General features: G+C 72.5%; 53 protein-coding genes, 2 pseudogenes and 1 riboswitch (1 of these 56 cut by a window edge). Of the genes and pseudogenes, 29 read left to right on the forward strand and 26 right to left on the reverse strand.

From position 1 onward, the window contains the following. Window positions 1–118: 118 nt before the first annotated feature. A complete protein-coding gene (locus IH26_RS0142650; protein WP_030442003.1) occupies window positions 119–682 on the forward strand; it encodes a dihydrofolate reductase family protein in 564 nt (187 codons plus the stop codon). Between the two features lie 295 nt (window positions 683–977). Beyond that, window positions 978–2249: an MFS transporter gene (locus IH26_RS0142655; RefSeq protein ID WP_051809540.1), complete on the forward strand. Its 1272-nt coding sequence runs from the start codon at window positions 978–980 to the stop codon at window positions 2247–2249. A gap of 9 nt (window positions 2250–2258) precedes the next feature. Here the strand turns inward: IH26_RS0142655 and IH26_RS64330 are convergent. Further along, a pseudogene (locus IH26_RS64330) lies at window positions 2259–2564 on the reverse strand (chorismate-binding protein); the annotation flags it as partial. 539 nt (window positions 2565–3103) lie between these two features. Between IH26_RS64330 and IH26_RS0142665 the strand changes: the two are divergent. Continuing rightward, a complete protein-coding gene (locus IH26_RS0142665; protein WP_030442006.1) occupies window positions 3104–3304 on the forward strand; it encodes a DUF5999 family protein in 201 nt (66 codons plus the stop codon). 275 nt (window positions 3305–3579) lie between these two features. Here the strand turns inward: IH26_RS0142665 and gcvP are convergent, their stop codons facing one another. Further along, on the reverse strand, window positions 3580–6384 hold the full coding sequence (gene gcvP / locus IH26_RS0142670) for an aminomethyl-transferring glycine dehydrogenase (protein ID WP_030442007.1): 2805 nt from the start codon (window positions 6382–6384) through the stop codon (window positions 3580–3582). A gap of 88 nt (window positions 6385–6472) precedes the next feature. Continuing rightward, window positions 6473–6583: riboswitch (glycine riboswitch) on the reverse strand. A gap of 51 nt (window positions 6584–6634) precedes the next feature. On the opposite strand from gcvP, the gene mgrA reads away from it, so the two are divergent. The 6 genes and pseudogenes from mgrA (at window position 6635) to IH26_RS0142700 (ending at window position 10236) form a co-directional block, all read left to right on the forward strand. Then, window positions 6635–7630: an L-glyceraldehyde 3-phosphate reductase gene (gene mgrA, locus IH26_RS0142675; RefSeq protein ID WP_030442008.1), complete on the forward strand. Its 996-nt coding sequence runs from the start codon at window positions 6635–6637 to the stop codon at window positions 7628–7630. A gap of 6 nt (window positions 7631–7636) precedes the next feature. Next, window positions 7637–7798 (forward strand): annotated as a pseudogene (locus IH26_RS63515) (DNA polymerase beta superfamily protein); the annotation flags it as partial. Between the two features lie 86 nt (window positions 7799–7884). Continuing rightward, the gene (locus IH26_RS0142685; protein WP_030442010.1) at window positions 7885–8337 is read left to right on the forward strand and encodes a GNAT family N-acetyltransferase; all 453 of its coding nucleotides are present in this window, start codon (window positions 7885–7887) and stop codon (window positions 8335–8337) included. A 17-nt stretch (window positions 8338–8354) separates the two neighbouring features. Continuing rightward, window positions 8355–9029: a class I SAM-dependent methyltransferase gene (locus tag IH26_RS0142690; RefSeq protein WP_034217200.1), complete on the forward strand. Its 675-nt coding sequence runs from the start codon at window positions 8355–8357 to the stop codon at window positions 9027–9029. Between the two features lie 111 nt (window positions 9030–9140). Continuing rightward, window positions 9141–9482, forward strand: a complete 342-nt coding sequence (locus IH26_RS0142695) for a hypothetical protein (RefSeq protein WP_030442012.1) — start codon at window positions 9141–9143, stop codon at window positions 9480–9482. Window positions 9483–9594: 112 nt separating this feature from the next. Further along, on the forward strand, window positions 9595–10236 hold the full coding sequence (locus tag IH26_RS0142700) for a nucleotidyl transferase AbiEii/AbiGii toxin family protein (RefSeq protein WP_030442013.1): 642 nt from the start codon (window positions 9595–9597) through the stop codon (window positions 10234–10236). Window positions 10237–10464: 228 nt separating this feature from the next. On the opposite strand, the gene IH26_RS0142705 is transcribed toward IH26_RS0142700, so the two are convergent. Further along, window positions 10465–11175 (reverse strand): methyltransferase domain-containing protein, encoded by a 711-nt coding sequence (locus IH26_RS0142705; RefSeq protein WP_030442014.1) that lies wholly within the window; start codon window positions 11173–11175, stop codon window positions 10465–10467. 69 nt (window positions 11176–11244) lie between these two features. On the opposite strand from IH26_RS0142705, the gene IH26_RS0142710 reads away from it, so the two are divergent. The 4 genes from IH26_RS0142710 to IH26_RS0142725 all read left to right on the forward strand — a co-directional run bounded on the left by IH26_RS0142710 (window position 11245) and on the right by IH26_RS0142725 (window position 16872). Next, window positions 11245–13734 (forward strand): DEAD/DEAH box helicase, encoded by a 2490-nt coding sequence (locus IH26_RS0142710; RefSeq protein ID WP_030442015.1) that lies wholly within the window; start codon window positions 11245–11247, stop codon window positions 13732–13734. After that, on the forward strand, window positions 13734–15155 hold the full coding sequence (locus IH26_RS0142715) for a DUF4118 domain-containing protein (protein ID WP_051809542.1): 1422 nt from the start codon (window positions 13734–13736) through the stop codon (window positions 15153–15155). Before IH26_RS0142710 ends, IH26_RS0142715 begins: the two co-directional genes overlap by 1 nt. Continuing rightward, window positions 15152–15817, forward strand: a complete 666-nt coding sequence (locus IH26_RS0142720) for a response regulator (RefSeq protein ID WP_030442017.1) — start codon at window positions 15152–15154, stop codon at window positions 15815–15817. The genes IH26_RS0142715 and IH26_RS0142720 overlap by 4 nt, the downstream gene beginning before the upstream one ends. 128 nt (window positions 15818–15945) lie before the next feature. Beyond that, on the forward strand, window positions 15946–16872 hold the full coding sequence (locus IH26_RS0142725) for an alpha/beta fold hydrolase (RefSeq protein WP_030442018.1): 927 nt from the start codon (window positions 15946–15948) through the stop codon (window positions 16870–16872). On the opposite strand, the gene IH26_RS0142730 is transcribed toward IH26_RS0142725, so the two are convergent. Then, window positions 16856–17710: a hypothetical protein gene (locus IH26_RS0142730; RefSeq protein ID WP_157437657.1), complete on the reverse strand. Its 855-nt coding sequence runs from the start codon at window positions 17708–17710 to the stop codon at window positions 16856–16858. The two genes, IH26_RS0142725 and IH26_RS0142730, sit on opposite strands and share 17 nt — an antisense overlap. A gap of 58 nt (window positions 17711–17768) precedes the next feature. Here IH26_RS0142730 and IH26_RS0142735 point away from each other — a divergent pair, with 58 nt between their 5' ends. Further along, window positions 17769–18167 carry a DUF1801 domain-containing protein gene (locus IH26_RS0142735; RefSeq protein WP_030442020.1) on the forward strand — a complete coding sequence of 133 codons (399 nt, stop codon included), beginning with the start codon at window positions 17769–17771 and terminating at the stop codon, window positions 18165–18167. Here IH26_RS0142735 and IH26_RS56645 read toward each other — a convergent pair. Beyond that, window positions 18164–19276 (reverse strand): alpha/beta hydrolase, encoded by a 1113-nt coding sequence (locus tag IH26_RS56645; RefSeq protein ID WP_157437658.1) that lies wholly within the window; start codon window positions 19274–19276, stop codon window positions 18164–18166. The genes IH26_RS0142735 and IH26_RS56645 overlap by 4 nt on opposite strands. Window positions 19277–19410: 134 nt before the next feature. On the opposite strand from IH26_RS56645, the gene IH26_RS0142745 reads away from it, so the two are divergent. Continuing rightward, entirely contained in the window at window positions 19411–20097 is a 687-nt protein-coding gene (locus IH26_RS0142745) for a DUF6193 family natural product biosynthesis protein (protein WP_030442022.1), read from the forward strand. Here IH26_RS0142745 and fxsT read toward each other — a convergent pair. The 3 genes from fxsT to IH26_RS60505 are packed head-to-tail and all read right to left on the reverse strand — an operon-like array spanning window position 20094 to window position 26245. Then, window positions 20094–23963 carry an FxSxx-COOH system tetratricopeptide repeat protein gene (fxsT, locus tag IH26_RS0142750; RefSeq protein ID WP_030442023.1) on the reverse strand — a complete coding sequence of 1290 codons (3870 nt, stop codon included), beginning with the start codon at window positions 23961–23963 and terminating at the stop codon, window positions 20094–20096. The two genes, IH26_RS0142745 and fxsT, sit on opposite strands and share 4 nt — an antisense overlap. A gap of 54 nt (window positions 23964–24017) precedes the next feature. Continuing rightward, window positions 24018–26072 carry an FxsB family cyclophane-forming radical SAM/SPASM peptide maturase gene (locus IH26_RS0142755; protein WP_030442024.1) on the reverse strand — a complete coding sequence of 685 codons (2055 nt, stop codon included), beginning with the start codon at window positions 26070–26072 and terminating at the stop codon, window positions 24018–24020. Window positions 26073–26089: 17 nt separating this feature from the next. After that, window positions 26090–26245 carry a hypothetical protein gene (locus tag IH26_RS60505; RefSeq protein ID WP_157437659.1) on the reverse strand — a complete coding sequence of 52 codons (156 nt, stop codon included), beginning with the start codon at window positions 26243–26245 and terminating at the stop codon, window positions 26090–26092. A gap of 98 nt (window positions 26246–26343) precedes the next feature. On the opposite strand from IH26_RS60505, the gene IH26_RS0142765 reads away from it, so the two are divergent. After that, window positions 26344–26979 carry a nitroreductase family protein gene (locus tag IH26_RS0142765; protein WP_030442025.1) on the forward strand — a complete coding sequence of 212 codons (636 nt, stop codon included), beginning with the start codon at window positions 26344–26346 and terminating at the stop codon, window positions 26977–26979. A 744-nt stretch (window positions 26980–27723) separates the two neighbouring features. On the opposite strand, the gene IH26_RS0142770 is transcribed toward IH26_RS0142765, so the two are convergent. Next, window positions 27724–28368: a hypothetical protein gene (locus tag IH26_RS0142770; protein ID WP_030442026.1), complete on the reverse strand. Its 645-nt coding sequence runs from the start codon at window positions 28366–28368 to the stop codon at window positions 27724–27726. A gap of 73 nt (window positions 28369–28441) precedes the next feature. Further along, window positions 28442–30202, reverse strand: coding sequence for an ABC transporter ATP-binding protein (locus IH26_RS0142775; protein ID WP_030442027.1), 1761 nt, complete (start codon window positions 30200–30202; stop codon window positions 28442–28444). Between the two features lie 82 nt (window positions 30203–30284). On the opposite strand from IH26_RS0142775, the gene IH26_RS0142780 reads away from it, so the two are divergent. After that, a complete protein-coding gene (locus IH26_RS0142780; RefSeq protein WP_030442028.1) occupies window positions 30285–30680 on the forward strand; it encodes a MarR family winged helix-turn-helix transcriptional regulator in 396 nt (131 codons plus the stop codon). Window positions 30681–30738: 58 nt separating this feature from the next. On the opposite strand, the gene IH26_RS0142785 is transcribed toward IH26_RS0142780, so the two are convergent. The 5 genes from IH26_RS0142785 to IH26_RS0142805 form a co-directional block, all read right to left on the reverse strand. Beyond that, entirely contained in the window at window positions 30739–31467 is a 729-nt protein-coding gene (locus tag IH26_RS0142785; protein ID WP_030442029.1) for a hypothetical protein, read from the reverse strand. Between the two features lie 99 nt (window positions 31468–31566). Then, on the reverse strand, window positions 31567–32409 hold the full coding sequence (locus IH26_RS0142790; RefSeq protein ID WP_425394449.1) for a tetratricopeptide repeat protein: 843 nt from the start codon (window positions 32407–32409) through the stop codon (window positions 31567–31569). 41 nt (window positions 32410–32450) lie between these two features. After that, window positions 32451–34643: an FtsX-like permease family protein gene (locus IH26_RS0142795; RefSeq protein WP_030442031.1), complete on the reverse strand. Its 2193-nt coding sequence runs from the start codon at window positions 34641–34643 to the stop codon at window positions 32451–32453. Continuing rightward, window positions 34640–35317 (reverse strand): ABC transporter ATP-binding protein, encoded by a 678-nt coding sequence (locus IH26_RS0142800; RefSeq protein ID WP_030442032.1) that lies wholly within the window; start codon window positions 35315–35317, stop codon window positions 34640–34642. The genes IH26_RS0142795 and IH26_RS0142800 overlap by 4 nt, the downstream gene beginning before the upstream one ends. Next, window positions 35314–35838, reverse strand: coding sequence for a PadR family transcriptional regulator (locus IH26_RS0142805; RefSeq protein WP_030442033.1), 525 nt, complete (start codon window positions 35836–35838; stop codon window positions 35314–35316). Before IH26_RS0142805 ends, IH26_RS0142800 begins: the two co-directional genes overlap by 4 nt. Window positions 35839–35981: 143 nt before the next feature. Between IH26_RS0142805 and IH26_RS0142810 the strand changes: the two genes are divergently transcribed. Beyond that, window positions 35982–36191, forward strand: a complete 210-nt coding sequence (locus tag IH26_RS0142810) for a hypothetical protein (RefSeq protein ID WP_030442034.1) — start codon at window positions 35982–35984, stop codon at window positions 36189–36191. Window positions 36192–36314: 123 nt separating this feature from the next. Here the strand turns inward: IH26_RS0142810 and IH26_RS0142815 are convergent, their stop codons facing one another. From IH26_RS0142815 to IH26_RS54695, 3 genes are all read right to left on the reverse strand, one after another. Beyond that, window positions 36315–37061, reverse strand: coding sequence for a phosphotransferase family protein (locus IH26_RS0142815; protein WP_211268863.1), 747 nt, complete (start codon window positions 37059–37061; stop codon window positions 36315–36317). Further along, on the reverse strand, window positions 37039–37218 hold the full coding sequence (locus IH26_RS0142820) for a hypothetical protein (protein ID WP_157437660.1): 180 nt from the start codon (window positions 37216–37218) through the stop codon (window positions 37039–37041). Before IH26_RS0142820 ends, IH26_RS0142815 begins: the two co-directional genes overlap by 23 nt. A gap of 105 nt (window positions 37219–37323) precedes the next feature. After that, a complete protein-coding gene (locus tag IH26_RS54695) occupies window positions 37324–39345 on the reverse strand; it encodes an ATP-binding response regulator (RefSeq protein WP_034217196.1) in 2022 nt (673 codons plus the stop codon). 75 nt (window positions 39346–39420) lie between these two features. Between IH26_RS54695 and IH26_RS56650 the strand changes: the two genes are divergently transcribed. The 5 genes from IH26_RS56650 (at window position 39421) to IH26_RS60510 (ending at window position 45744) form a co-directional block, all read left to right on the forward strand. Continuing rightward, window positions 39421–42729, forward strand: a complete 3309-nt coding sequence (locus tag IH26_RS56650; protein ID WP_157437661.1) for a PAS domain S-box protein — start codon at window positions 39421–39423, stop codon at window positions 42727–42729. 57 nt (window positions 42730–42786) lie between these two features. After that, entirely contained in the window at window positions 42787–44448 is a 1662-nt protein-coding gene (locus tag IH26_RS0142835) for a DEAD/DEAH box helicase (protein ID WP_030442039.1), read from the forward strand. 85 nt (window positions 44449–44533) lie between these two features. Then, a complete protein-coding gene (locus IH26_RS0142840) occupies window positions 44534–45043 on the forward strand; it encodes a monooxygenase family protein (RefSeq protein WP_030442040.1) in 510 nt (169 codons plus the stop codon). Window positions 45044–45048: 5 nt separating this feature from the next. Beyond that, window positions 45049–45588, forward strand: coding sequence for a hypothetical protein (locus IH26_RS0142845; RefSeq protein WP_030442041.1), 540 nt, complete (start codon window positions 45049–45051; stop codon window positions 45586–45588). A gap of 6 nt (window positions 45589–45594) precedes the next feature. Further along, entirely contained in the window at window positions 45595–45744 is a 150-nt protein-coding gene (locus IH26_RS60510; RefSeq protein WP_157437662.1) for a hypothetical protein, read from the forward strand. 124 nt (window positions 45745–45868) lie between these two features. On the opposite strand, the gene IH26_RS0142855 is transcribed toward IH26_RS60510, so the two are convergent. Next, complete coding sequence (locus tag IH26_RS0142855) at window positions 45869–46486, reverse strand: LysE family translocator (RefSeq protein WP_030442042.1); 618 nt, start codon at window positions 46484–46486, stop codon at window positions 45869–45871. An 82-nt stretch (window positions 46487–46568) separates the two neighbouring features. Here IH26_RS0142855 and IH26_RS0142860 point away from each other — a divergent pair, with 82 nt between their 5' ends. Continuing rightward, window positions 46569–47018 carry an Lrp/AsnC family transcriptional regulator gene (locus IH26_RS0142860; protein WP_030442043.1) on the forward strand — a complete coding sequence of 150 codons (450 nt, stop codon included), beginning with the start codon at window positions 46569–46571 and terminating at the stop codon, window positions 47016–47018. Here the strand turns inward: IH26_RS0142860 and IH26_RS0142865 are convergent. Both IH26_RS0142865 and IH26_RS0142870 read right to left on the reverse strand, forming a co-directional pair. Further along, window positions 46981–47568 carry a TetR/AcrR family transcriptional regulator gene (locus tag IH26_RS0142865; RefSeq protein ID WP_030442044.1) on the reverse strand — a complete coding sequence of 196 codons (588 nt, stop codon included), beginning with the start codon at window positions 47566–47568 and terminating at the stop codon, window positions 46981–46983. The genes IH26_RS0142860 and IH26_RS0142865 overlap by 38 nt on opposite strands. Then, window positions 47568–48437, reverse strand: coding sequence for a class I SAM-dependent methyltransferase (locus IH26_RS0142870; RefSeq protein WP_030442045.1), 870 nt, complete (start codon window positions 48435–48437; stop codon window positions 47568–47570). Before IH26_RS0142870 ends, IH26_RS0142865 begins: the two co-directional genes overlap by 1 nt. A gap of 133 nt (window positions 48438–48570) precedes the next feature. Between IH26_RS0142870 and IH26_RS0142875 the strand changes: the two genes are divergently transcribed. The 3 genes from IH26_RS0142875 (at window position 48571) to IH26_RS0142885 (ending at window position 51262) form a co-directional block, all read left to right on the forward strand. Further along, entirely contained in the window at window positions 48571–49353 is a 783-nt protein-coding gene (locus IH26_RS0142875) for a universal stress protein (protein WP_030442046.1), read from the forward strand. Between the two features lie 52 nt (window positions 49354–49405). Continuing rightward, a complete protein-coding gene (locus tag IH26_RS0142880) occupies window positions 49406–50335 on the forward strand; it encodes an aminoglycoside phosphotransferase family protein (RefSeq protein ID WP_051809550.1) in 930 nt (309 codons plus the stop codon). Window positions 50336–50506: 171 nt separating this feature from the next. After that, window positions 50507–51262 (forward strand): dienelactone hydrolase family protein, encoded by a 756-nt coding sequence (locus tag IH26_RS0142885; RefSeq protein ID WP_245665936.1) that lies wholly within the window; start codon window positions 50507–50509, stop codon window positions 51260–51262. 398 nt (window positions 51263–51660) lie between these two features. On the opposite strand, the gene IH26_RS54705 is transcribed toward IH26_RS0142885, so the two are convergent. Next, complete coding sequence (locus IH26_RS54705) at window positions 51661–52455, reverse strand: LysR family transcriptional regulator (RefSeq protein ID WP_245665937.1); 795 nt, start codon at window positions 52453–52455, stop codon at window positions 51661–51663. Window positions 52456–52534: 79 nt separating this feature from the next. Between IH26_RS54705 and IH26_RS0142895 the strand changes: the two genes are divergently transcribed. Next, window positions 52535–53512 (forward strand): aldo/keto reductase, encoded by a 978-nt coding sequence (locus tag IH26_RS0142895; RefSeq protein WP_030442049.1) that lies wholly within the window; start codon window positions 52535–52537, stop codon window positions 53510–53512. A 90-nt stretch (window positions 53513–53602) separates the two neighbouring features. Beyond that, window positions 53603–54367 (forward strand): DUF899 family protein, encoded by a 765-nt coding sequence (locus IH26_RS0142900; protein ID WP_030442050.1) that lies wholly within the window; start codon window positions 53603–53605, stop codon window positions 54365–54367. Between the two features lie 82 nt (window positions 54368–54449). Here the strand turns inward: IH26_RS0142900 and IH26_RS0142905 are convergent, their stop codons facing one another. The 4 genes from IH26_RS0142905 to IH26_RS0142920 form a co-directional block, all read right to left on the reverse strand. Then, the gene (locus IH26_RS0142905) at window positions 54450–54902 is read right to left on the reverse strand and encodes a hypothetical protein (protein WP_030442051.1); all 453 of its coding nucleotides are present in this window, start codon (window positions 54900–54902) and stop codon (window positions 54450–54452) included. Window positions 54903–54988: 86 nt separating this feature from the next. After that, the gene (locus tag IH26_RS0142910) at window positions 54989–55390 is read right to left on the reverse strand and encodes a hypothetical protein (protein ID WP_030442052.1); all 402 of its coding nucleotides are present in this window, start codon (window positions 55388–55390) and stop codon (window positions 54989–54991) included. 63 nt (window positions 55391–55453) lie between these two features. Beyond that, window positions 55454–55981, reverse strand: coding sequence for a pyridoxamine 5'-phosphate oxidase family protein (locus IH26_RS0142915; RefSeq protein ID WP_030442053.1), 528 nt, complete (start codon window positions 55979–55981; stop codon window positions 55454–55456). 87 nt (window positions 55982–56068) lie between these two features. Then, on the reverse strand, window positions 56069–56251 hold the 3' end of the coding sequence (locus IH26_RS0142920; RefSeq protein ID WP_030442054.1) for a phosphoketolase family protein. It continues 2175 nt past the right edge of the window; 183 of the gene's 2358 nt are visible here — the last part of the coding sequence; its start codon lies off the right edge, out of view; it ends in the stop codon at window positions 56069–56071.

A 56251-nucleotide genomic window follows, 5' to 3' on the forward strand; every position in this document is an offset into this window, starting at 1 on the left:
GTCGTATACCGAGCCGTACCGGAAGGACCCGACCCGACGCACCCTACGAAGCCCCGAATCGATCTTCAAGGCTCAACATCAAAGCTAAATGTCGTACCCCGGTGGCAGGGTGGGTCCCGTGCCGAAGACGCAGTACTACACCGCCACCACGATCGACGGCTTCATCGCCGACGATCACCACTCACTCGACTGGCTCTTCGAGGTCGCCGACGACGGGTCGAACCCGTTCGCCGCGTTCTTCGCCGAGGTCGGCGCGTTCGCGATGGGCGCCACCACGTACCAGTGGGTGCTCGACCACGACGACCTGCTGAAACACCCGGAGAAGTGGACCGCCGAGTATGGCGACGTCCCCGCCTGGGTCTTCACCCACCGCGACCTGCCCGCCATCCCCGGCGTGCCGCTCCACTTCGTCCGGGGCGACGTCCGCCCGGTCCACGCCGCCATGACAGCGGCCGCCGCCGGCAGGAACCTCTGGGTCGTCGGCGGGGGCGCCCTGGCCGCCGACTTCGCCGACGCCGGCCTGCTCGACGAGCTGATCCTCGGCGTGGCGCCGGTGACGCTGGGTGCGGGCGCGCCGGTGCTCCCCCGCCGCCTCCCGTCCACCCGCCTCTCCCTGTCGGCCGTGGAGCGCCGCGGCGAGTTCGCCTATCTGACGTACGCGGTGGCCCCGCCCGCCGTCTGAGGGCCGCGACGTAGGGGGCCGTCCGTCCCATTCGAGACGCTCGGCCGGAGCGTCGCCCCGAACGACAGCAACGCCCGTACCGGTGACTGATACAAACCAATTGCGGTTTTATTTACCTTTAGTGAGGTAAGCCGCTGGGTACCCCGCCCGGCGACCGACCTCGCGCGAAGGAGGGATCCCCATGCGTAGTCGTAGCTGGGTCTGAGGACCACCGAACAGCACGTGTTCGCGACGGCGGGCCGCCTCCGGGCGGGCCGCCGTCGCGTGGTGTCCGCTCTCTCTGCAGGAGAATCGCATGTCCGAGCCGCGGGCCACCTACCGCGAGATCTTCGCGCTCCGCGAATACCGCCACCTCTTCGCCGCCAACCTCCTGTCCTTGATCGGCGACCAGTTGACGGCCGTGGCGCTGGCCTTCGCGGTCTATGCCCGGTCCGGGTCGCCGCTGCTGGCCGCGCTGACGTTCGCCTGCTCGTGCGCCACCTGGATCTTCGGCGGCCCGCTGCTGTCGGTCTTCGCCGACCGGATGCCGCGCCGGCGCGTCCTGCTCAGCTGCGACCTGGCCCGCGCCGGGCTGGTGCTCATCATGCTCATCCCGGGCACACCGGTCCTGTTCACGGTGCTGGTCGCCTTCCTGGCGAACCTCTTCCGGCCGCCGTTCCAATCCGCGCGCGCCTCCCTCATGCCGGATCTGCTGGACGGCGACCGCTACACCCTCGCCAACGGCCTGGAGAACATCGTCGCCGAGACCACCCAGGTGGTCGGCTTCGCGCTCGGCGGCCTGCTGGTGGCCGCCGGCTCGACGCAGGCCGTGCTGGCCATGGACGCGGCGACCTTCCTGGTGTCCGCCGCGCTGATCGCGACGGGCCTGCGCGGCTCCGCCCCGGCGACCCGGGCCACGGCCGCGGAGCCCGCCGGCTCCTGGTGGAGCGAGACCACCGCCGGCGTACGCGTGGTGTTCGGCGACCGTACGCTGCGCTCGTACCTTCTGCTGTTCTGGCTCTCCTGCCTGGTGTACGCCGCCGAGGGGGTGACCGCGCCGCTGGCCGCCGAGTACGGCGGCGGTGCGCGCACCGGGGGCCTCCTGCTCGCCGCGATGCCCGCCGGCGTCGCGATCGGCGGCGTGCTGCTGACCCGGGCGTGCCCGCCGGCGCTCCGGCAGCGCCTCATGGTGCCGCTCGCCGTGTCCTCCTGCGCGGTGCTGCTGCCCATCGCCGCTCGCCCGCCCCTGCCGGTGGTGGTCGCGCTGTTCTTCGTCAGCGGCCTGGCCGGCGCGTTCAGCATCCCGCTGAACGCGCTGTTCGGCCGGGCGGTTCCGGCGGCCTACCGGGCACGCGCCTTCGGGGTCGCGATGTCGGGGCTGTGGGCCGTCCAGGGTCTCGCCATGTTCGCCGGCGGGGCGGCGGCCGAGGTGCTGCCGCCGACCGTCGTGGTTGCCGGTGCGGCATTGGCGGGCACGCTCGGGGTGGGACTCGTGGCGGCGTCCTGGCGTCGCACCGCCCGACCGGCCGCCGAGACGGCGCCCGCCGAGGGCGACGAGACACATCCCGTCTCCGCGGTCGCGGTCTAGGTACGCAGGTCAGGATCCGGCGAGGGCTGCTCGGATCGGGGCGGCCTTGGCGGCGGCCTCCTCGACCTCGGCGGTCGGGTCGCTGTCCCAGGTGATGCCGCCGCCGGCCCAGGTGTGCGCGTGGGTGCCGTCGACGGCCACCGTGCGGATGCTCAGGCCCAGGTCGATGTGGTCCGGCCCGACCCAGCCGACCGCGCCCATGCTCACCCCACGCCCGACCGGCTCCAGGCGGGCGATCTCCTCGAGGGCGGCGGCCTCGGGCGCGCCGGTGACCGAGCCGCCCGGGCAGACCGCCCGCAACAGGTCGGCGAGGTCGATCTCCCTCCGGATCGGCGCGGACCACCCGGGCCGTTGGACCCCTCACCATCGGGCCGTGAATGTTCGTAGATGACCGGGTAGACGTCTGGAATCGCCGGAACCGGAGTGGGCGTGGCAGCGGGGCCGCCGGCCATTACGGAACCGGCTGCGGCGGATACATACAGTGCTGCGCCGCACCGGTGGCCAGCGCCGGTCGGACGAACTTGCTCATCCGTTCGGCCAATATTGCGCACGTACAGTCCGTTACCGGCGAGGAAATCGGCGACAAGCTCGGCAGGGTCGCCACCGTCACAGCGAACCATTCGAAGGAAGCTAACGCACGGTGACGGCCCTGGCAGGACGCCGGAGCGCCCGGCGGCCGCACCCGTCCAGGTGTCGGGTAGTGGTCGGCGAGCACACTTCCGTGGACCATATGAACCGAGGATTCTGGCAAGGGGACGCCGTCACCCGCTCCGACCGAAGTCGTTCGGATTGAGGTAACGTCCGTCACCGTCGTTGTGAATCGTCACACACAGCCCCCCGACCGGAGACACCCGATGTGCCAGCACCAAACCCCCTGTCCCAGCTCCGAAGCCGTCGACCGGGAAGCCGCGCGGATCCTCGCGTCGTTCCCCGAGCAAGGCTGGAGCCTCCTCTGCAACGGCGTGATCGTCTTCGAGGACACCGGTGAGATCCTCCCCGACGGCACGATGATCGAGCCCCACCGCGGCCCCGCCCGGCACGCCCTCGCGGCCTGACCCGGCGAGCCCCTTCGTGACGGCATCGGCGCCGCCCCGACCGAGCCACCGCCGCTACTGACAGTAACGGCGTGACCCCAGAGCTCAACGCCGAGCCTGCCACTCCCAGGACTCCCCGCCCGCCGCGAACAACGACGACTCGCGGCGGACGCGGATGCCGCGCGCCCTCGTCCGGCCCGACAGAGCGGCGCGGCACCCTCAACCTCAGGTAGAGGGTGAGCGACCACCCTCGAGCATCCCTGGAGAGTGGTCGCTGAACTGCGCAAACCCGGACGTCAGTCCTCGAACGCCGCCGGCGGCGGGCAGGAGCACACCAGGTTCCGGTCGCCGTACGCCCCGTCGATCCGGCGAACCGGTGGCCAGTACTTGGCCGTACGGTCGACCCCCTTCGGGTACGCCGCTACCGTCCGCGAGTACGGGTGCGTCCACTCCTCCGCCGTCACCGCCGAGGCGGTGTGCGGCGCGTTGGCCAGCGGGTTGTCCGACACCGGCCACACCCCCGCCGCCACCTGGTCGATCTCGCCCTTGATGGCGATCATCGCGGCGCAGAAGCGGTCCAGCTCGGCCAGGTCCTCGCTCTCGGTCGGCTCCACCATGAGCGTGCCGGCCACCGGGAACGACATCGTCGGCGCGTGGAAGCCGTAGTCGATCAGCCGCTTGGCCACGTCGTCGACCGTCACGCCGGTCGCCTTGGTGATCGGGCGCAGGTCGAGGATGCACTCGTGGGCGACCAGCCCGTGGTTGCCGGCGTAGAGCACCGGGTAGTGGTCGCGCAGCCGGGCCGCCACGTAGTTCGCCGCCAGCACCGCCGCCCCGGTCGCCGCCGCCAGGCCGTCCGGGCCCATCATCCGCAGGTACGCCCACGAGATCGGCAGGATGCCCGCCGAGCCGTGCGGCGCCGCCGACACCGCGTGGTGGTCACCGGGCAGCCCCGGGTTGCCCGGCAGGAACTCGGTCAGGTGGGCGCGGACCGCGACCGGCCCGACGCCGGGCCCGCCGCCGCCGTGCGGGATGCAGAACGTCTTGTGCAGGTTCAGGTGCGACACGTCGGCGCCGAACTTGCCCGGCCGGGCGAACCCGACCAGCGCGTTCAGGTTGGCGCCGTCGACGTAGACCTGGCCGCCGGCCGCGTGGACGCGGGCGCAGAGGTCGCCGATCGACGTCTCGTAGACGCCGTGCGTCGACGGATAGGTCACCATGATCGCCGCGAGCGAATCGGCGTGCGCAGCGATCTTGGCGTCCAGGTCAGCGAGATCCACATTTCCCATGGCGTCGCAGGCGACCACCACGACCCGCATACCGGCCATCACGGCACTTGCCGCATTCGTCCCGTGCGCGCTCGACGGGATCAGGCACACGTCCCGGTGCAGGTCCCCGCGCGACCGGTGGTACCCACGGATCGCCAGCAGACCCGCGAGCTCGCCCTGCGACCCCGCGTTCGGCTGCACGCTCACCGCGTCGTACCCGGTGAGCTCGGCCAGCCACGTCTCCAGCTGCGCGATCAGGTGCTCGTAGCCGACCGTCTGCGACGCCGGGGCGTACGGGTGGATGTCCGCGAACGCCGGCCAGGTGACCGGCTCCATCTCGGTGGTGGCGTTCAGCTTCATCGTGCAGGAGCCCAGCGGGATCATGCCCCGGTCCAGCGCGTAGTCCCGGTCGGCGAGCCTGCGCAGGTAGCGCAGCATGCTCGTCTCCGAGTGGTGGGTGCGGAACACCGGGTGGGTGAGGAAGTCGCTGGTCCGCCCGAGCGGCTTGGCCCCGCACTCGGCGGCCGGCCCGGCCGCGACCCCGAACGCGGCGAGGACGGCGGCCACGTGCTCCTCGGTGGTGGTCTCGTCGCAGGCGACCGACACCTCGTCCGAGGAGACCAGCCGCAGGTCGATGCCCGCCTCGGCGGCCGCGGCGACCACCGCGGCGGCCCGGCCGGGCACGACCGCGGTCACCGTGTCGAAGAACGCCTGGTGGGCGACGGTGACGCCACCGGCCTGCAAGCTTCCCGCCAGGGTCAAAGCATGGTTGTGTACGCGTCTGGCAATGGCCCGAAGGCCGTCCGGGCCGTGATACACGGCGTACATGCTGGCCATCACGGCGAGCAGCACCTGCGCCGTGCAGATGTTGCTGGTCGCCTTCTCCCGGCGGATGTGCTGCTCCCGGGTCTGCAGCGCGAGCCGGTAGGCGGGCGCGCCGTCCGCGTCCTTGGAGACGCCGACCAGCCGCCCGGGCAGCGACCGCTCGAGCCCGGCCCGCACGGCGAGGTAGCCGGCGTGCGGGCCGCCGAAGCCGAGCGGCACCCCGAAGCGCTGGGTGGTGCCGGCCGCGATGTCCGCCCCGATCTCCCCCGGCGCCCGCAGCAGCGTCAGCGCCAGCAGGTCGGCGGCCACGGTCACCAATGCCCCGACTGCGTGGGCGGCGTCGACGAACGACGAGTGGTCCCGCACGGCGCCCGATACACCCGGATAGGAGAGATGAAGACCGAAATATTCGGACGGAAGGGACTCGCCGCCGTCGAGGTCGACCAGAGCGATCGTGATGCCGAGCGGTTCTGCCCGGGTGCGCAAAACGGACAACGTCTGCGGCAGAGTGTCGGCGTCCACGACGTACACCGAAGATTTGCTCCTGGAAGAACGCCGCGCGAGCGTCATCGCCTCCGCCACCGCCGTGCCCTCGTCCAGCATCGAGGCGTTGGCCGTGGTGAGCCCGGTGAGGTCGGTGACCATGGTCTGGAAGTTGAGCAGCGCCTCCAGGCGGCCCTGGCTGATCTCCGGCTGGTACGGCGTGTACGCGGTGTACCAGGCCGGGTTCTCCAGCACGTTCCGCTTGATCACCGCCGGGGTGAAGGTGCCGTGGTAGCCCAGGCCGATCATCGGCGTGGCCACCTGGTTCTTCGCCGCGATCGACCGCAGCTCGGCGATCGTCTCCTCCTCCGAGGCGGCCGGCGGCAGCGACAGCGTGCCGTGCCAGCGGATCACCTCCGGGATCGCGGCGTCCATCAGGGCGTCCAGCGACGCGTACCCGATGGTCTTGAGCATGTGGGTCTGCTCGTCGGGATCCGGACCGATATGCCGGGATGCGAACGTCATGGCGGCTCCAAGCCAGAGGCGGAAGGTCGACAAGGCGGCCTCCCCCTCTGTCATACCCGCCCCGGGAATGGCGAGCACTTCAGAGTCGCTTGCCCACGCGGTCCGTTTGCCTGAGAGGTTCCGGGGAGGATTTGCCCCTTCGGCGCCACCCAGCCCCCGTCGGGGAACGGGGACCGGCGGACTCTCCCGCATGGCTGCCGAACAAGCTACCAGTGACAACGTTTCAAACGGAGGTCTCTAGGGTGAGGTTGTGACCTACACCCCCGCGGGCAACCGCTACGACTCGATGACCTACCGGCGGGCCGGCCGCTCCGGCCTGAAACTGCCCGCCATCTCGCTCGGCCTGTGGCACAACTTCGGCGACGGCCGCCCGCTCGACCGGCAGCGCGACATCGTCCGCCGCGCCTTCGACCTGGGCGTCACCCACTTCGACCTGGCCAACAACTACGGGCCGCCGCCGGGCAGCGCGGAGAGCAACTTCGGCCGGCTGCTCGCCACCGACCTCCAGGCGCACCGGGACGAACTGGTCATCTCCACCAAGGCCGGCTACTACATGTGGGAGGGCCCGTACGGCGAGTGGGGCTCCCGCAAGTACCTGGTCAGCTCCCTCGATCAGTCGCTCACCCGACTCGGGCTGGACTACGTCGACATCTTCTACCACCACCGGCCCGACCCGGACACGCCGCTCGAGGAGACCATGGCCGCGCTCGACGCCGTGGTCCGCGCCGGCAAGGCCCTCTACGTCGGGATCAGCAACTACACCGCCGAGCAGACCGCCCGCGCCGCCACGATCCTGCGCGAGCTGGGCACCCCGCTGCTGATCCACCAGCCCTCGTACTCGATCCTCAACCGCTGGATCGAACGCGACAACCTGCTCGACGCGCTCGAGTCGGCCGGCGCCGGCTGCATCGCCTTCAGCCCGCTGCAGCAGGGCCTGCTCACCGACCGCTACCTCGGCGGCATCCCCGACGACTCGCGGGTGCGCACCAGCGTCTTCCTCAACGAGGGCGATCTGGACAACAAGACCATGGGCCGCATCCACGCGCTCGACGACATCGCCAAGCGCCGCGGCCAGTCGCTGGCCCAGATGGCCCTGGCCTGGGCCCTGCGCGACGAGCGGATGACCAGCCTGATCATCGGCGCGAGCAGCGTCGCCCAGCTGGAGAACAACGTCGCCGCCCTGGACAACCTGGCGCTCACCGCCGAGGAACTGGGCGAGATCGACGCCTCCGCCCTCGACCTGTGACCTCCTTTGACCGATCTGATCGAACGGCACACGATCCTGGCGGTCGTGGCCGGTTCCCGCGCCTACGGTCTCGACGGGCCCGGTTCCGACCACGACCACCGGGGCGTGTTCGCCGCCCCGACCCGGCAGTTCTCGGGCCTGTCGAAGCCGCACACGCACCTCGACGGCCGCTCCCCGAGCAGTTCTCCCGGGAGCAAGCACGGCAGAATCGATCAACTGCTTCATTGCGTACGGGAACAGGGGTTGGCAACGACATGAGCGGGCTGCGCGTCGCCGAGCCGGCCGATCTCCCGGCGCTCCTCGCCCTGGCGGTCGACTTCTATGCCGAAGACGGCTTCACCACGCCGACCGCGAAGCTGGCCGAGCACCTCGCCCACCTCCTGGCGAGCCCGGCGGCCCACGCGGCCGTGATCGAGTCGTCCGGGACGGTCGTGGCGTTCGCGATCTCGACGTCCTCCTACGGCCTGGAGAGCGGCCTGATCGCCGAGCTCGAGGACCTCTACGTGGCTCCGGCCCACCGCCGCCGCGGCCTGGCCGGCGAGCTGATCGAGGACAGCGCCGCCTGGGCGACCGGGATCGGCGCCGCCCACCTGGAGATCGTCATCGCCCCGAACGGCCAGGACGTCTCGCACCTGTTCGCCATCTACCGCCGCTTCGGCTTCGTCGACGAGGGCCGGCGGCTGCTCAGCCGAGCCACCACGCGCTGACTGGCATGCTGGGGCCCATGCCGGACACCGACCTGGAGGGCCTGCTGGCCGAGCAGATCGCCTACTACCGCACCCGCGCCGCCGAGTACGACGCCACCTACCCGCTCGACGCCCGGGCCGACGCGGACGCCCGTGCCCAGCTCCGGACCGCCATGGAACGGTTCGCGCCCTACGGCCGGGTGCTGGAGCTGGCCTGCGGCACCGGGCAATGGACCGTCGAACTCGCCCGCCACGCCACCACGGTGACCGCCGTCGATGCCGCCCCGGAGGCCCTGGCGATCTGCCGCCGGCGCGTCGCCGATGCCGCGGTGCAGCTGGTCGAGGCCGACCTGTTCGCGTGGCGGCCGCGCGAACGCTACGACTTCGTCTTCTTCTCGGCCTGGTTGTCGCACGTCCCGCCGCAACGCTTCGACGCCTTCTGGGATCTGGTCGCCGACTGCCTGACGCCGGCCGGCCGGGTCTTCGTGATCGACGAATTGCCGGCGGTGGCCGCCGTGGACCGTGCGGCCCCCGGGCAGCCGGCCCCCGCAGTGCGCCGCGCGCTCACCACCGGCCAGGCCTTCCGGGCCGTCAAGGTGCTCTACGCCCCCGGCGAGTTGCGGGCCCGCCTCACCGCCCTCGGCTGGGACGTCGACATCGAAACGGTGGGCTGGCGCTTCTTCTGCGCCTCGCTACGACGCGGCGAGGCGTAGGCCGTCGAGGTCGTCCGCCTCATGCCCCGTGTGTCGCCGCGCACGACCCGTACAGCATCCTAGGAACCTAGGCGTTATGGTTCGGGCGGGTTGTCGGTTTACGCTGATCACATGCCCGCCCCGACGCGTGACGCACCGGTCGTCCACCTTGCCCGGCCGCATCGGCCGGTGCTGGTGGCGGGGACGCTGGGCGAGCTGGCCGGGCCTACCACCGGGCTGGTGGAACTGCCGCTGCGGCTGTGGTGGGGGCCGCGCGGGACCTTCGATCTCGGCGAGCCGACGATGCTCGCCTGGATGTACGAGAACGTGCTCCGCGAGGCCATCCGGGTCGACGAACTGCGGGCCTATCTGGACGGGTCCACCCTCGTACGCGTGTGGCCGGTCTTGAATCTCCCCCGCGCCGTGCGGGCCGCCTGGGAGGCCCGGCACCCGCGCCTGCGACACGCGCGGTGAGCGTCGACGTCGCCGAGGGCGCGCGGTGAGCGTCGACGTCGCCGAGGTCGCGCGGTGAGCGTCGACGTCGCCGAGGGCGCGCGGTGAGCGTCGACGTCGCCAAGGTCGTGCGGTGAGCGTCGAAACGTTCTACCGCGACGTCGCCAAGGTCGCGCTCACGGTCGCCGCCGAGCACGGCTTCGTCCTCGGCGGCGGGGTCGCGTGGCTGGTCAACGGCCTGGTGGCGCGCCCGACCGAGGACGTCGACCTGTTCACCGACACGGCCGGCGGGGTCGCCGCGGCGGCCGGCGAGGTGACCGCCGCGCTCACCGCGGCCGGCTACCGGGTGGCCCGCGAGGAGGGCGACGAGCTCTTCGCGGGGATGGACGAGGACCTGCGCGAGTTCGTGGTCAGCCGGGGCGGGCAGGCGCTACGGCTGACGCTGTGCCGCCTCGACCGGCAGCGGGCGCCCGTGGTGATGGACCTCGGGCCGGTCATGCACCTGGACGACCTGATCGCCACCAAGGTCGCCGCGCTGGTGAACCGGCGCGAGGTCCGCGACTACATCGACGTCGCCGCCGCGCTCGAGATCTATCCGCTCGCGCACATCCTCGAGCTGGCCTCGCGGGCCGATCCGGCGATCGACCCGGAGGACGTGGCGGACGCGGGGCGCTACCTGGATCGCCTGGACGATGCCCGGTTCGCCCTCTATGGGCTGGACGCGCCGCAGATAGCCGAGTTGCGGGGCAGGCTCGCCGCCTGGCCCCGGCGCTGACGCCCATCGCTACTCCTGACTTTGCTCTGCGCACTCATACGCACCAATTTCGAACGGACGTTCACTTTCGGTGCGCATATGTGCGCAGAGCAAAGAGGCCGAGCTCAGACGCCAGCCCGGCACAGCCAGCAGCTGCGCAGGAGTGCGCAAAGCAAGCACCCGAACTCAGACGCCAGCCCGGCACAGCCAGCAGCTGCGTAGGAGTGCGCAAAGCAAGCACGCCCGAACTCAGACGTCGGCGCGGCGCAGCCAGTAGTTCAGCGTGAACGGACCATGACCGTACGTCTGAGCCCCGTCCAGCGCGTCGCCGACGCCGGTGGTCAGCTTCTCGATGCGCAGCTTCGCGTTGTCGAAGATCGGCTTGCAGGTCTTCTCGGTCAGCGACAGCGGGTGCATGTGGTCGGCCTTGTCGTGCATGTCGAAGGTCAGGAAGGCCAGCCCGTCCGGCTTGAGGTACTGCCGGATGTTGTCGACGATCTGCGGGAAGTCGTAGCAGTGGTCCAGCACGTTGATGCTGATCACCAGGTCGGAGCGGCCGACCAGCGGCTCGACCAGTTGCTCGGCCGGAAGAGAGTAGACCTCGGCGGCGTTGTTCAGGTCGCAGCCGGGGATCTCGGCGATGAACCGGTCGGCGAGCGGCTCGACCACCACCAGGTGGGCGTCGGTGAAGAAGCGGGTGCGCAACATGCTCCCGGCCCCTACATCCACGACGACCTTGCCCGCGTACTGTTCCGGGGTGAAGCCGAAGTGGCGCAACAGCCGATCGGTCTGGATCATGAAATCGGGGGTCTGGCGCCATTTGTTGGTCTTGTGGAAGGCGAACTCGCCCTCCTGCGCCTCCGAGGCCCATTTCTCGCGTGACTCGGTGGTCTTGGCGACCACCTTGCCGCGGCCGAGGAGCCGGTTCACCACCCGCTTGACGTCGATCATCGTGGACATGTGGCGCAGGCTACAGGGATCGACGCGAAAATGAAGAAAATCTTGAGAGAAAAGTAGGGACTGACCACCATGACGCTGACGGATCGCCGGCCGGGAACGGCGGAGCCGGACGCGGTCTTCGACGCCTTCCAGAAGTGGGTCACCGAGCAGGGCCTCGCCCTCTACACCCACCAGGAGGAGGCGCTGATCGAGCTGGCCACCGGGGCGAACGTCATCCTCAACACGCCGACCGGCTCGGGCAAGAGCCTGGTCGCCACCGGCGCGCACTTCATCGCGCTGGCCGGCGGGCGGACGACGTTCTACACCGCGCCGATCAAGGCGCTGGTCAGCGAGAAGTTCTTCGCGCTCTGCGCCGCCTTCGGGGCGCACAACGTCGGCATGCTCACCGGCGACGCCAGCGTGAACCCGGACGCGCCGATCATCTGCTGCACCGCCGAGATCCTCGCCAACCTGGCACTGCGCGAGGGCGACGGCGCGGACGTCGGCCTGGTGGTGATGGACGAGTTCCACTTCTACGCCGAGCCCGACCGCGGCTGGGCCTGGCAGGTGCCGCTGATCGAGCTGCCGCAGGCCCAGTTCCTGCTGATGTCGGCCACGCTGGGCGACACCACCCGCTTCGTCGACGACCTGAGCCGCCGCACCGGGCGGGAGACCGCCGTCGTGGCCAGCGCCGAGCGGCCGGTTCCGCTGATCTTCTCGTACGCGATGACGCCGCTGCACGAGACGATCGAGGAGCTGCTGCAGACGCATCAGGCCCCGGTCTACATCGTGCACTTCACCCAGGCCGCCGCCCTGGAGCGCGCGCAGGCCCTGATGAGCGTCAACATGGCCACCCGCGCCGAGAAGGACGCGATCGCCGTGGCCATCGGCAACTTCCGGTTCACCGCGGGCTTCGGCCGCCAGCTGTCCCGGCTCGTCCGGCACGGGATCGGCGTGCACCACGCCGGCATGCTCCCCAAGTACCGGCGGCTGGTGGAGACGCTCGCCCAGGCCGGGCTGCTCAAGGTGATCTGCGGGACGGACACGCTCGGCGTCGGCATCAACGTGCCGATCCGCACGGTGCTGTTCACCGGCCTGTCCAAGTACGACGGGGTGAAGACCCGGCTGCTCAAGGCCCGCGAGTTCCACCAGATCGCCGGGCGGGCCGGCCGGGCCGGGTTCGACACCCTCGGCACGGTCATCGTGCAGGCGCCCGAGCACGTCATCGACAACGAGCGCGCCCTGGCGAAGGCCGGCGACGACCCGAAGAAGCGGCGCAAGGTGGTCCGCAAGAAGCCGCCGGAGGGCACGATCGGCTGGGGCCAGCCCACCTTCGACCGGCTTGTGGCCGCCGACCCCGAGCCGCTGACCAGCTCGTTCCAGGTGTCGCACGCGATGCTGCTGAATGTGATCGCGCGCGGCGGGGACCCGTTCGCGGCGATGCGGCACCTGCTCACCGACAACCACGAGGAACCGGGCGCGCAGCGCCGGCACATCCGCCGGGCGATCGCGATCGCCCGGGCCCTCGTCGCCGGGGGCGTGATCGAACGTACCCAGGACGGGGTTTATCGGCTGGTCGAGGATCTGCAGCTCGACTTCGCGCTGAACCAGGCCCTCTCCCCCTTCGCCCTGGCCTGCCTGGAGCTGCTCGACCGGGAGGCGCCGGACTATCCGCTCGACGTGGTGTCGGTGATCGAGGCGACCCTCGAGGACCCGCGCCAGGTGCTGTCCGCGCAGCGCACCAAGGCGCGCGGCGAGGCGGTCGGCGCGATGAAGGCCGAGGGCATCGAGTACGAGCAGCGGATGGAGCTGCTGGAGGACGTCACCCACCCGCGCCCGCTGCTGGAGCTGCTCGAGGGCGCGTATGAGACGTACCGGCAAGGCCACCCGTGGGTCGCCGACTACGAGATCAAACCCAAGTCGGTCGTACGGGACATGTACGAGCGGGCGATGACCTTCACCGAGTACGTGTCGTTCTACGGGCTGTCCCGCTCGGAGGGCCTGGTGCTGCGGTATCTCGCAGACGCGTACCGGGCGTTGCGGCAGACCGTGCCGGAGGACGCGCGGACCGAGGAGCTCACCGATCTGATCGAGTGGCTCGGCGAGCTGGTCCGGCAGGTCGACTCGTCGCTGCTGGACGAGTGGGAACGCCTGCGCAACCCGGGTGCCGCGCTCGAGGAGGTACGCCTCGACGACAAGCCGCCGGCGGTCACCCGCAACGCGCGGGCGTTCCGGGTGCTGGTCCGCAACGCGCTCTTCCGCCGGGTCGAGCTGGCCGCGCTGCGCCGCTGGGACGAGCTCGGCGAGCTGGACGCGGAGGCCGGCTGGGACCGGACGGCGTGGGCGGAGGCGATGGCGCCCTACTTCGAGGAGTACGACGAGGTCGGCACCGGGCCGGCGGCGCGCGGGCCGGCGTTCCTGCACATCGACGCGGGCCCGGCGGTGTGGACGGTCCGGCAGGTCTTCGAGGACCCGGACGGCGACCATGACTGGGGCATCTCGGCGACGGTCGACCTGGCGGCGTCGGACGAGGCGGGCGCGGCCGCGGTGACGGTCACGGCCGTCGGCCCGCACGGCTGATGTCCGCACCCGGAGGCCGCGGTTCCGGGGGCGCGGGCGGGCGGCTGTCCCGGCGACGCCAGCTGGTCGGGTCCGGGCTCGCGGTCGCCGGCTTTCCGCTGCTCGCGCTGGTCGCGCACGCCTCCGGGCTGGGGCTGACCGGGGACATCCCGCTCTTCCTGGCGGCGGTCGTCGGGGTCGCTCTGGTCGGCGGGCGGTGGCCGGCGCTGGTCGCGGCGGTCGGCGGGTTCCTGCTGCTCAACTACTTCTTCGTGCCGCCGCTGCACACGCTCGCCATCGCCACCCGGTCCAACCTGGTCGCGGTGACGGTGTTCGTGGTGGTGGCGCTGGCCGTGTCTTGGGTGGTCGACCTGGCCGCCCGGCGCACCCGGCAGGCGGACCGGGCGGCGGCCGAGGCGCACACCCTGGCCACGATCGCCGGGGCGGTGCTGCGGGCGGCCGACCCGCTGGACGCGCTGTTGCGGCAGCTCCGGGACACTTACGGCCTGAGTTCGGTCACCCTGCTGGAACAAACGGCCGCCGGCTGGCAGCCGGCCGCGACCGTCGGCGATGGATCCGGCGACGACGAACTGCGCGTGACCGCCGACCAGTCGGTCACCCTCGTTCTCCGAGGACCCAAGCTCAGCCCCGCCGACCAGCGGATCGTGCGGGCCTTCGCCGCCCAATCCGCCGTCGCCCTGCGGCAACAACGGCTCATGGTGGCGGCCGAGGGCGACCGGGTACGGGCCGCACTGCTCGCCGCCGTCAGCCATGACCTGCGGACGCCGCTCGCGTCGGCCAAGGCCGCGGTGGCCGGGTTGCGCAGCCCCGAGGTCGAGTTCGGCCCCGAGGACCGGGACGAGCTGCTGGCCACCGCCGAGGAGTCGCTCGACCGGCTGACCGGGCTGGTGGCGAACCTGCTCGACATGAGCCGGCTGCAGGCGGGGGCGCTCGGGATGACCCCGGCCGACGTCGGCCTCGAAGAAGTGGTGCCGCGGGCGCTGGACGAACTGGGCGCGGCCGGGCGGACCGTCGCGGTGAAGCTGCCCGACGACCTGCCCGCGGTACGCGCCGACCCGGGGCTGCTCGACCGGGTGCTGGTCAATCTGCTCGGCAACGCGCTGCGCTACTCCCCGGCCGGGCGGCCGCCGGAGATCACCGGGGCGGCCGCCGGCCGGCGGGTCGAGCTGCGGGTGGTCGACCACGGGCCGGGCATCCCGGCCGACAAGTGGGAGCAGGTGTTCCTGCCGTTCCAGCGGCTCGGCGACCGGAACACCCACGACGGGGTCGGGCTCGGGCTCGCTCTCGCCCGCGGGCTCGCCGAGGCCATGGGCGGAACGCTGGAGCCGGCCGCGACGCCGGGCGGGGGGCTTACCATGATCTTGGCGCTTCCCGGGGCGGGGGCTTCGCCCGTACCCGCACATTGTTTCGAGGTTGAATGACCCGGATTCTCGTGGTGGACGACGATCCGCAGATCCTGCGCGCGCTGCGGATCAATCTGCGTGCCCGCAAGTACGACGTGGACGTCGCCGCCGACGGCGCCGGCGCGCTGCACACCGCCGCCGCGCATCCGCCCGATCTGATCGTGCTCGATCTCGGGCTGCCGGACATGGACGGCGCCGAGGTGATCCGCGGGCTGCGCGGCTGGAGCACCGTGCCGATCATCGTGCTGTCCGGGCGGGCCGAGGGGACCGACAAGGTCGCGGCGCTGGACGCGGGCGCCGACGACTACGTGACCAAACCGTTCGGGGTGGACGAGTTGGTGGCCCGGATCCGGGCGGTCACCCGGCGGGCGCAGCCGCCGGAGGCGATCGCGACCGCTCAGGTCGGCCGGTACACGATCGACCTGAGCGATCACACGATCACCCCCGATCAGAGACTGACGCCGACCGAGTGGCAGCTGCTCGAACAGCTGCTGCGCAACCCCGGCAAACTGATCACCCAGCGGCAGCTGCTGCACGAGGTGTGGGGGCCGCAGTACGGCACCGAGTCCAACTACCTGCGGCAATACATGGCGCGGCTGCGGCGCAAGCTCGAGGACGACCCGACCCGGCCGCGGCACCTGCTGACCGAGCCCGGGATGGGGTACCGCTACCAACCGTGACGCTCACCCGGTCGGGTGTTCGTCATTCGCGACACCGGGCTGGAGTGTGACGCCGATACTGGTGATGCGATCGGCGGGTCAGTAGCCTGTCTCGTGGCTGTGCCTACCACCTGGGCGGGGAGATTCGAGTGACGCAGACGTACTCGGACGTGAAGACGGCCGACGGCCGCCTTCTCCGCTACGAGGTGACCGGGGCGCCCGACGGCGCACCCGTCTTCCTCCTGCATGGCACGCCCGGCTCCCGCATCGGGCCGAAGCCGCGCGCCGGCGTCCTCTATCGATTAGGCGTACGTCTGATCAGTTATGACCGTCCCGGCTACGGCGGATCGGATCGTGACCCCGGCCGTTCGGTCGCGTCGTGCGCCTCGGACATTTCTGACATTTCCGATTCTTTGGATATTCCGCGATTTGCCGTGGTCGGGCGCTCCGGCGGCGGGCCGCACGCGATGGCCGCCGCCGCGCTGCTGCCCGAGCGGGTGACCCGGGCGGCGGTGCTGGTCAGCCTGGCGCCCAACGACGCCGACGACATCGACTGGTACGCGGGGATGAACGACGCCAACGTGCGCGAGTTCGCCGCCGCCCGCAGCGACGAGCAGAAACTGATCGAGAGTCTGCGGCTGCAGGCCGATCGGACCCGGCGCAGTCCGCTCAGCCTGCTCGATTCGCTGCGCGATCAGATCACCGCGCCCGACCGCCGGGTGGTCCGGGACGTCACGATCGAACGGCTGCTGCTCGAGACGTACGCGGAGGCCATGCGCCCCGGCCCGTACGGCTGGATCGACGACACCCTCGCCCTGCGACGCGACTGGGGTTTCCGGCTCGGCGACATCCGCCAGCGGGTGCGCCTGTGGCACGGCGCCGACGACAACGTGGTCCCGGTGAGCCACACCCGCTGGCTGGCCGAGCGCATCCCGCGCGCCGAGATCGAGGTCCAGACCGGCGCCGCCCACTTCGGCGCCATGGAGATCCTGACCGACATCCTGTCCTGGCTGGCCGCCCCCGAGGAGCCGGCCCTGGTCGGCGCACGCGCTCAGGCTCTCAGGGCGCGTACGTGAAGGTGTAGCTCTCGGCGGGAAACTTGCAGGCGCCCGCCGTGGTCTTCGAACTGACCACGATCGGGTAGGTACCCGGCTTGGCGTAGGTGTGCCGGACCGGCGTGGCAGCGTCGCCCTTGAGCGTCAGGCTGGTCTTCTTCGAGCCGTCGCCCCAACTGACCGTCTCGGTGAAGTGGCAACTCGGCGCCCCGATCGGCGACCGCACGGTCACCTGGTGGTCATCGCTTTTGCAGCTCTTGTCCAGACTCGCGCTGAAGGCGCAGGCAGAAGCCGACGCCGGCGAGAACGGGCCATAGCCGAAAGAGCACAGGCCGAGGCACGCGAAAATCACCACCAACAACGCGCCGAGCCCGATCCGGACGCCCGTCGGCGCCCCAGCCGCAGCCGCCGGCGCCCGGTATCCGCAGTCGCGGCAGACGACCTTCGGCCCACCGTGCCGGCCGATCGGCCGCCGGACCACCAGGACGACCAGGAGCACGGCCAGGGAGAAGACCAGGATGACGCGGGCGACGGTGGTGACGCTGGTCCCGTATGTGACCATCCAATGCCACAGGTCGAACCCGGCCAGCGACCCCAGCCACACGGCGCCGGGAAGCACGACCGCCAGGCCGGCGAGAAGCAGGACGGTGAGGAGGCAGCCACCGGGGTCCGTGACCGTGGTGCGCGGCCGCCCGGCCGAGGCGTCCGCCGCCGCCTCCTCGCCCCCCCACTCGAGACCGCATTGCGGGCACTTGGCCATGGCTTCCCTTCGGCGGTGGATGACCAGACCGTACGGATCCGCCTGGGCCGGGCGGTACCGGCGAGCGGCCGACTCCCGTACCCCCGGACGGATGATCAATTACGGCGCCCGGTCGAGTAGGCGATGAGTTCCGCACTCCGTCGCGGTCAGGACTGACATGACCTACTCACGGCACGCCGGCGTCGACGCCTACCTGGCCACTCTCCCGGGCTGGCAGGCGCGCCTCGCCCAGGACCTGCGCGACCTGATCCATGCCGCCGTCCCGGACGTCACCGAGACCATCAAGCGCACGGTCCGGCCGTACTTCGTCCACCACGGCAACATCTGCGCGTTCCTGGCCGCCAGAGACCACTTCAACCTCTTCCTGTACGACGGCGCCATCGTCCCCGACCCCAGCGGCATCATCACCGGCGGCCACGACAACACGACCGCTCGCACCGTGGCGTTCCGGGAACAGGACGAGATTCCCCGCGAGGCGCTGACCGCGATGCTGCGCCGGATCGCGGCCGACAACGAGGCGGGCGGCTGGCGCAAGCTCAAGCGGCAACAGTCTTAGGGCAGGGTGTCGACCGCGGTGTCCACTCCGGGGATCCGCCGGGCGCCGGTCAGGACGGGCAGGCCGGCCCGGTCGCCCTTGAGCGCCAGACCGTAGAACGCCCGCAGGTAGGTCACGGCGAAGCTCTGCTGCTGGGCGGGGGTGGGGCGGTCCGGCGTGCCGGGGCAGTTCGTGTCGTCCCCGCCGCTCTGCCCCGGCCCGGTGGTCCAGGCCGTGTTGAAGTAGTTGTGGTTGGCGCGGGCGATCCGCACCAGGAACGCGGGCTGCCGGGTCCTGCCCCGGGCGTCCTCGAAGTAGTGATGGTCGCCGGAGCCCCAGCAATCCGGGGAGAGCACGGCGAACGGCATCCTGGTCACCAGCGTCGGGTAGAAGCCGCTGCTGCCCGGGGAAGCCACGCTGACCACACCCCGGATCCGTACGCCGGGCGGCACCGCACCCTGGTAGCCGTCGGCGGCCGCGACCATGACACCCTCGCCGGCGACCGAGTGGCCCATCAGGCCGACCCGGGCGAGGTCGACGTGCCCGCGGAGATCGACGGCGACCTTCCGGCCCGTCGCCGGATCGGTGAACCGCCCGGCCAGCGGGCCGCCGCCGGAGGTCAGCAGCCGCCGCCACAGGCCGAGGTGGTCGTAGATCACCTTGGCGCGTTGCGGTGCGACCCCCATGAAGTTGTTGATGCCGTTCGCGCTGAGCGAGAGGACCAGATATCCGTCGCGGGCCAGCGCGTCGCCCAGGTAGTCGTAGCCGCGATAGCTCGGGTACGGCCTTACCCCCGCGGGGCAGGGCCAGTCCCAGTCCTGTTCGCGCGCCGAGTAGCACGGGTACTGCTGGCCGTGCAGGAGCACGACGACCGGCATCTTTCCGGCCGGCAGGCGGCGGGGATAGTGGACGACGGCCCGCATCTCCGAGAAGCCCTGCGGCCAGTCGGGCTTGTCGGTGAAAACCTTGTCGCCCAGGTCGTATTCGGCGACCACCACGGCGTCCGCCGCGGGCGTCGTCCGGGCCTCGGCGGTCTGATGGATCGCCAGGCCGGCCGCGGCCACGACGGCAAGGCACAGCGTGGCCGCGGCGAGCCGGGCACGGCGGGAACGGATGACCAGTCGATGCATGGCCACAAGATCGCATCGAGCCGTGCGGATCCCGCTGTCCTCCTGTCAGGATCCTGTTCGAACTCGATATGCGGTCGTGAGGCCCGCCGCGCCGGGCGATCGAGCGGCTGGATGGGACGTGTCAGGCTGGTGCGATGGAGTTCTGGGGTGACGCGGCGCGCTGGAATCCCGAGATCGCCGGGATCGACGAAACACATCGAGCGTGGCAGGACGAATTCGATCGGCTCGGCCTGCCGTTGGTGGCGCACGCGCGGGACGTGGCGAACCCGCATCGCTCGGCGACCGTCGCGAACGGCGACCGGACCGCGGACCTGTTGCTCGGCATGCGCGGGCGAAGCTTCTACCTGGTCCTGCGCCGACAGCAGAACACATCGCTGCAGGGCTTCGCCCCGAGCCTGACGGCGGCGGCGCACGCTGCCCAGTTGTGGCTGTCCGGGGCGCGGCCGGGCGAGGTCGCCGCGGAATGGCCTTTCCTGGGATCGGTGGCGCTGGCCGAGGCCCGTGAGCGCGGCGACCAACGCAAAGCGAAGTGGCTCTGGATGTACGAGAACCATTGCGCGGACCTGATAGCCGTACGGCTGAGTTCCTTTGTCAGCCTGGCATTCCACGAGCCGCCCGTGCGCGTGCTGTGGCCGCAGACCAGCCATTTCGTCCTGCACCTCAGCGCGACTCCGGGTTGGCCGGGCACCGGCGACACGCCGGTCATCGATCCCGTGGGGGAAACCGGCCGGTACCTGGTACGGACGCACACCGGCGAGGTCCACCCCGATGTCGACGCCGCCCGTGTCCTCCGCCTCGTGCTGGCGGCACTGCCGGCTTAGAAGGGGTTCGGGTCGAGCGTCCGGTGCAGATACCGCCGCTCGCGCAGCGCCTCCACCGCCGGGTGGGTCGGGCCCAGCGCCGCGGTGAGGCGGCGCAGCGCCTCCTGCTGCTCCTCCGGCGCCGCGCCGTACAGCGAGCGCCGCATCAGGACCAGGTTGGCCACGCAGCGGGCCGTGTCCGGGTGCTCGTCGCCCAGCACCCGCGCCGTGCGCTCGGACAGCGGCTCCAGCAGGTCGTAGCCGGCCGCGACCGCCCCGGCCTCGGCCATGAAGATCGCCTGGTTCATCCGGGCGGCCAGCGTGTAGGGGTGACCGGATCCGAGCGTTCGATCGAAAGCGGTCGCGGATTGCTCCGCCAGCTCCCGTGCCTCCGCCGCGTCGCCCATCGCGCGGGCGACCGCCGCCCGATTGCTCACACAGGTGACCGTGTACGGGTGGTCCTCGCCGAACCGGGCCCGGTAATGGCGCTCGATCTCGATCAGTTCGGCGCCCGCGCTGCGCGGCTCGCCGATCGCGAGCAGGTTGACCGCGCGGCTCATCCGGCAGAAGAGCGTCTCCGGCGCCTCCGGTCCCAGGAGCTGATTGAGATTCTCGTACGCGATCTCCAGGCGCTCCGCCGCCTCGCCCGATCGGCCCGCGCTGCGCTCGGAGACGGCCAGATTCGTCATGGCGCCGTAGGTCCGCGGCGCGGAATCGCCCAGCACCGCCCGGTGGCGGGCGAGGATGTCGCGCAACAGGGTGATCGACTCGTCGTACTCGCCGGCCTCGCGCAGGTCACGACCGAAGTTGACGCCGGCGGTCAGGGTGAGCGTGTGGGTGCGCCCGACGATCAGCATCGCCCGGTCGTAGACCTGCCGTGAGCGATCGCGAGCGGCCCGGATCTCGCCGGCCATCCGCAGCGAGGTGGCGAGGTTGTTCTGCGCGTTGAGCGTGCGGGGGTAGTCCTCGCCGAAGTACTCGACCCACGCCGCGACGGTCTGCTCGTCGAGCTTGCGGGCGTCCGCGTAGCGGCCGAGCGCCCGCAGGTCGCGCCCGAGGCCGGCCGCGGTGATCAGGGTGTGCGGGTGGTGCTCGCCCAGCAGGTCACGCTGCGCGGCGACCACCTCCTCGTCGGTCCGCAGCGCCTGCTCGAACTCGGCCCGGTCGCAGAGGATGTTCGCCAGGTTGTACCGCAACTGCAGGGTCTGCCGGTCGAGCACGAGCCGCTCGGCCGGGTCGGTGATCGATTCGCGCAGCAGCGCCCACCGGCGTACGGACTCCTCCCCGGCCCGCTGGCCCTCGGCGAGGTCGCCCGAGGTCCACAGGAAGCGCAGCCGGTCGATGACCAGCCGGCGCACCGCCTCCTCGTGCGACTGCCAGGCCCGGGAGACCTCCAGGTGCGGCCAGATCTGCTGGAATCGCGGCCAGTTCGCCGGATCGTCCACCTCGCCGGACGGGCGGGCGGCGGCCAGCACGAGGTGCGCCTCCCGGCGGGCGAGGTCGCGCTCATCGGCGGTCATCCGCTGCCGCACCACGCTCTGGATGATCCGGTGCACCCGGATCGTGCCGGTGCCCACGTCGAGCTTGAGCAGGGCGAGCCGGTTGATGTCCTGCACCAGCCGGCCGCGGTACATCGCCTCGCCCACCAGCGGGTCGAGCGGCTCCAGCAGCGACGCCATCCGATCGCCGTAGACCAGGTCGAGCGCCACCTCGGGGGCCAGCACCGAACACAACTGCAGCAGCCGGTACGCCGCGGGCGAGCGCTCGGCGAGCCGGCGCAGCGACAGATCCCACACCGGCTCGAGGTTGTCCGGCACGAACTGCTCGAGATGGGTCAGGTATTCGCCCACCGAGGTGCCGGTGTCGGCCAGCCACGCGCCCGCGGCGGCGACCGCGATCGGCAGGTCGCCGAGCGCCTCGCCGAGCCGGGCCGCCTCGTCCGGCCGCATCGTCGGGACGCGGCGGCGCAGGTGCGCGATGCTCTCCCGGCGATCGAAGACGTCCACCTGGATCGTCTCGGCGCGGTCGCTCCACTGCGCGTCCCGCGAGGTGATCACGACGTGGCCGCCCGGCCCGGTCGGCAGGAACCGGGTGACCGCGTCGATGTCCTCGGCGTTGTCGAAGATCATCAGCCAGCGGGGCAGGGCGGTGCCCCGGTTGAGCGCGGAGAGCGCCGCGCGGGCCTGGTCGGCGATCGTGCCGCCGCCGGTCAGGCCCAGCTCCCGGCCGAGCTCGGCGAGCTGGGTGTCGATGAAGGTGACCGGGTCCGCGTTGATCCACCAGACGAAGTCGTACGCGTTGCGGAACCGGTGCGCGTACTCCATCGCGACCTGGGTCTTGCCGATCCCGCCCATGCCCTGCAACGCGACCGGGGAGGCGCCGGAGAGCACCACCGGGCTGGCGCTGGTCTGCAGCCGGGTGCGCAGGTCGTCGAGGTCGTCCTCGCGGCCGGTGAACTGGACGTTGCGGATCGGCGCGTTGAACAGCAGCGTGGCCCGGCCGGGGAAGCGCAGGCCGATCCGCTCCCGATCGAAGGTGCTCATCTGGTGGCCGAGCAGCTGCAGCAGGCGGCTGGCGGCGACCTCCTCGGTCTGCCCGACCAGGAACGCCGAATCGGCCTCGGTCTGGCCGCGCAGCGGGCGCACGTCGGCCACGTAGACGACCAGCGGGGTGCGGGCGTCGCCACGATCGCGCGGCACCCGGGCCTCCTCGGCGTCCACATTGGCCGGCGACACGATGGTGAGCGGCCGGCCGTCGGGCATCGGCGCGCTGTCCGCGTCCAGCCCGGTCGGCGCCGGGTTGACGGTGACCCCGACCGATCGCAGCACCCGCGAGATCCATTCCGCCCAGAGCCGGTCGTCGGGCGCGAAGCGCAGCGCGACGGCGGTCTCGGGCAGCACGGTCGGGCGGACGAACCGGGCCGCGGTGCTCTCCCGCAGCGACTCGTCCATCGGCGGCAGCGACGTCACCTCGCCGTCGGTCAGGTAGCCGGCGAGCGTCTCGTAGGCGGCCAGCATCGAGGTGCGCGATCCGGGGCGGTCGCCGAAGGTGGCAAGCGTTTCCTCGTACGCGTAGAAGGGTTGGTAGGGAACCTCGACGGTGGACCAGTACGCCTCGCGCTCGGCCGGCGTCATCCCGCTCGGCAGGCCGGTGAACCGCTGGCGGGCGGCGAGCCGGCCGGCGTCCGCGCGCTTCTTCTCGGCCAGGTCGACACGCATCGGGACCGGAAGGATCCGGATCGGCCGCCGGCCCTTCTGCCGTGCCACCCCGGCCGCGATCGTGGCGGCGCCGTCGATGCCCTGCTCACTGAAGGTGAAGCAGTCCACCAGGACGTCCGGCATGTGGACCGTGCAGATGCCGGCCACGTCGCTCCACCCGGTGCGGCTGTCCAGCAGCGCGTAGTCGTACTTGTTCTTCATGTCCTCGCGCAGGGCGTCGAACAGCTGGCCGCCGCCGTAGCGGGTGTAGAACTCGTCCCAGTCCCGCTCGTAGACGCTGCGCGCGTAGTCCTGGTTCTGGTTGCCGGCCGGCAGGAAGTCGAGCCGCCCGCCGGTCGGGAAGTGCCGCCACGACAGGGTGAACGCGTGCCGGTCGGCGCTCGCGAAGTCCCGGTGCCAGTCCTCGGGCCGCGGCGTGTCGACCATCGTGGCCTGTTCGTAGCGGCGGACCAGCTCGATGATGCCGCCGGCGCTGTCGTACGCGACCGGGTCGATGAACGGCCGGAAGAACCGGTGCAGCCCCGGCGACTCGAGATCCCAGTCGGCGGCCAGCACCCGCTTGCCGTTGGCCGCCAGGATCCAGGCCACGTTGGCCAGCGCCATGGTGCGGCCGGTCCCACCCTTGTACGAGTAGAACGTGACCACCTTGCCGGCGTGGTCCTCAGTCATCCCGTTGCCCTCTCACCGAGCGTGCCCCGGCGGACCACCCTATCGCCGCGTCGATCAGTGCCAGCCGTCAACCGTCGCCGCCATCCGCGTGGTGAGGTGCCGGCCGGCCGGGGTGAGCCCGTCCCCCGCTCGCAATGCGGCGATCGCCTCCGCCGTCCAGTCCCGGTACATCGTGTACCGCGCCCTGAGCCCGGGCTCACGCTCGCTGCGCCGCCGCCACATGTCGGCGATGGCCAGATGCGCGTAGGCCCCCTGCAAGGCCGCCTCGACCGGCCGCGGATCCGGCCGCCACCCCACGCTCAGGTGTTCCGGAGTGTTCGGATCCACCAGATCGATCAGATCCAGCACGGCCCCCAGTTTGGTGTGCTGAAACTCGTGCACCAGCAGAACGGCCAGGTCTTCGGCCTTCGGGGTGAAGGCGATCCCCACCGCTCCGAAGGCGTCACGAGAGGTGGCGCTCCGCTGAGTCCCGTCACCCGGCGGTGCCAGCGGGGTGATCACCTTGATCCCGCGGCGCAGCCCCTCGGCACCGGACGGCGCATCGGTGAGAATCACCTCCCACGCTTCCGCCAGCACCGCCTCCCACGGCGAGTCGTCGGCCTCGGCCACCGGAAAACCAAAGACGTCACGGTAGGGATCGGCATCGTCGATCACGATCGTGGATCCGCCGAACGATACGAACCGATCCGGAGATTCGCCCAGCGAGTCCATCCGATCGAGATCGGGCGACGACTCCTCCAGGCACCTCACCGCCCACGCCCGCACGTAGGGCCGCCCGATCGCCGCGTTGAAGGCCACCGGGTCGGAACGCTCCAGCTCCGGCAACCCGCGCCCGCCGAAGCGCGCGATCACCTCACCCACCAGCGCCCGATTGATCGCCAACTCCTCGGCGGCGAGCGCCTCGACCGCCCGCGCGTCGCCGAAGCCGTAGGCGATCTGATCGAACACGTCCGACGGCAGCGACCCGATCGACGGCGGCGCGGGTTGCGAGTTGAGAGTGATGATGAGCTCCTTGAGGTCGTCGCAGTAGACGGACGGGTTCTCGAAACCGTCGCCACCGCTGTCCGGCCGGTACCGGTGCGCCCGCAGCCCGCCTCCGCACTGCCGTACCACCTCGCACGCCCGGCAGGTCGAAGACAGCGCCGCCATCCCCGCCCGCCGGCGCCGCATCGCCGGCTGGGCGGTCACCTCGTCCGCGCTGTGCTCGAAGATGGTCAGCCCGGTCGCACCCGCACCGTCCCACGTGGTCTTCATCGAGTCGGGCTCCTCCCAGGCACCGTCCGTCTCGATCACCACGAGGTCCCCGGCGTCGATCCCGACCGCTTCGGTGCCGCTGGGCCCACCGACCGCCAGCGCTCCCAACGAGTCGAAGAGCCGGATCGGCACCGGCCGCCCGTCCGCCACCCACCGCTCGTGAACCGCCAACAGCCATCGCGCGTAGGGCCGCCCGTCCCGGCCCCGCTCCGCCAACCCGACCGGCGGATGCGCCCAGGTCCCATGCGGCAACAGCAGGTCGATCCGCGGCGGGTCCTGCTCGATCAACGACGCATAGACGGCCACCGGATCGTTGGCGATGTCGACCGTGCACAGCAGCCCGGCGTAAACCGATCGGAATCGATCACTCCGGAGCACCCCGATCCCCCGCAGCGTCCGCTCATAACTGCTCGCGCCGCGCCGGAACACCCGATGCCGATCGTTCGCCGACCGATCGCCGTCGAGCGACACCCCGACGCGCACCCCGGCCTCGAGCAGCACCTCGGCGTGCGCGGCGTCCAGTCGTACGCCATTGGTCTGCATCCGGAGATCGAGCCGGCACACCGCACCGATCGTGCCGCGCAACTCGGTGAGCAACGCGCGCAGACGAGCCGGCCCGAGCAGAAGCGGCTCACCACCGTGCAGAATCACGCTGACCTGGGCCAAGTCGTGCGCCGCGGCATGCTCGGCGATCCGCCGGGCCGCGACCGAAGCGGTCGCGAGCGACATCAACGGCGGCCGGCCACGCCAGGACTGATCGGCGTGCTCATAGACGTAACAGTGATCGCAGGCCAGATCGCACCGGCTCGCCACCTTGAGCACGTAGTGGCGCAGCGGCCGCCACGGAGCGCTCACCCCGCGGCGATCGGCGGTCAGATCCCGGAGGAGAACGGCGTCACCACGCCCCGGTCCCGCCGCACGATCCGCCGCACGACCTGAGCGGACGCTTTGCGATCGATCTGATCGATCGGGCTCGTGCGGGCCTCGTCAAGTGGCGTTTTCTGAACGTTTTCCACCTGTGCGAGCATAGACAACACTCGAGGTCATGTCACGGCCACCACGAGTGACAGGAACGGTCGCCACAAACCCGGCGCCGGGTGTCCGACCGGCACACTAGGGTGAGTCCATGGCCGAACCGGAGATCACGGTCCTGGAGGCGCTGCACTCCACGCCCGCCCGCCGCTACCTGTCGCCCGAGCCGATCGGCGACGACATCATCCGCAAGCTGCTCGACGCGGCGATCCGCGGCCCCAACGGCGGCAACACGCAGCGCTGGGCCTGGATCGTCCTGCGCGACCCGGCGGTCAAGGCGCAGATCGCCGCCTTCTACCGGGAGGGCTGGGAAAAGCTCTACGGCGTCCACCGCGACTTCATGCTCGCCCAGCCGGAGTCCACCGGCGGCCAGGGCCCCGCCAACTTCCGCGCCGGCGACCACCTCGCCGCCCACATCGAGGAGGCCCCGGTCTGGATCTTCCCGGTCCTCCTGGGCGCCGCCGCCTCGACCAACCCCCGCCTGGGCGCCTCGATCTACGGCGCCGTCCAGCAACTGATGCTCGCCGCCCGCGCCTACGGCATCGGCTCCACGCTCACCACCCTCTACTCCGGCCACGAGGCCGAGACCCGCACCCTGCTCGGCCTCCCCGACGACGCCCTCACCATGGCCCTGGTCCCCCTCGGCTACCCGAGCCGAGGCCGCTGGACCGAGCCGAAACGCCGCCCCCTCGAAGAGGTGGTCTTCAACGACAAATACCAAACCACTTGACCGTACGGGCGGCCACCAGCCCCCGCCCCACAACGCGATCGCCGTCGCTGCTCACGCCCTTGCCGCGACCGCCGGGCTGAGCTGCCTGGCCGAGCACCCCACCGCCCACCCGACGCCGGCGGCATCACCCGCGCGCCCGACGCCGGCGGCACCACCCGCGCGCCCGACGCAGGCGGCACCACCCGCGCACCCGGCGAGGCGAAGGCCGGGCGGCCGCGGGCGCGCGCGACTCGGTGCCGCTCGGCGCAGGCGTGTCGGTGCAGGTGGTCCGGTGCCGGCGGCTCGACGCGACAGGCTCGCGCGACGCCGGCGGATTCGCCGGCCGCGAGAGGGATCCGCGCGATGCCGGGCGGACTCACCCGACGTGGACGAATTCGCCCGCCGCGAGAGGGATCCGCGCGATGCCGGGCGGACTCACCCGACGTGGACGAATTCGCCCGCCGCGTGACGGACCCGCGCGCCGCCGGCAGACTCGCGCGACGCGGCCGGCGCGGTGTGGGCGGGGCAGAGCGGCCCCCAGCCGGGCCCGACAGGACGCCCCTCAGCGAACCCCGGCGGGTCGGCCCCTCAGCGGGACCCGGCGGGACCCGGCGGGACCCGGCGAGACCCGGCGAGACCCGGCGAGACCCGGCGAGACCCGGCGGGGCGGGCCCGGCAGCTCAGCCCGGCGGTCGCGGCACGGGCGCGACCAGCGACGGCGATCGCGGGGAGCGGCGGGGGCCCGGCTCATCCTCGTACGTCCGCCTATTTCTTCTTCTTTTTGCCCTTTTTGTCCGAGAACTCGGCGGGGGCGGGCGGGTACTTCTCGTTGAAGTCCTTGAGCACCGGGAGGCCGACGCGGACCATGTCGCGGGTGCGGTGTTCGACGTCGGCGGGGGTGAGGTGGTGCTTGGGGTGCGGGAGCTGGGCGGCGATCGTGCCGGTGAAGTGGAGCAGGTCGTCGACCGAGCCGGGGAAGGCGGCGCACATGTCGGCGGCCGCGCGCAGCTGGGACTCGGGGACGTAGGCGACGTGCTCGGCCATGCCGGCCGACCAGGCACCGGGGTGCACCAGGTAGCCGGCGGGCAGGCGACCGGGGCCGCCGATCGGGGCCAGGGCGCGGGCGCGCTCGACCGGGACCGGCTGGGCCTTGGAGATCATGTAGAGGGCGGCGGCGACGAACAGGGCCGCCGGGATCAGGATGGCGAACGTGGCCGACCGGCCCGTCATCAGCAGCACGACCGCCAGGACCACGAGGACCATCGCGCCGGCCATGTACTCGCGGACGCCGTCGCGGGACGCACCGGCCTCGGCGTCGGCCGCACAGCGCTTGATGACGGCTTCGAGGACCGGGTCGGTGGGGCGCCAGCGGTCCGACCGGACCGGCAGGTCCCGGGTGGTCTGCGCCATGGCGAATCCTTTCGCACTGGGGGAAGGCGGGCTCGCCCAGCGGTATCGGCAAACGGCGCGGCCGGATGAGGGATCAGGCGGCCAGGGCCGCGTAGCGACCGCCGGCGCCGACCAGCACCTCGTGGGTGCCGGACTCGGTGACGCGCCCGTGGTCGACCACCACGATCTGGTCGGCGTCGCGGATCGTGGACAGGCGGTGCGCGATGGTGACCGTGGTACGGCCGCGGGACAGCTCGTCGAACGCGCGCTGCACGGCCCGCTCGGTCTCGTTGTCCAGCGCGCTGGTCGCCTCGTCGAGCACCAGGATGCGCGGGTCGCGCAGCAGGGTGCGGGCGATCGCGATGCGCTGTTTCTCGCCGCCGGAGAAGCGGTGGCCGCGGGAGCCGACCATGGTGTCGTAGCCGTCGGGCAGGGCGGCGATCACGTCGTGGATCCTGGCCGCGCGGGCGGCGGCCTCGATCTGCTCGTCGGTGGCGTCGGGCCGGGCGTAGCGCAGGTTTTCCCGGACCGTGGTGTGCAGCAGGTACGTCTCCTGGCTGACCACGCCGACGATCGACGCGACGTCGGCCAGGGCCAGGTCGCGCAGGTCGACGCCGTCGATGGTGACCCGGCCGGCGGTCGGGTCGTAGAGCCGGGCGATCAGCGCGGCGATCGTGCTCTTGCCGGAGCCGGTCTCGCCGACCAGGGCCAGGGAAGAGCCGGCCGGCACGTCGAGCGTCACGCCCGCCACGGCCGCGGTCTCACTGCCCGGGTACGCGAAGGTCACGTCCTCGAAGCGCAGGTGACCCCTCGGCTCGGCCAGCACCACGGGCCTCTCCGGCTCGTCGATCTCCACCGGCAGGTCGAGATACTCGAAGATGCGGGCGAACAGGGCGAGCGAGCTGGTCAGCTGGACGCCGACGCTCATCAGGCCCAGCAGCGGCCGGAACAGCCCGGCCTGCAGCGCGGTGAACGCGACCAGCGTGCCGATCGAGAGGTGGCTGAACGGCAGGCCGGCCGCCAGGTAGATGACCGCCGGGATGGCCGCGAAGACGATGCTCATCGACGCCATCCGCCAGCGGCCGGCCAGCTCGGAGCGCAGCTCGAGGTCGATCAGGCGGCGGGAGGAGGCGGTGAACCGCTCGATCAGGGCCGGCGCGGTGCCCATGGTCTTGGCCAGCTGGACGCCGCTGATCGACAGGCCCTCCTCGATCGTGACGTTGAGGTCGGCGAGCTCGCGCTGGCGCTGCGCGGTGATCTCGCGGCGCATCCGGGCGACCCGTTTCGACAGCCAGACCGCGGGCGGCAGCACGGCCAGCGAGACCAGCGAGAGCTGCCAGGACAGGGCGGCCATGGCGACCAGCGTGGCGATCGCGGTGGTGAGATTCGCCGCGATCGAGGTGGCGGTGGAGGTGACCACCGACTCCATGCCGCCGATGTCGTTGGTGATGCGCGACTGCACCTCGCCGGTGCGGGTGCGGGTGAAGAACCCGATCGACTGGCGCTGCAGGTGGGTGAAGACGTCGGCGCGCAGCCGGTGCATCACCCGCTGGCCGACGGACGTGGAGATCCAGGTCTGGACGACGCCGAGCGCGGCGGTCACGGCGGCGACGGCGACCATGCCGAGCACCAGCCAGACCAGCAACGCCAGATCGGCCTGCGGGAGGGCTCGGTCGATCACCTCGCGCAGCAGGAACGGGGAGGCCATGCCGATGATCGACGAGGCCACGATGATCAGGACGACGACGGACAGGGACCAGCGGTGGGTGGTGAACAGGCCGCCGATGCGGCGCAGCGAGACCTCGCGCGCCTGTTTCCGCTCGGCGGCGGTGAGCTTGGGATCGGGCCTTGGCAAGGGCGCCTTCTCTCGTCGGGGACTTTTACTGAGGTTACCTCATCATGAGGGAACAACAGCACCCCCTGCTACCGTATTCCGCGTGGACATCTCGGATGCCTTCTGGTCGGTGGCGCACCGCCTGCGGCACCAGACCCGGGTCGCGCTCGAGCCGTGGGAGCTGTCCCCCTCGCTCGCCCGCGCGCTGAACGTGTTGTCCAGGCACGGCGACATGCGGCTGAGCGCCCTCGCCGATCACCTGCGGATAGCGGCCCGGTCGGCGACCGAGGTGGCTGATGATCTTGCAGTAAGAGGCCTGGTCGTACGGCATCCCGACCCCGACGACCGCCGGGCGACCCTGCTGGTGTTGACGGACAAAGGACGCGAAACGGCTGATTCGATCAAGGCCGCGCGCCACCGCGAGAGCGAAGAGTTCTTCGCCGGGCTCAGCGATCCGGAACGGGAAGAATTAGGGCGCCTGCTCCGCAAACTGCAGTAGAGCGGCGCGCCGGGCCGCCACCCGGCACGCCGCCGTCCATCCCTACTGGTGGGCTTCCTCAGAGCCGGGCCGACACGGTCGTGGGCGGCGAGGCGCCGGCGCTGTTGGTGACGTTCACGGTCACCGTGCAGGTCGTGGTGCGGGTGGGCGGGTTCCGGAACCAGACGCTCCGGTACGTGATGGTGTCCGTCGTGCCGCAGCCGCTGCTGGTGACCGTCGCACCGGTGGCTTCCGGATTGCCGGCCGCGGGCTCACCCCAGTCGACGACCAGGATCCCCAGGCCACCGGCCACGTCGCGGTGGAAGGTGAAGGCCGACGGGGCCGGGGCGGCCGGCGGCGCGGTCACCGAGGCGATCGTGTGGTAGTTCACGCCCATCGCGACCAACTGGTCCTGCAGGTCGACCAGGGCGAACTCGTTGGCCGGCAGGAAACTGAGGTCCATGTGGTAGTCGAGCGCCTTGCCCGCGGGCAGCGTGATGTCGGCGCGGTACTGCGTGTTGGTGGCGGTGCCGCCGACCTGCACGAGATGCCCGCTCGGGTAGTAGCCGTGAACCGGGCCGTGCGCGATGACGTCGCCGCTGCCGACGCCGGTGGCGTCCGGGTCGCTGACCGTCATGAGCACCGTGATCTGCGCGGGCCCGTAGGTGACGTCGACCGCCGACGCGGACAGCGAGAACGCGGTGAGCTGCGGCACCGCGTCGGCGCGGGCCGGCCCCGCGGTCATGGCCAGCACGGCGGCAACGGCCGAGCCGATCGCCGCCGATCGGAGCATGGTGATTCTGCGCATGCGCGTGTTTCCCCCCTCGCGGCACGGCGGTGTGCCGCACCGTCGCGGGCAAGCATGACCAAGGGGGCTGGAACGATGCTGGAACGATCCTGGAACCGCTCAAGAAAAGCGGGTGAGCGCGGTCGCGCAGGCCGCCGAGCCGGCCAGGCAGAGCACCGCGACGATCAGCGTGCCCGGGACGTCGACCGGGGTCAACCGGTCGAGGACCGCGAGGACCAGCAGCGCGGTCAGGCAGACCGCGAAGGCGACGGTGGCCAGGTGGGCGAGGGCACCGCGGCCGTCCGGGGCGGGGCGGTGGCCGCCGGCCGGGACGCGCAGCGACTCGGCGAACTCGTCGGCCACGGCGACCAGGGTCGCGGCGTCGACGATCCGCCGCTCGCCGTGCGACAGCCGGCGCAGCTCCGCCGCGGCCCGCGGGTGACCGGGCTCGAGATCCAGGGCGTGGCCGTACGCTTCCCGCGCGCTGATCGGACGGCCGACGGCGAACAAGGCCATCCCGTACGCGACCCGCAGCCCCGCGTCGTAGTGCGCGACCTCGGCCCCGGCGGCGAGCACCCGCTCGGCCTCGGCGAGCCGGCCGGCCGCGAGCAGGGCCCGGCCGTGCCGCTCGATCAGCCGCGGGTTGCCCGGGTCCTCGGCGCAGGCCCGGCCCGCCGCCGCGATGGCCAGGTCGTGCCGGCCGGTCGCGGTGTAGGCGGCGCTCACCCAGTACAGCGTCTCCAGGCCGTGCGGGTCGAGCCGCAGCGCGGCCCGGGCCGAGTCCAGCGCGGCGGCCGGCCGGCGCAGCGCCAGCTGGGCGCGGGCCAGCAGCAGCCAGGCGTCGACGTTGCCGGGCTCCTCGCCGACGACCGGCGCGAGCAGCGTGGCGGCCCGCCCGGCCCGCCCGCGGTGCAGCAGGTCGCCGGCCCGGCCGAGGAGCAGATCGGTATGCACCCCCGCCATATCGGCCGCGGACCCGGCGACTTGTCCAAGCCGCCGGGTGCTTAATCGTTGCGGACCTCCGCGGGCCCGGTGACCCGGCGCAGCAGCGGCATGGTGGAGGCGATCAGCGCGAGCGACACCGTCACGCCGAGAGCGACCAGCACGTAGTACGACGCGCCCGGCGCCTTCAGGTCATATTGCAGCTCGGACCGCAGGAAGAAGGCGGCCGCGGTGAACCCGGCGGCGATCGCCACCGCGGAGACGGCCAACAGCGGCACCGCGCTCTCGATCGTGATCACCCGGCGCAGCTCGGCGAGCCGCGCCCCGGTGAGCCGCAGCAGGGCGAACGGCCGTTTCCGCTCGTTGATCCCGCCGGCCAGGCTGACCGCGAGGCTGCACCCGGCGATCACCAGGCTGGCCACGATCACCACGTCGGCCAGCCGCTGGTACTGCACCAGCGTGCGGGCGAAGTCGCTGCGCCACTCGTTCTCGGTGGCCGGGAACACGCCCTGCGGGAAGGCGTTCTCCAGCAGCGTCCGGGATCGCTCGAGCGCTGCGGCCGACCCGTCGGTGAGCACCACGAACGAGTGCACCGGCAGGCTGGGCAACTGACCGAGCGGCACCGGCGAGGCCAGGAGCTCCGGCCCGCCGTCCCACAGCGACAGGTCCGCGCTGACCGACGCGACCTGTGCCCCCGGCGGGCAGTGGCCCAGGTCGGGGTGGCCGGCCAGGTCGGCGCAGGCGATCACGCCGGACCAGTACGGCCCGGTCGGCTCCACGTAGCGGACGGTCAGCACCTGCCGCACCCCGGGTATGCCGGTCAGACCGGCCGGGACCTGCGCATTCCTCAGCAGCTTCCCGCCGTGGTCCGGATACCAGGCCACCGAGATGTCGTTGTGCGACGCCGTGCCGGCCGGCGTCTCCCCCCGGTACGCCACGATCGACGTGATCACGCCGGTCGCCACGGTGGTCACGAACAGCGCGAGCATCAGCCCGCTGACCGCCCGGAACCCGCCCCGCGGGTCGTCGGCCAGCCGCCGCCCGGCGATCAGCGTGGCGGGCCGCCGGGCGAGCCGGGCCAGCACCCGGGAGCCGGCCATCGTCAGGTACGGCCCGGCCACCACCAGCCCGATCATGGTGAGGAAGATCCCGCCCAGGTACGCCTCGGTCTGCCCGTTCGTGGTGTGCGGCTTACGGCCGATGAACCAGGCCAGCTCGCCCAGCCCGGCCACCACCGGGACCAGCCGCCAGGCGCGCGGCGGCCGCGGGGTGACCCGCCGGGCGACCCCGAGCGGGGTGATCCGCACCCGGCGCAGCGCGGCCCGGGCGGCCACCGCCGCGCCCAGCGGCACCCCGAGGCCGACCAGCAGCACGTTCGCCCAGGTCAGCGCGATGTCGCCGAGGAAGAACCGCTCCCCGGTGAAGGTGACCCGGTCCAGCCCGAGCCGCAGCAGCGGAAACACCGCGAAGCCGAGCAGCGTGCCGGCCACCGCCGCGACCGTCGACTCCACCGTGGCGATCATCGAGATCTGCCGCGGCGTCGCGCCGACCAGGCGCATGGCGGCGAACCGCTGCTCGCGCCGGGCGGCGGCCAGCCGGGTGGCGGTGCCGATGAACATCAGCAGCGGGAACAGCAGGGCGGCCGCGACCACGGACAGGATCAGGGTCATCCCGTCGCCGCCGACCCCCACGTAACAGCCCTCGCAGTTCTGCGGCGAGACGCTGACCATCCGGGTGACCTTCGTGGCGCCGATCAGGCCGGCGACCTCCGGCGGGGTCCGCCCGACCACGGCGACCAGCGAGTCCGGCGAGGCCAGCCCGGCGTCGCCGATCAGCCCCGCCTGCCGCCCGGGCAACCGGTCGCCCAGTTCGTCGGCGGGCGTGGCGGCGAGGAGCCTCGACAGGGCCGGCGAGACGTAGTACTCCCCCGGCGCGGGCAGCCGGGTCATGCCGGGCGGCACCGGCGAGTCGGGGCCGGTGACCGCGACGTCGACCCGGGCCATCCGCTTGCCGTCGAAGTAGTCCTCGCGCAGCGCCCAGCCGGCCGCGTCGCGGGCTTCCGGCCCGGTGGCCGCCGACGTGACGGCGCTGTTCAGCCAGGCGTACCGGAGGTTCTGGGCCTGCACCGCGTCGATCCCGGCCAGCGTGGCCAGCAGCAGGGCGACCCCGACCGCCACCGCGCCGCCGACCAGCGCGAGCCGGGCGATCGCCACCCGCCCGCCGGTCAGCGCGAGCCGCACCCCGAGCCGGATCACGTCGCCACCGCGGGCGTGGTGACCCGCCCGTCGCGGACCATGATCTCCCGGTCCGTGTACGCGGCGACCCGGGCGTCGTGGGTGACCAGCACGACCGTGGCGCCCTGCGTGCGGGCGGAGTCGACCAGCAGCTCCATCACCTGCTCGCCGGTGAGCGAGTCGAGCGCGCCGGTCGGCTCGTCGGCGAACAGCACCGCCGGGTCGCCGACCAGGCCCCGGGCGAGCGCGACCCGCTGGGCCTGGCCGCCGGAGAGCTCGCCCGAGCGGCGCCTCTCCAGCCCGTCCAGGCCGAGCCGGCCGAACCACTCCCTCGCCCGGCGGAGCGCCGGCTCGCGACGTACGCCCGAAAGCAGGAGGGGAAGCGCGACGTTCTCCTCGGCCGTGAGTTCCGGCACCAGCTGGCCGAACTGGAAGACGAAACCGAACCGGTCGCGGCGCAGCTCGCTGCGCCGGGCCTCGCTCAGCCGGTCGATCCGCTCCCCCAGCACCCGGATCTCGCCGGCGTCCGGCACCAGGATGCCGGCCAGGCAGTGCAGCAGCGTCGACTTGCCGGAGCCGCTCGGCCCCATCACCGCCACGATCTCGCCGGCCGCCACCGTCAGATCGGCGCCGCGCAGCGCCGGCGTCTCGCCGAACGACAGGGCCACCCCGTGGGCCTCCAGCGCGGCGGTCACGGCTTCACCTGCGCCCGCAGCTGGTCGAGGCGCGCCGAGGTGGTGTCGATCCAGCGCAGGTCGGCCTCGAGGTGGAACAGCCCGTGGTCGGCGAGCAGCCCGTCGACCAGCCCGCCGCCGCGCTTGACCTCGGTCAGCTCCCGCATCCGGGCCAGGTGGGCGCGGCGCTGGGTGTCCAGGTACTCCTCGGCCGGCCGGTCCAGCATCAGCGCCAGCACCACCTTCGCGAACAGGACCGTCTGCTGGTGCGGCTCCGGCGCCACCGGCTCGGTCAGCCAGGTGTCCACCTCGGTCGCGCCGACCTCGGTGATCACGTACCGCTTGCGCTCCGGCCCCTCCCCCGGCGTGACCTCGTCCATCACCACCTTGCCGTCCCGGGCGAGGCGGGCGAGCGTCGAGTAGACCTGCCCGAACGGCAGCGCCCGGCCGTGGCCGAACCAGAGGTCGTAGTCGCGCTTGAGGTCGTAGCCGTGGCTGGGCTGCCGCTCGAGCAGGCCGAGCAGGGTCAGGGGAACGCTCATGCCGCCACCATACGCCCGGGGTATACACCGCGTATATACATCCGGCTCAGTGACCCGGACCACACGCCGACTCCTCAACCGGCCGGTCCCGCGGCCGATCGAGGGCGGTTGCAAGTCAGGAGTGAAAGTTAGGAGAAGGTCTGATGAGCATGCGGATCGGCGGCGCCAACGGCGCCCAGTGGGGAAACCACATCGCCGGCGTACACCTGCACACCGACTACCAGCGCCTCAGCGTCGACCTGCAGGCCGGCGCCGACTCCCGGGTGATCTCCGCCGACAAGGCCGCGATCGTCGAGAGCCGCCGCGACATCGCCGCCGGCAGCCGCCAGCACCTGGTCGACGTCACGGTCTGAGAACAAAACGACGCGATCGTACGAGGCGCGGCAAGCCCCCGCCGCGCCTCGCGATCGCCGTCGCTGGTCGCGCCTTTGCCGCGACCGCCGGGCTGAGCTGCCCACTTGCGCTCCACCCCCGGATCACATCCGGGCCCGCAGCACGTCGAACTCCCAGCCGGGCCGGGACGGGTCGAAGCCGTGCCCGACCAGCCAGCGGGCGGCCACCAGGCTGCGCCACGACCACCACCCGCGGATCACCTCCAGGTCCACCTCGGCGCCGTAGCCGGCGACCACGTCGCCGAGGTGCTCCTGGTGCCCGAGCGTCAGCACGGCGAGGTCGTAGAGGGCGTCGCCCCGGGCCGCCTCGGACCAGTCGAGCACCCCGGTGACCTCGTCGTCGTCGACGAACACGTGGCTGACCTGCAGGTCACCGTGGATGAACACCGGCTGCCACGGCCGCAGCGCCGCCTCGGCAACCTCGCGGTTACGGGTGACCAGGTCAGCGGGAAGGACACCGTGCGCGACGAGCCACTCGCACTCGCCGTCGAGGCGCGAGACGAGCTCGTCGAGGCGCCGCCCGGGCCACGGCGGCAGCGGCGCGTCATGCAGCCTCCGCACGGCCGCACCGGCCGCCGCCCAGGCCGCCGGCGACGCGGGCGACGGCTCGCCCAGCCGGCCCAGCGCCCTCCCGGGCAGCGCGGCGAGCGCGAGCACGGGCGGCTCGCGCCACCGGACCCGCGGAGTCGGGATCGGCGCCAGGGCCATCGCCTCGACCTCGACCTCGAGGCGCGTCCGATCGGCGTCGACCTTCAGGAACACGTCCCCGACACGCAGGGTCGCCCGCTCGTCATGAGCGACGACAACCTCAACCCCATCCACGCCGGCCATTATCCTGCGATGAGCTGACCGCCCCGCCGGTCTTTGCATGAGCCCGCTGCAGCAGGCCGGCCAGCTTGTAGAGCACCAGGGACCCGGCCACCGCGCCGTCGAGCAGGCGGACCGACCGGATCTCCGCGGGGGCCCGGACCCGGATCGCGGGGCTCACCACACGGGAGCGGAGACGCTCCGGCAGTCAGAAGTCATGAGAGGCGTGCTTCTCGGCGCACGCGAGCCATCGACGAAACGACGTGGTGCCGCTCGACAGCGTACCTCAGGCGGCCAGGACCGAGGCGAGGGCGGCGGTCAGTTCCGCGCTGGAGAAGGGCTTGGCCAGGATCGTGCGGCCCGGTTCCAGGGAGCGGCCGTCGTCGTCGATCAGGGCCTCGGCGTACCCGGAGATGAACACGACCTTCGTCTCCGGGCGGTCGGACAGGAAGCGGTGAGCCAGTTGCCGGCCGTCCATGCCGGGCATCATCACGTCGGTGACCAGGCAGTGGATGGGTTCCGGGTGGTGTTCGGCGACCTTCAGGGCCTCGTGGCCGTCGGCGGCGGTGAGGACGTGGTAGCCCGCCCGCGCGATGAAGCGGGCCGTCACCTCGCGCAGGTCCCGCTCGTCGTCGACCAGCAGCACCGTCCGCGGGCCGCGGCCGGGCGGGGCGGCCGGGGCGGGGACGTCGCCGGTCCCGGCCGGGGCGCCGGTGACGGAGCCGGCGGCCGCCGGCAGGCTGATCAGGACCGTGGTGCCGACGCCGGGCGAGGAGGTCAGGGTCAGTTCGCCGCCGGCCTGGGTGACCACGCCGTGGGCGGTGGCCAGGCCGAGGCCCGCGGTGCGGCTGCCCACCTTGGTGGAGAAGAACGGCTCGAACGCCCGGGCCTGGACCTCGGCCGGCATGCCGCGGCCGTCGTCGGCGACGCTGATCGTGGTGGCGTCGCCGGCGCGTGCGGTGGTCACGGTGATCGTGCCGCCGTCGGGCATGGCGTCGCGGGCGTTGTGGACCAGGTTGTGCAGCAGGCGCTCCAGCAGGCGCGGGTCGATCAGCACCGGCGGTGCGTCGCCGGGGCGCAGGTCGAGCTTGATGCCGGGGCCGGCGGCGGTGGCCAGGGCGCCGGCCGCGTCGGCCAGGAACGTGTCGACGTCGACCAGGACCGGCTTGCTGATCTCGCGGCGGCCGAAGGCCAGCAACTGCTCGGTCAGCTTGGTCGCCCGCTCGCCGCCCTTGGTGACCTGGCCCAGGTCCTCGAGCAGGGTCGAGCCGGCGGCGGGGGCCAGGCGGCCGGCCTCGACCTCCTCGGTGATCTGCTCGATCGCCAGGGTGACGAAGCCGAGCATCGCGCCGAGCAGGTTGTTGAAGTCGTGGGCCATGCCGCCGGCCATCCGGCGCAGGCTGTCCAGGCGTTCGGCGTCGCGGCGGCGGGCCTCCTCCTGCCGCTGGCGCATCTCGCGGGCGGCCCACTCCTCGGCGGTCACCAGGTCGGTCACGTCGTCGACCATCACCACCGCGCCGGCCAGGTCGGCCTCGGCGTCGCGGATCGGGCGCAGGTGCACGCGCAGCCAGCGGGCGTCGCCGTCGTCGCGGACGAAGCGGTTGCGGTACCGGTGCTCGACCGCGTCGGCGGCGCCGGCCCGGACCGCCTCGACCGCCTCGGCGTGGGTGACCGGTTCGAGGCAGGCGAGCCAGCCCCGCTCCAGCAGCCGGTCGGCGGTCATCGCGGTGATCTCCGAAAGGCGGGGATTGACGTACGTCGCATAGCCGCCGGCGTCGAGCAGCACGATGCCGACCGGCGAGCTCGCGGCCATCGCCTCGAACCGTCGCTCGGTGTGCCGCAACGCCCGGACCTTCTCCACCAGTTTCGCGTTGATCGCCCGGGCGTGCACCGTGGCGAACTCGTCGGCCGGCCGGGGCGTGATCTCGACCGGGCCGTTGCGCAGGGCCACGTCGACGGCGTCGAGCAGCTCGCGCGGGTCGGCACTGCGCAGCACCACCTGGGAGACGCCGCACGCCTCGGCGATCGGCCGAGTCTCCGGCTCCAGGTAGTTGGCCGTGTAGAAGATGACCGGGGCGTGCGCGGCCCGCTCGTCGGGGGCCGAGCGCAGCCGGTGGACCATCTCCAGGCCGTCGATGCCGGGCATGAGCACGTCCGAGACGACCACGTCGGGGTGCCGGCTCTGGGCGAGGGCCAGCGCGTCGGCGCCGTCGCTCGCCTCGATCACCTCGTGCCCGCGATAGCCGAGCAGCATCGACATCAGTTCACGGTTGGCCGCCACGTCGTCCACGACCAGCACCGTCGCCACCCCATCCCCCTTCGGCTCGTGCTTCCCTGTGAAATTATCGTCACAAATCACGTAGGAAAGTGATATTTCGGATAGATGTCCTCAGTACCGACCGGCGAGCGGGTGGCGTCCCGGCTGTTCACCCGGGCGATGGGCTCGCTGGCCGTCCTGCTGGGTGTCCTGCTGCTGGCGTTCGCGCTGGTCGCACCGGGCCTGTCGCTGATCCTGCTGGGCGCGGGCGCGGCCGGGCCGGACGGCCGCGACCGCCGCTACGCCGCGCTGCCCCCGCTGGCGGCCGTGGTGGTCGTCCTGGCGATGGGCGACGAGCTGATCCTGCCCCTGGCCGGCCGCGGCGGCGCGGTCGCCGCGTTCCTGCTGCTGGCCGCCGCGCTGCTGCTCGCCCCGGGCGGGCGGCGCTGGGCGGTACTCGGCCGGGCGGCGGCGGTCGGCGGCGGCGCGATCGGCCAGCTCGCGATCTACGGCGTGGCCGTCGGGGCGCCCGCGCTGGCCGGGGAGCCAGCGCACCGGGCGCTCTCCCTCGCGACCGCAGCCGGAATCGTCGCGGTCGCCGCCGCCGTGCTGCCCGTCCCGGCCGTGCCGCCAGCGGCGCCCGATCCCGTGGACGGCGCGAAGAGCCCGGCGCAGGCCGAGTCCGACGCGCAACTGGCCGGCATCGTGCTGGCCTCCAGCGACGCGATCGTCAGCAAGACCCTCGACGGCACGATCCTCACCTGGAACCCGGGCGCGCAGCGGCTCTACGGCTACACCGCCGAGGAGATGATCGGCCGGGACGTCACGGTGATCCTGCCGCCGGACCGGCCGGACGAGGAGAAGAGCCTGCTCGCCCGGGTCCGGGCCGGGGAGCTGATCAAACACCACGAGACCCGGCGGGTACGCCAGGACGGCACCACCATCTACGTCTCGCTGAGCATGGCCCCGATCCGGGACCCGGACGACACCATCGTCGGGGCCTCGACCATCTCGCACGACATCACCGCCGAGGTCGAGGCCGAGCGGCGGCTGCGCTTCGAGCGCGAGCAGTTCCAGACCATCATGACGGCGGCCAGCGACCCGTTCGTCAGCATGGACTACCGCGGGCTGATCACCGAGTGGAACCGGCAGGCCGAGCAGGTCTTCGGCTGGGGCCGCGAGCAGGTGCTCGGCCGCCACGTGGTGGACACCATCCTGCCCCGCCGGTTCGCGACCGCGCTGGACCGGGTGCTCGAGGGCCGCTGGGCCTGGCTCCTCGACCGGCCCACCGAGATGTGCGCCGTCCGCGCCGACGGCACCGAGCTGCCGATCGAGCTGACCATGTGGCGGATCCGCCGGGACGGCCCGTCGACGTTCCACGCGTTCGCCCGCGACATCAGCGCCCGCCGGCAGACCGAGCAGGCCCTGGCACAGGCCCGGGACCAGGCGGTGGAGACGGCGCGGCTGAAGTCGCAGTTCCTCGCCGCGATGAGCCACGAGATCCGGACGCCGATGAACGGGGTGATCGGCCTGTCCGGGTTGCTGCTGGGCACCGAGCTCAGCGAGGCCCAGCGGCGGTACGCGCGGGGCATCAACAGCGCCGGCGTCGCGCTGCTCGGGGTGATCAACGACGTGCTCGACTTCTCGAAGCTGGAGGCCGGCAAGGTCGTCCTGGAGCGGGCCGACTTCGCGATCTGGCGGCTGCTCGACGAGGTGGTCGGCCTGGTCGCCGACGCGTCCGGGGCCAAGGAGCTGACCGTGTCGGCGCGCTGCCACCCGGACCTGGCCGGCCCGGTCAGCGGCGACGCCGGCAAGCTCCGGCAGGTGCTGCTCAACCTGGCCGGCAACGCGGTCAAGTTCACCGCCGGCGGTGCCGTGACGCTCACCGCCGGGCCGGCCGAGGGCGACTTCCCGCCCGGCAGCGTCCCGGTCCGGTTCGAGGTGTCGGACACCGGCATCGGCATCGACCCGGACCAGCAGGCCGGCCTGTTCGAGCCGTTCATCCAGGCCGACGCCGGCACCACCCGGCGGTTCGGCGGCACGGGGCTGGGGCTGGCGATCAGCCGGGAACTGGTCGGGGTGCTCGGCGGGGAGATCGGCCTGACCAGCGAGGCGGGCAAGGGCAGCACGTTCTGGTTCACGGTGGCGCTGTGGCCGGCCGTCGGGGCCGCCGAGCCGCCGGGACACGCGCTGGACGGGCTGCGGGTGCTGCTGATGGCCGGCGCGGAGACGGCGGCCATCGCCGAGCAGCTGGTCACCTGGGTGGCCGCGACCGTGGACGTGCCGGACGAGGCCGCCGCGGTGGGCGCGCTGACCGCCGCCGCCGAGGCCGGCCGGCCGTACGACGTGGTGATCCTGGACGGGCCCGCGCTGCTGCCGCTGATCGCCGCCGACCCGGGCCTGCCCGCGCCGAAGCTGGTGCTGGTCGGCGGCGGGCCGGGCCGGGCGGCCGGCTTCCAGGCGGTGCTGTCCCGGCCGGTGCGCCAGTCCGAGCTGTACGACGCGCTGGTCGGCCTGTTCGCGGCGCCGGCCGAGGAGCGGGCCCCGCGGGTGGCCACCGGGTCGCCGGCCGGGCCCGGGCAGGTGCTGCTGGTCGAGGACAACGAGATCAACCAGACGGTGGCGCTGGGCATCCTGGCGAACCTGGGCTACCGGGCCGACGTCGCCGCCAACGGCCGGGAGGCGGCCGAGATGGCGGCCGCCCGGGACTACCGGGTGATCTTCATGGACTGCCTGATGCCGGAGATGGACGGCTACGAGGCGACCGCCGCGATCCGCCGGGCCGAGGGGCCGCACCGGCACGTGCCGATCATCGCGATGACCGCGGGCGCGCTGCCCGAGGACCGGGCGCGCTGCCTGGCCGCCGGGATGGACGAGCACCTGGCCAAGCCGCTGATGCCGGCGACGGTCGGGGCGGCGCTGGAGCGGTGGGCGCCGGGCCCGGAGGGGCCGCCCGCCGGACCGGGCGCGGTCCCGGACGTGCGGCGGCAGATCCAGGGGCGGCTCGACCTGCTGCGCGGGGCGGGCGCGGCGCTCGGGCCGGCCGCGCTCGCCGGGTTGCTGCGCAAGCTGAGTGCGCACGCGCCGGGGCACGTCGAGGAGATCCATCAGGCGGTCGCGATGGACGACGCGACCCGGCTGCGGGACCAGGCGCACCAGCTCAAGGGAGTGGCCGCGAACCTGGGAGCCGAGGTGCTCGCGGCGGTCTGCGAGCGCCTGGAGCGGGCCGGCCGGGACGGGGACCTGGACGCGGCGATCGAGCCGCTCGCCGAGCTGCGGCCGCGGACCCGGGAGATGCTGGCGGCGGTCGACGAGATCCTGAACAGCATGGACCCGGCCCGGACGGCTTCGAGCGGCCTGGCAGCTCAGCCCGGCGGTCGCGGCAAAGGCGCGACCGGCGACGGCGATCGCGCTGTGCGGCGGGGGCCCGGCTGATCCTCGTACGGTATGGGCTTGGTCTTGATCTTCGGTGGCTCTCCTATTGTGGTCGCCATGACAGACGAGCCGGTCGAGGGTTTCGCGGGGCTGGGGTTGCGGGCGGAGCTGCTCAGCGCGCTGAGCACGCTGGGCTACGAGGAGCCGACGCCGATCCAGCGGGAGGCGATCCCGCCGCTGGTCGAGGGGCACGACCTGGTCGGGCAGGCGGCGACCGGCACCGGGAAGACGGCCGCGTTCGCGCTGCCGGTGCTGCAGGGGCTGACCCCCGGCGCCGCCGACGACGCCGGGCCGCAGGCGCTGGTCCTCGTGCCGACCCGGGAACTCGCCGAGCAGGTCTCCCAAGCCGTCCATCGGTACGGGCGCGAGCTGGGCGTGCGGGTGCTGCCGGTCTACGGCGGGCAGCCGATCGGGCGGCAGCTGCAGGCGTTGCGGCGCGGCGTGGACGTGGTCGTGGGTACGCCCGGGCGGGTGCTCGACCACATCGAGCGGGAGACGCTGCGGCTCGGCGACGTGCGCACGGTCGTGCTGGACGAGGCCGACGAGATGCTGGACATGGGCTTCGCCGAGGACATCGAGGCGATCCTGGCCGAGACGCCGGCGACCCGGCAGACCGTGTTGTTCTCGGCGACCATGCCGCCCCGGATCGACAGCATCGCCCGCCGGCACCTGAACGATCCGGTGCGGATCACGATGGGCCGCAAGGCGGTCTCGCCGGACGAGCTGCCGCTGATCCGGCAGAGCGCCTATCTGGTCGCCCGGCCGCATCGGACGGCCGCGCTGGGGCGGATCCTGGACGTCGAGGCGCCGGCGGCGGCGATCGTCTTCTGCCGTACGCGCGAGGAGGTCGACCAGGTGACCGAGGCGCTGAACGGCCGCGGCTACCGGGCCGAGGCGCTGCACGGCGGGATGAGCCAGGACCAGCGCGACCGGGTGATGGGGCGGCTGCGCGGCGGCAGCACGGAACTGCTGGTCGCCACCGACGTGGCGGCCCGCGGGCTGGACGTGGAGCAGCTGACCCACGTCATCAACTACAACGTGCCGGCGGCGCCCGAGGCGTACGTGCACCGGATCGGCCGGGTGGGGCGGGCCGGCCGGGAGGGCTGCGCGATCACCCTGGCCGAGCCGCGCGAACAGCGGATGCTCAAGGCGATCGAGCGGCTCACCGGGCAGCGCATCACGCTGGAGAAGCTGCCGACCGTCACCGACCTGCGGGCCCGGCGGCTGGAGCTGACCCGGGCGGCGCTGCAGAGCAGCCTGGAGACCGACGACCTGGAGCGGTACCGGGTGGTGCTGGACTCGCTGACCGGCGAGTTCGACGTGGAGGACATCGCCCTGGCGGCCGTGCGGCTGCTGCACGAGGCGGCCGGCGGGGACGCGGACGAGAAGGAGATCCCCTCGCCGGAGCCGCCGGCCGAGCGCCCCGGTCGGGCCGGTCGCGCCGCTCCCGGAAAGGCGCGAGGATCGCAGTCGGGGGTGACGCGGCTGTTCTTCGGGATCGGGCGGCAGGCGGGGCTGCGGCCGCAGGACCTGGTGGGTGCGATCGCCGGGGAGTCGGGGCTGAGCGCCCGGGAGATCGGCGCCATCCAGATCACGGACCGGTTCTCGCTGGTCGAGGTCCCGGAGTCGGCGGCCGACACGGTCATCATGGCGATGCGCCGCAGCACGATCCGCGGCCGGCGGCCCACGGTGCGGCGGGAACGCTTCACGCCCCGCTGACCGCCGGATCAGGTGGGCCGGGATCACCTTGCGGTTCGCGCGCGGCCTTACCCTCGGAGGATCCTTACCCGAAGGAGGTCCGGCGATGGTGAGCCGCGTCAATCGAGAGACCGTCGACCTGTCGTCCTATCCCGACCTGGTGGTGGTCTATCTGGGTATGCGCGTCAACCGGCTCTACGGCCTGCGCACCCTGATCGCCCGCGGCCCCCGGATCGACCGCTCGGACCAGCCGGCGGGGCTGCTCGCGCACGAACCGTTCCTCTGGTCGCTGTTCCCCATGCACCTGGGCATCCGCCAGTACTGGCGGGACCTGCCCACGCTGCTGGCCTGGGCCCGCTCCGAGCCGCACCGCCTGTGGTGGCGCGACTTCCTGCGCGGCAGCGGCGGCACCGGCTTCTGGCACGAGACCTACCTGCTGCGCGGCGGCATGGAGGCGGTCTACGACGACATCCCGCAGCGCCGCGGCCTCGCCTCCTTCGCGCCGGTCCACCCGGCCCGCGGCGCGATGTTCGGCGCGGCCGCGCGGGTCGGCCGCCCCGAGGACGACCTCGCCCCGGTCGTCACCGAGGACGACCTCTACACCCCCGGGCACTAGGCTCCATGACGTGCATCGTCGGGATCACGGACGGGCGGATCGTCACGATCGGCGGGGACTCCGCGGGGAGCGACGGGTGGCACGTCGCGGTGCGGTCGGATGCCAAGGTGTTTCAGGTGGGGCCGTACGTGATGGGCTTCACGACCAGTTATCGGATGGGTCAGCTGCTGCGCTACTCGCTGACCGTGGGTGAGCCGGACACCTGGGACGTCGACCGGTTCATGGTGACCACGTTCATCGAGGCCGTACGGCAGTGCCTGTCCACGGGTGGCTACGCGAGGACCGAGAACGGCCAGGAGCAAGGTGGACGGTTTCTGGTCGGGATTCACGGCCGCCTCTACGTCGTCGGTGAGGACTACCAGATCGGGCACACGATCTCCGGTTATGCCGCGGTGGGCTCCGGCTACCTGGTCGCCCTGGGGTCGCTGCACTCCACGGCCCGGTCGCCGGTCAGCAGCCGGCAACGGGCGGAGATGGCGCTCGAGGCGGCGGCCGAGCTGACCGAGGGCGTGCGGCCGCCCTTCACCGTGGTGCAGTCGGGGTGAGTCACGATGGTGACCGACCAGCAGGAGTTCACGCTCGTGGCGACGGAGGCGGGGCGGCCGCTGTACGAGTCGCTGGGGTTCGCCGCGGTCGCCACGGCGACCTGGCACACCCGGCCGCCGCTGGCCGGAGCCGACCGGCGCCGCGATCGGGTCTGAGCGGAAGTGGGCAGCTCAGCCCGGCGGTCGCGGCAAAGGCGCGACCAGCGACGGCGATCGCGCGGCGCGGCGGGGGCCTGGCTCCGCCTCGTAGGGTATCGGGATTTTGCTCGGATTTTTGCGGTCAGAGCCAGTGCTCGGCCAGCAGGGCGATGCCCAGGACGACCATCGCGGCGCCGGAGAGGCGGGTGGTCAGGCGGGCGGCGGCCGGGCGGGATCGCAGCACCGAGCGCGCCAGCACGCCGACGCCCAGGTAGCCGGCGCCGCAGTTCGCCGTGTGCAGGACGCCGAGCAGGGCGATCTGCGCCGCCAGCGGCCAGCTTCCGCGCGGGGTGGTGAACTGCGGCAGCAAGGCGAGGAACAGCAGCAGGCCCTTGGGGTTGAGGCCGCTGACGCCGAACCCACGCGCGACCGCCGCGCCGGGCCGGACGAGGACCTGGCGGTCCGCCGGGAGGGAGATCGTCGGTGGGCGGGCGAGGATGCCGGCGCCCAGCCAGATCAGGTAGGCGGCGCCGGCGAACGTGAGGGCGGTCAGGACGGCCGGCGTGCGGGCCACCAGCGCGGCCACGCCGGCGGCGACCACGGCCGTCAGGGCGAGATAGCCGAGGAGCAGGCCGCCGACCGCAGGCCACAGCGCGCGGTCGCGGAGGCCGGCGGCGATCACGTACGCCCAGTCCGCGCCGGGCACGAGCACCAGCAGCGCCGACATGGCCCAGAATCCGAACGCCGCCCCGAACGCCATACCGGGAAGATTAGGCAATTTCCGGCGGAAGGTGCTTCCAAGTATTGCCACTGCGGCGAGCATCTGGGGGAGAATCTGCCCCGTGGACGAAGTGGACCGGAAGATTCTTGCGGAGCTGCAGCAGGACGGGCGACTGACCGTCACCGAGCTGGCCGCCCGGGTGCGGCTCAGCCTCTCCCCGTGCCATCGCCGGCTGCGGGATCTGGAGCGATCGGGGGCGATCCGGGGCTACCGGGCGATCGTCGACCCGGAGGCGCTCGGGCTGGGCTTCGAGGCGGTCGTGTTCGCGTCGATGTTGCAGGGCGACCGGGACACCGTCGCGGCGTTCGAGGCGGCCGTGGAGGCGATCCCGCATGTCGTCCAGGCGCAGCGGCTCTTCGGCGACCCCGACTACCTGCTGCGCGTGGTGAGTGCCGACCTGGCCGCGTTCCAGCAGCTCTACGACGAGCGGTTGGCAACCCTTCCGGGCGTACGGCGATTGACGTCCACGCTGGTCATGAAGCAGGTGGTCCGCGATCGACCACTGCCCTGAGCACGGCGGCGACCGTCGACACGTACGCCTCGTTGTCGAGATTCTCGTCCCACGTGGTCTGCAGGGCCAGGCCCTGATACACGGCGATGAGCACCCGGGCGAGGGCGTCGGGGGTGACGCCGGGGGCAAGCGGCACCTCGGCCAGGGCCGCCGCGACCGCCGCCCGGGGATCGTCGACGTTGCGCCGGGACAGGTCGCGGATCCGCGGGTTGCGCATCGCCTCCGCCCAGATCTGCACGCCGAGCCGCAGGGTGGGCCCGGCGGCCGGGGTGCCGACCGCGCGCAGGTAGTCGAGATACGCCGCGGCGCGGGCGTCGATCGGGCCGCCGGCGAAGACCTGCCGCTGGTCGTGCCACTCGGTGACGATCGCGGCGATCACGTCGTCCTTGCCCGCGAAGTACCGGTAGACCAGGCCGGCGCTGATCCCGGACTCGCGCACGATGTCCTGCATGCTGGTGCGGTGGAAGCCGGCCCGGGCGAAGCAGGCCGCCGCCGCGTCCAGGATCTGCCGGCGGCGGGCGGCCAGGTGGGCGTCGCTGACCTTGGGCACTACTGGATCTCCGCCTGGGCGACCCGGTAGAACGTCGCGGCGTTCTCGTCCCGGCCGAGCGGTTCGAGGTAGCGCACGGCCGCGTCCCGGGTGGACATGTCGAGCGCCAGGCGCAGCCCGCGTGCGGCCACATAGCCGGGCAGGGTGGCCGGGTCGAAGCCGAACGTCCACGGCTCCCCCGCGCGGCGCACCGCCTCCGGCCAGTTCCCGGCGTCGAGGGAGCCGTCGAGGACCCGGCTGTCCACGTACGTGAAGATCAAGGAACTGCCGGTGGCGGTCAGCGCGGCGATCCGGCGCAGCGTGGCGTCGACGGCGGGCTCGTCGAGGTAGTTGGTGACGCCCTCCCACACCACGACGGTCGGCTCGAGCGCCGCGAAACCGGCCGCCAGCAGGGCGTCGCCGAGGTCCTGGCGCAGCAGGTCGACCGGGACGTAGTGGACGTGCCGGCGCCGCTCGGGGCGGACCGCGCCGCGCACCAGCCGCCGCTTGACCGCCTGGGTGGCCGGATGGTCGGCCTCGAAGACGGGCACCCGGTCGATGCCGGGCAGGCGGTACGCGCGGCTGTCGTAGCCGGCGCCGAGCAGCAGCACCTGGCGGGCGCCGTGGGCGAGCGCGGCCACCACCAGGTCGTCGATCAGCCGGGTGCGGGCCACGGCGGACGGGCGCGGCCCGGGCCAGCGCCGGTCGATGAGCCGGGACAGCCGCAGGCCGACCGGGCGGAGGCGGGCGGCGCGGGCCAGCAGCCGGTAACCCCCGCGCAGGAACCGCACGGCCAGGGGGTCGTCGAAGACCCGGTCGCGGCCGCGCGCCGTCTCGAGCGCGCGGAACAACGCCACCTGCTCGGCCGTACGGCTCGCCCTGTCGCGCATGCGCCGACTCTAAATGAACGAGCGTCCATTTTTCTAGGGGCGGCCCGTCAAATCGGGGTTGCCAACCGCCGCCGCGGCGAGCAAACCTGGGGCTGTGCCCGCATGCGTCACGTAGCTGGCGAGGAGGCGGCCCATGCTCAAGGCGCGAATAGTGGTCGGCGCCGACGGTTCCCCCGGATCGGCGCTCGCGGTCCGCTGGGCCGCGGCCGAGGCGCGGCTCCGCGAGGCGGAGCTGCGGGTGTTCACCGCCTACCATCGCCGAGATCCGCGCCAGCAGCACGACGACGACGCGTCCGCCGTGGTGCACGAGGCGGTGACCCAGGCCCGGACGATCGCTCCCGGCATCGAGGTACGCGGGCTGGCGATGCCCGGGTACGCCGCTCCGATCCTGCTGCACGCCGCGGAGGAGGCGGCGCTGCTGGTGGTCGGCGACCGCCGCCGGGGCAGCCTGCCCGGCCAGCCGCTGGGCTCGGTCGGCAGCCAGGTCGCCACGCACGCCCGCGCCTCGGTGGTGGTCGTCCGCGGGCGGCCGTCCTGCGACGACGGCCCGGTGGTGGTCGGGGTCGACGACGGGCCGGCCACGTCCACGATCATCGGCCGCGCCTTCGAGGAGGCGGCGCTGCGCAAGACGCCGCTGCTGGCGGTGACGGCCAACGGCCGGTCGTCGCCGGCCGCACAGGCGCTGGGGACGGAGGTGGACCCGCAGCTCGACCCCTGGCGGGAGAAGTACCCGTCGGTGGAGGTGCTGCGGGAGTACGCGGCGGGCCGGCCGGACAAGGTGCTGGTGCAGCGCTGCCAGGAGGCGCAGCTGGTGGTGGTCGGGCCGCGCCGGCACGGGTACCAGGGAGTGATGCTGGGGGCGGTCGGGAGCGAGTTGCTGCGGCGGGCGGCCTGCCCGGTGCTGATCGCCCGATAGTCTCCGGGAAATCGGTGGATCGCCCGGGCCGCCGCGGACAGAATGCTGGGCCATGCAGGACAGGCCCGCGGGCGTCACCGAGGCGATGCTGGTCACGGCCCTGCGCGACGGCTGGGGTATCGACGCCGGCTCGCTGACCTACTTGCCGGTGGGTGCGGGCGGGTACCACTGGCGGGCCGGCGACCGCTGGTTCCTCACGGTCACCGCGGCCGAGCCGGGGCCGCTCGAACGTGCCCTGCGCACGGCTCAAGCGCTCCGTCACGACGCGGGCCTGACGTTCGTCCTGGCCGCGGAGGGCGCCCCGCTCCGGCCGGTCGGGCCGGCCCACACGTTGTCGGTGTTCCGGCTGGTCGAGGGGGTGGCGGGCGATTTCGGGCCGCACTCGGCGGACCGGGCCGAGGTCGTCGACCTGCTCGCGGCACTGCACGGCGCGACGCCGTACGTTCGGGATCTGGCGCCGCCGGACGATCTGCGGCTGCGCGGCCGCGCCGGTTTGGCGGCCGCCTCGGACCGGGACTCCTGGGAGGCCACGGGGCCGTATGCCGAGCCCGCGCGTGACCTCCTGGCCGCACACGCCGCGAAGATCGGGCGCTGGCTGTCCGAGCTGGACCGGCTGGCCGCCGAGATTCCCCCGGCCCGGGTGGTCACGCACGGCGAGCCGCACCCGGCCAACATCCTGACCACCCCCACCGGCAAGCTGCTGATCGACTGGGACACCGTCCGGATGGCGCCGCCCGAGCGCGACCTGTGGCACCTCACCGACGACCCGTTCGCCGGCGCCGACCCGGCGCAGGACAAGGCCCTGACCCGCTACGCCGAGGCCACCGGTCACCCGATCTCGGCCGCGGCCCTCGGCTTCTACCGCCTGACCTGGATCCTCGCCGACATCGCGATCTTCGCGGCCGATCTGCGGGCCCCGCACACCGAGGGCGGCGACGCCGAGGAGGCCCTCAACGCGCTGCACGGTTACCTCGACGACTGATAACGTGTCCGGGTCCGTGACTTCACGCGAGGAGGTGAGACCCATGAAGGCACCACGCACGTGGGTGCTCCCCACCGGCGTCACGGTCGGGCGACAGGCATAGGGGTCGCCGGGAGCGCCACCTTCGCGGCTCTCCCGAAAGGCACTGAATCCATGCATTGCGTACGTTTCATGGCCGAGTCCTCGTCCGCCGGCGTGCTCGAGCGCGACTTCCTGGTCGGCGAGGTCCCCGGGGTCCTGTGGTCGCCCGCGTCCGCCCTCGGTGGCGCACCGCTGGTGTTGATGGGCCACGGCGGCGGCCTGCACAAGAAGACCCCGGCCCAGGCCGCCCGGGCTCGTGACATGGTCACGAGCTGGGGATTCCACGTGGCCGCGATCGACGCGCCGGGGCACGGCGAGCGACCGCGCACGGCGGCCGACGACCGGGCCCGCACCGACATGCGCTCGGCGATGGCCGCCGGCGATCACGAGCGCTTCAAGGCGGTCAGCATCGGCTACACCAGGTCGCTGGCCGCCCGGGCCGTCCCCGAGTGGCGGGCGACCCTGGACGCCCTGCAGCGGTTGCCGTCGATCGGCCCGGATGCCCCGATCGGTTACGGCGGCGGCGTCTCGATGGGCACCGCGATCGGCATCCCGCTGACCGCGGTCGAACCGCGCATCTCCGCGGCCATCTTCGGCGCCGGCTTCTTCGTGTACGAGGACCTGCTGGCGGCCGCCCGGCGGATCACGGTCCCGATCCAGTATCTGGTGCCCTGGGACGACGAGTTCGTGACCCGTGAGTCGGCGTTCGAGTTGTTCGACGCCTTCGCTGCTCGGGAGAAGACGTTGCACGCCAACCCGGGCGATCACCGCCGCATCCGCTGGATCGGGCTCGACAACGAGTTCCTCCCCCGCCACCTGGGCCGGGCGACCGCCCCGACGGCCTGATCGGATCTGATCGGTGTCGGCGTCCGGCCGCGCGCCGGACGGATCGCCCCGGTGAACAGACCTGATCGGGGTCGGCGTGCGGCCGCGCGCCGGACGGATCACCCCGGTGAACAGACCTGATCGGGGTCGGCGTGCGGCCGCGCGCCGGACGGATCGCCCCGGTGAACAGACCAGATCGGGGTCGGCGGCCGGCCGCGCGCCGGATGCCGGCCCCGGTGATCGCTTGCGATCAGCGTTGCGACATCGCCGCGATCGAGCGGGTGGCGATTGCGGCGCGGGTTCAGCAGCCGATCCCGATCGGTTCGGGTCAGCGCTTCAGCGCTGCGACCGGGCGCGCTCCAGCAGGTGACGACGACAGGCGCGGGCCGCCGGGGAGAGCGGGCGATCGCGCCGGTGCATCAGGGCGATCGGCGGGTGCGGGATCGCCGGGCGCGGCTGTGCGTCACGATCGGCGGGCCGGGGCGGGTCGCGGCCGATCGCGCCAGCAGCGCCACGCCGACGCCGGCGGCGACCAGGTCGCGGATCGCCATGGCGCTGGACGCCTCGAACGGGATCCGCGGAATGAACCCGGCCGCCGACGCCGCCGTCCGCAGGATCTGATGCAGGCCGCTGCCCGCGGGCAAGCAGACGAACAGCTCGTCGCGCAGGTCGGCCAGCGACGTCACCGGCCGGTGGCCGGGCGGCAACGCCAGCACCAGATGCTCATCGGCGATCCGGCGCGCGCCGAACCGATCGGGCAGGTCCGCATGCCGCGGGCCGATCACCAGGTCGGTCTCGCCGGCGTCCAGGGCGGCCAGCAACCCCGCGATCAGATCCGATCGCAGCGACAGGTCCACGCCCGGATGCCGGTCGTGGAAGCCGGCCAGCGCCGCCGCCAGCGGGAAGTCGCCGAGAACGGCCGTCGCCCCGAGCGTCACCCGGCCGCGCAGGACCGCCGTCAACTCGGTCAGGTCCGATCGGGCGCCGGCCAGTTCCGACTGGATGCGATCGTATCGGGCCAGCAGCATCTCCCCGGCCTGGGTGAGCGTCACCCGGCGGGTGGTGCGGGCGAACAGCGGCACCCCGAGCTCCGCCTCGAGGGAGCGGACCTGAGCGGAAACGGCCGATTGCGCCAGCCGCAGGTGTTCCGCCGCCCGGGTGAAGCCGCCCTGCCGCGCGACCGCGGCGAACGTGTCCAGCTGCCGGAATTCCATGGATTCATCGTGCACCGCGCTGAATGCGTACGCGAAACGGACTTGGACCTTGCCGGTCGCGGCGACGAGGCTGGACCGTATGGAACAACGGAAACTCGGTGGTTTGACCTGCTCGGCGGTCGGGTTCGGGTGCATGGGCCTGTCTCAGGCCTACGGCCCGGCGGACGAGGACGCGTCGGTGCTGGCGATCCGGACCGCGCTGGACGCCGGCGTGACCCTGCTCGACACGGCGATGAGCTACGGCGCGGGGCACAACGAGCGGCTGGTCGGCCGCGCGATCGCGGGGCGCCGGGAGGAGGTGGTGCTGGCGACGAAGTTCGGCATCGTGCGCACCGATCAGGGCGTCGGCCTGGACGCGCACCCGGACCGCGTCGCCGGCTACTGCGACGCCTCGCTGCAGCGGCTGGGCGTGGCGGTGATCGATCTGTACTACCTGCACCGGGTCGATCCGGACGTGCCCCTGGCCGAAACGATCGGCGCGATGGCGTCTCTGGTCGAGGCCGGGAAGGTTCGCCACCTCGGGCTGTCCGAGGTGAGCCCGGCCCAGATCGAGGAGGCGAAAGCGGTCCATCCGATCGCCGCGATCGAATTCGAGTGGTCGCTGTCCTGGCGGGAACCGGAGGACGACGTGGTGCCGGCGGCGCGGGCGGCGGGCGCGGGCCTGGTGCCCTACAGCCCCCTCGGCCGGGGCCTGCTGACCGGGAAGCTGCCGACCGGGCCGTTCGCGCCCGGCGACTTCCGCGCCACCGACGGCCGGTTCGCCGGCGACGCGCTCGACCGGAATCTGACCCTGGTGGGCGAGCTGACCCGGATCGCCGAGAAGCGCGGCGTCACCACCGGTCAGCTGGCGCTGGCGTGGTTGCTGGCCCGCGGCCGGGACGTGGTGCCGATCCCGGGCACCCGCAACCACGCCCGGGTCGCCGAGAACGCGGCCGCCGCCGACATCACGCTGTCCGCGGACGACCTGGCGACGCTGGAGGCCGCCGCCCCGCGCGGGGCGTGGACCGGCGATCGCCGTTCCTTCGCGGCCCACGGCACGACCCGGACGACCGCCTAGATCCGACCGTCCGGAATGACGCCTTCTGTTCGTCAAGATGTCGAAGCCGGGGCGGCAGCTTCGACGTCCCGGCGAGGAAGGGAGTCAGCCATGACCACGAACGAACTCTCCGGGCGGCCGCCGATCGTCGGCCTGGACACCTGGCAGGCCGCCCGGGACGAGTTGCTGATCCGGGAGAAGGCGCACACCCGCGAGGGCGACGCGATCGCCGCGGCGCGTCGCCGGCTGCCCATGGCCGAGATCGACGGCGGCGTCGAGGTCGTCGGCCCGGACGGCCCGGTGCCGTTCCGGGACCTGTTCCAGGGCCGCGACGAACTGCTGGTCTATCAGCACATGTGGCACGACGGCGCGCCGCACCAGGGGCAGTGCGAGGGCTGCACGGTGGCGGCCTGGCATCTGCGGGACGCCACCTACCTGAACGCGCGCGGGGTGTCCTTCGCCGTGCTCACCCCTGGCCGGTGGGACGAGGTGGCCCCGTTCGTCGCGTTCATGGGGTACACCCAGCCGTGGTATTCGGTACGCGACGCGCCGGCGCCGGTCGGCGGCGACATGGGCTATTTCAGTTGCTTCCTGCGCGACGGCGAGCGCGTGTTCCTCACCTACCGCACGACCGGCCGGGGCACCGAGCCGGCCAGCGGGTCGTTCGCCCTGCTCGACATGACGCCGTACGGCCGGCGCGAGGCGTGGCAGGTCAGCCCGGAAGGCTGGCCCAAGGGTGAGGCACCCTGCTGGTACTGGCGTGCCGACGCGGACGGCACGCCCACCTGGGGCCCGACCAGCCGCCCGGCACCCCAGTGGACTCGTCCGGGAGCAACCCCGGAGACAACCCTCGGCCGGACCGGCACACACCGCTGACCCGGACACGTCCACCGACGACGTCCCCGGCGCCGGCGTCCCGACCCGGGCCTGCCGGGTCGGGACGCCGGCCGGTCGTCGGTTACTTGCCGCAGTTCGGTGCGGGCGGCACGTTCACGAACGCGTCGATGGTCTCGCCGGTCGACTGGCTGACCGCGTGGACCGTCATGTGCTGGGTGCCGGGCTGGTTCGGCGCGGCGTGCACCTCGCGAACGCCGATTTTCGGCGGGGTCCCGTGGGGCCCGGAGACCGAGGGCTGGTCGAAGAAGACTGTCCCGTTGTCGGCGAACGTCACTTGCCACACCTGACCGGCCGGCACATTGATCTCGAATTCCTCACCCTCCACCAACGAGCCGCCCGGCCCGTCGTCGTCGTGCTTGGATTTCAAGGTGTAGGAACTGCCGAGGGTTCCCACTCCGCTGGTGGAAACCTCGGGTCCGCACGGCCGCCCGCCGGCCGACGCCGGCCCGGCGAAGGCCAGTGCGCCGCCGATCACACCCGCCGCCAGCATTCCCGCCACGAACGCTCTCCGCATCCGTCTCCTCCTTGGTCCGCATGTTTCGAACTGTCTCCAGGAGGTACGCCGCGGGTTACACCAGTCCGACGAAATGAGATGGCCGGCTAGGCCCGGCCCGCGGAGAAGCGGACGTGCTCGAACGGGATCGATTTGTAGGCCAGGGTGGCCCCGGCGGCGGCCAGCGCGAGTGGCCCGCCGACCCACAGCCACAGCGGCTCGTCCACGCCGTCGACCGCGAGCACGATCACCGCCTGGACCGTCAAGATCAAGAACCCCACCGAGGCGTACGTGTAGACCCGCGCCCGGAACCGGCGCGCCGCCGGCCGCCGCTTGATCGCCTGCACGCCCGGGTTCTGCGCCATCCACTCCTCGGCGAGCGACACCGGCACGCCGCGCAGGTAGACGCCGCCGCCCCGCACCGGCGCGGTCGTGCCCACCGCACCGTCCGTCATGGACAGCCGCGGCACGACCTCGGCCGGCACCAGCAGGTTGACCCGCTCCGACATCCCCGCCCCCAAAAGATCACCGGCCGAGCGGAGACTACTGCCTAGATCAACGTACGTCCATAGTCACGAGGGCGATACTCCGCGTCGACTGAGCACCTCGAGGCGGTCCGAGGCGTACCCGACCATCCAATGCGGGCGCAACCGGTACATCCGGACGTCCTCCCCCCAGCTCAGCGGCGAACTGTCGTAGTACGCCGTCCAGTGCTCGAGGGTCTCCTTCCAGCCGTCGTCATCGGGCTGGATCCGCTCCGCCCGCCCGTGGCTGAACACGGCGAACTCCTCGCCGTCGATGTGCGCCACGCTGACCGCCGGCCGGCGTTCCAGGTGCCGGGCCTTGGCGGCCGCCCCCGCGGTGCTGAAGGTCCAGGTGGCGTGGAGGAAGTGCCCGTCCAGCGCGCTGATCCGCGGCTCGCCGCGGGCCGTCACGGTGGCGACGCTGAGCACCTTCATGCCGGTGAGCAGCCCGGTCAGATCCTCGGCGGTGAGGGTCCGGCCGGCGTGCACGATGTTGCGCAGGTGGCTGGTCGCACCCGCGTGCGACCGGTCGAGGAGGAGCTGCAGCGCGGCGATCTCTTCGGCGTTCTCCAGCATGACCTCAACGTAGTCCCGCGGCGGCGGCCAGTCACCGGCTGTCGACCGCCGGAGCGCCCGGCGCGCGCCCCGGTGAGCCGGCCGGTCCTAGGACGGCAACACCCAGTCCCGGACCTCCGGCATGTCCTCCAGATGCTCGACGACGTACTCCTCGTGCCGGGCGAGCTGCGACTCGCACCACGCCTTGAGGTCGGCGGCGCCGCGGGGCAGCCGTTTCGCGTTGTTGATCGCGTCCATCACCAGGTGGTAGCGGGACGCCTTGTTACGGAC

The sequence above is a fragment of the Actinoplanes subtropicus genome (assembly GCF_000721705.1).
Classification (GTDB): domain Bacteria; phylum Actinomycetota; class Actinomycetes; order Mycobacteriales; family Micromonosporaceae; genus Actinoplanes; species Actinoplanes subtropicus.

Coding starts and splice junctions, on each gene's coding strand:
- IH26_RS0142810 (WP_030442034.1), top strand. CDS start 35,982: ATGAGCATGCGGATCGGCGGCGCCAACGGCGCCCAGTGGGGAAACCAC.
- IH26_RS0142765 (WP_030442025.1), top strand. CDS start 26,344: ATGGCCGAACCGGAGATCACGGTCCTGGAGGCGCTGCACTCCACGCCC.
- IH26_RS0142855 (WP_030442042.1), bottom strand. CDS start 46,486: ATGGCGTTCGGGGCGGCGTTCGGATTCTGGGCCATGTCGGCGCTGCTG.
- IH26_RS56650 (WP_157437661.1), top strand. CDS start 39,421: ATGTCCTCAGTACCGACCGGCGAGCGGGTGGCGTCCCGGCTGTTCACC.
- IH26_RS0142905 (WP_030442051.1), bottom strand. CDS start 54,902: ATGCGGAGAGCGTTCGTGGCGGGAATGCTGGCGGCGGGTGTGATCGGC.
- IH26_RS0142915 (WP_030442053.1), bottom strand. CDS start 55,981: ATGCTGGAGAACGCCGAAGAGATCGCCGCGCTGCAGCTCCTCCTCGAC.
- IH26_RS0142715 (WP_051809542.1), top strand. CDS start 13,734: ATGTCCGCACCCGGAGGCCGCGGTTCCGGGGGCGCGGGCGGGCGGCTG.
- IH26_RS0142665 (WP_030442006.1), top strand. CDS start 3,104: ATGTGCCAGCACCAAACCCCCTGTCCCAGCTCCGAAGCCGTCGACCGG.
- IH26_RS0142655 (WP_051809540.1), top strand. CDS start 978: ATGTCCGAGCCGCGGGCCACCTACCGCGAGATCTTCGCGCTCCGCGAA.
- IH26_RS0142695 (WP_030442012.1), top strand. CDS start 9,141: ATGCCCGCCCCGACGCGTGACGCACCGGTCGTCCACCTTGCCCGGCCG.
- IH26_RS0142785 (WP_030442029.1), bottom strand. CDS start 31,467: ATGCGCAGAATCACCATGCTCCGATCGGCGGCGATCGGCTCGGCCGTT.
- IH26_RS0142690 (WP_034217200.1), top strand. CDS start 8,355: ATGCCGGACACCGACCTGGAGGGCCTGCTGGCCGAGCAGATCGCCTAC.
- IH26_RS0142900 (WP_030442050.1), top strand. CDS start 53,603: ATGACCACGAACGAACTCTCCGGGCGGCCGCCGATCGTCGGCCTGGAC.
- IH26_RS0142720 (WP_030442017.1), top strand. CDS start 15,152: ATGACCCGGATTCTCGTGGTGGACGACGATCCGCAGATCCTGCGCGCG.
- IH26_RS56645 (WP_157437658.1), bottom strand. CDS start 19,276: ATGCATCGACTGGTCATCCGTTCCCGCCGTGCCCGGCTCGCCGCGGCC.
- IH26_RS0142815 (WP_211268863.1), bottom strand. CDS start 37,061: ATGGCCGGCGTGGATGGGGTTGAGGTTGTCGTCGCTCATGACGAGCGG.
- gcvP (WP_030442007.1), bottom strand. CDS start 6,384: ATGACGTTCGCATCCCGGCATATCGGTCCGGATCCCGACGAGCAGACC.
- IH26_RS0142685 (WP_030442010.1), top strand. CDS start 7,885: ATGAGCGGGCTGCGCGTCGCCGAGCCGGCCGATCTCCCGGCGCTCCTC.
- IH26_RS0142870 (WP_030442045.1), bottom strand. CDS start 48,437: ATGCGCGACAGGGCGAGCCGTACGGCCGAGCAGGTGGCGTTGTTCCGC.
- IH26_RS0142880 (WP_051809550.1), top strand. CDS start 49,406: ATGCAGGACAGGCCCGCGGGCGTCACCGAGGCGATGCTGGTCACGGCC.
- fxsT (WP_030442023.1), bottom strand. CDS start 23,963: ATGACTGAGGACCACGCCGGCAAGGTGGTCACGTTCTACTCGTACAAG.
- IH26_RS0142910 (WP_030442052.1), bottom strand. CDS start 55,390: ATGTCGGAGCGGGTCAACCTGCTGGTGCCGGCCGAGGTCGTGCCGCGG.
- IH26_RS0142840 (WP_030442040.1), top strand. CDS start 44,534: ATGGTGAGCCGCGTCAATCGAGAGACCGTCGACCTGTCGTCCTATCCC.
- IH26_RS60510 (WP_157437662.1), top strand. CDS start 45,595: ATGGTGACCGACCAGCAGGAGTTCACGCTCGTGGCGACGGAGGCGGGG.
- IH26_RS0142735 (WP_030442020.1), top strand. CDS start 17,769: ATGACCTACTCACGGCACGCCGGCGTCGACGCCTACCTGGCCACTCTC.
- IH26_RS0142875 (WP_030442046.1), top strand. CDS start 48,571: ATGCTCAAGGCGCGAATAGTGGTCGGCGCCGACGGTTCCCCCGGATCG.
- IH26_RS0142885 (WP_245665936.1), top strand. CDS start 50,507: ATGGCCGAGTCCTCGTCCGCCGGCGTGCTCGAGCGCGACTTCCTGGTC.
- IH26_RS0142770 (WP_030442026.1), bottom strand. CDS start 28,368: ATGGCGCAGACCACCCGGGACCTGCCGGTCCGGTCGGACCGCTGGCGC.
- IH26_RS0142805 (WP_030442033.1), bottom strand. CDS start 35,838: ATGAGCGTTCCCCTGACCCTGCTCGGCCTGCTCGAGCGGCAGCCCAGC.
- IH26_RS0142845 (WP_030442041.1), top strand. CDS start 45,049: ATGACGTGCATCGTCGGGATCACGGACGGGCGGATCGTCACGATCGGC.
- IH26_RS0142705 (WP_030442014.1), bottom strand. CDS start 11,175: ATGTCCACGATGATCGACGTCAAGCGGGTGGTGAACCGGCTCCTCGGC.
- IH26_RS0142710 (WP_030442015.1), top strand. CDS start 11,245: ATGACGCTGACGGATCGCCGGCCGGGAACGGCGGAGCCGGACGCGGTC.
- IH26_RS54705 (WP_245665937.1), bottom strand. CDS start 52,455: ATGGAATTCCGGCAGCTGGACACGTTCGCCGCGGTCGCGCGGCAGGGC.
- IH26_RS60505 (WP_157437659.1), bottom strand. CDS start 26,245: ATGCTCGCACAGGTGGAAAACGTTCAGAAAACGCCACTTGACGAGGCC.
- IH26_RS0142790 (WP_425394449.1), bottom strand. CDS start 32,409: ATGGCGGGGGTGCATACCGATCTGCTCCTCGGCCGGGCCGGCGACCTG.
- IH26_RS0142895 (WP_030442049.1), top strand. CDS start 52,535: ATGGAACAACGGAAACTCGGTGGTTTGACCTGCTCGGCGGTCGGGTTC.
- IH26_RS0142745 (WP_030442022.1), top strand. CDS start 19,411: ATGGAGTTCTGGGGTGACGCGGCGCGCTGGAATCCCGAGATCGCCGGG.
- IH26_RS0142835 (WP_030442039.1), top strand. CDS start 42,787: ATGACAGACGAGCCGGTCGAGGGTTTCGCGGGGCTGGGGTTGCGGGCG.